This window comes from Capnocytophaga periodontitidis (genome assembly GCF_016126015.1).
In the GTDB taxonomy this organism is placed as follows: Bacteria; Bacteroidota; Bacteroidia; order Flavobacteriales; family Flavobacteriaceae; genus Capnocytophaga; species Capnocytophaga periodontitidis.
Genome location: NZ_JAEFDB010000001.1, coordinates 571817 through 629487, shown reverse-complemented (window position 1 = coordinate 629487; position 57671 = coordinate 571817). Strand labels below are relative to the sequence as shown.

The following is a 57671-nucleotide window of genomic DNA, read 5'->3' as shown; positions in this document are numbered from 1 at the left end:
TAAATCTATCATTAGTAGAAATGATTTAGGCTCTTCTTTTAGACTTAAGGCTTTTTTAAATTCTTCTTCTAATAACATAATCAATTAAGGTTTAAGAACACATTTATAATTAATTAAAGAGACAGAAACTATTATACCTATCTTTGCTTCAATTTTTTTCTTCTTTGCCATATTTAAATATTTTTGAGATGTGAATTAGCAAATATCTCCATTTTGAGGTTAGTATTTATAAAAATAGGATAGGTTACTTGTTTTTAGAGAAAAAGGTATTTGAACTCTATCATAACTATTAAGAGAGATATTAATACTGTCTTTTATTCTTTGTTTTGAAATAAGTATTAGGATTTTCTCTTCGTATAAGTCTGTAGCTATAATAGGCAAAAAGCAATGTTCTGAAACTATTGTTTTAAAGAATATAGCCTTTATTTCATCTAAATTCTTATCAGAATAATAATCTGATACTATTTTTTCTAGTATTTCTATTTTGGAGGAAAAGACGTCTTGATTTTCTATAAGTATAACCCCTATATTTTGATTGAAAATTCTCAGCTTCATTAAACTTTCTGACTCACCAATAGATAAAGTTGTAAAATCGAGGAAAATAGATTCGTTTTTTACATTCATATTGTTTATGCTTTATAGGTAAAAGCTATATAGGAGAAGTAAATTCCTACGATTATAAAGAAAATACCTGTAATAAAACCAATAACACGCGCCATATCACGACCTAAATAACGGCTTATTTGCCCCATAGTCCAATTGTTTTGGTAATGTTTATCGGGTTCGTATAGCCAATCCCAGTTTTTTAGAGCACCTATGATGAGACAAATACCAAAAGCAGCAAGCAAAAGAGCTACAATACCACCAAATGTAATAGGGTTTTTACCTACCCAATTTTTAAATGTTTCCATAGTGTTTAATATTAGATACCTATCAAGAGTTAGATTTAGCAATTTCTAATTGTTTCATTAATAGCCCCCGTTCCCCCGAAAGGGGACAAGCCCCAAAAGAGAGTGTTTATTGGAAAATTATTTTAATGTGAAACTATAGGTTAAGTTCAATAGTTATATTACGCTTCTATCATTTGCATAACTTTTAGAGCTTGGTATACACTGTTGATGTTTTCAAAAATGAGCAATAGACGCAAGCCGTTGCGGGTTTCTTTCTCTTGCATACGACACTTATCGGGGTAGCGTTGTACAAAGAGCAATAGTTTTTGGAAGCGCGCACTTTGGTAGAACGGACTATTTTGGTCGGCAATGAAATAGCCAGTCATCTTTCCGTTTTTCATTACGAGTTTCTCAATTCCCATACGAGTAGCCAACCATTTTACACGTACGCTATTGAGCAAGTCGATAGCTTGAGGGGGTAACTTGCCAAAACGGTCGATAAGATTGCGTTCATAGACTTGTAAGGCTTCCTCATTAGACAGATTACTCAGTTCGTTATAAAGATTGAGTCGTTCGGCTACTCTATTGACATAAGTGTCAGGGAAGAGCAGTTCAAAGTCAGTATCTATTTGAGTATCGGTGAGGTAAGTTTTGTCTTCTTCGGCAGTGTGGTATAGTTCAGAGAACTCATTTTCTTTGAGTTCTGTTATGGCTTCTTGTAGTATCTTTTGGTAGGTATCAAAGCCTATTTCATTGATAAAACCACTTTGCTCTCCCCCCAAGAGGTCGCCAGCCCCTCTAATCTCTAAATCTTTCATAGCGATATTGAGTCCGCTTCCTAAATCGGAGAACTGAGCTATTGCTTCAATACGCTTGCGGGCATCGTCGCTCATCGCTATCAGAGGAGGCGTGATGAAGTAGCAAAAAGCCTTTTTATTACTTCTACCTACGCGACCGCGCATTTGGTGTAAATCGGATAAGCCAAAATTATGTGCATTGTTGATGAAGATAGTGTTCGCATTAGGAACATCTAAACCACTTTCAATAATAGTGGTAGCAACCAATACATCATACCTACCTTCCATAAAGGCGAGCATAGTCTCTTCTAATTTCTTTCCGTCCATTTGTCCGTGACCAATGGCGATACGAGCATCAGGGAGCAATCGCTGAATCATTCCAGCCACCTCTTGAATATTTTCAACCCTATTGTGCATAAAGAATACTTGTCCGCCACGCTGAATTTCATACCGAATGCCATCGCGTATTACCTCTTCATTGAAAGGCACTACTTGTGAATCAATAGGGTAGCGGTTAGGAGGAGGGGTATTGATAACCGAAAGGTCGCGAGCAGCCATCAAACTAAATTGTAGTGTGCGTGGGATAGGTGTAGCGGTAAGCGTAAGTACATCGAGGTTTTCTTTGAGGGTTTTGAGCTTATCTTTCACACCTACGCCAAACTTTTGCTCTTCATCAACAATCAGTAAACCTAAATCTTTATAAGTAACCTTTTCACCTACTATTTGATGTGTGCCGATGATAATATCTAACTGACCTTTAGCTAGTTCTTCTAAGATGATTTTCTTTTCCTTGGCTGTGCGGAATCGGTTGAGATAATCGATGCGCACAGGAAAGTCTTTCATACGCTGGCTAAATGTTTGAAAGTGTTGGAAAGCCAACACAGTAGTAGGTACGAGTACAGCTACTTGTTTGCCGTTATCGACAGCTTTGAAGGCAGCGCGAATGGCTACTTCAGTTTTCCCAAAGCCTACATCACCACATACCAATCTATCCATAGGTTTAGAGCTTTCCATATCAGCTTTTACTTCGGCAGTAGCCTTGCTTTGGTCGGGAGTATCCTCATACAAGAATGAGGCTTCCAACTCGTTCTGCATATAACTGTCGTGAGCAAAGGCAAAACCTTGAGCTTCTTTTCGTTTGGCATATAACTGAATGAGGTTGAACGCGATTTCTTTTACACGAGCCTTGGTCTTCTGTTTGAGCGCTTTCCACGCTCCTGAGCCTAATTTGTATATTTTGGGTGGTTTGCCGTCTTTTCCGTTATATTTAGTAATCTTATGTAGCGCGTGAATGCTAACGAATAACACATCACGATCTCCATAAATCAGTTTGATAGCCTCTTGTTGTTTACCTTCTACTTCAATCTTTTGTAAGCCAGCGAACTTACCAATACCGTGATCTATATGTGTAACATAATCGCCTACCTCTAATTGCATCAGCTCTTTAAGTGTAATGGCTTGTTTTTTGGCATAACCGTTCTTTAGCTGAAATTTATAATAGCGCTCAAAGATTTGATGATCGGTGAAGACATTGCATTTCAATTCAGTATCTACAAAGCCAGCGTGTAGCGATAATTGTATGGTTTGGTAAGGTACTTTTTGCTCCATTTCCTCAAAAATATCTTGAAATCGCTTGGCTTGTTGTTCACTTCCACAAAGGATATAGTTTTGAAATCCTTCTTTGTGTTTGTTGTTGAAGTAACTAATAAGGAGTTCAAACTGCTTGTTAAAAGAAGGTTGTGGGGAGGTATGAAAAGAGAACTCCTTTTTGTTTTTAGAAGCGGGAGTTGTAGCATTGATGTTTATTTGTTGGAATCTCTGGATTTGTTTCAATAAATCCGTTGTTTGACAATAGAGTTCCTCTGGGGGGGTACGCTTTACTTCATTGGGGAGCTTTTGATAAATATCGGTAGCTTTAGCAAAAAGTTTCTCAATCTTAGCATCAAAAAATCCTATATCCTTACCAATGAATAATGTCTGCTCACTGATATACTCCAAGAATGACTGTCGTATCTCATCACTTTCTTTGTTTTCTACATTAGGGATAATTGTAATTTTAGATAGTTGAGCAGTAGATAGCTGACTTTCTACATCGAATGTACGGATGCTATCAACTTCATTTCCAAAGAATTCAATGCGATAAGGTTCATTATTTGAAAAAGAAAATACATCTACAATCCCACCACGTACTGAGAACTCACCAGGTTCGGTAACAAAATCAGTGCGGTTGAAGTGGTAGCTGAAAAGCACCTCATTGAGGAAATCAATAGTGAGTGAGTCTCCTTTTTGGATTTTTAGCGTATTTTTTTCTAATTGCTTTCGTGTGATGACCTTCTCAAAAAGAGCTTCGGGGTAGGAGACAATGAGTAATGGTTTTGTACTATGACTCAATTGGTTGAGGACTTCTGCACGCAATAACACATTGGCATTATCGGTATCTTCAATTTGATAAGGTCGACGATAGCTATCAGGAAAGAAAAGTACCTGCTGTTCTCCTACTAAGGTTTCTAAATCATTGAGTATGTAGGCACTTTCTTCTTTATCGGGTAGCAGTACTAATAGAGGTCTATGGACTGTATTGAACAAGTTAGCTATTACTATTGACAAAGAAGCCCCTGCCAATCCCGTAACCTCTGCATTTTCTTTTGTTTGTAGGTGTTTTAATAGAGATTGATAGGTGCTGTTTTCAGTAAATTGTTGTAGGAATGATTTCACAGTAAATTATAAAATATTAAAGTAGTGCTTCAACGTTGATAAGCGGATTGTTTAACTTGTCTTTCAAAATAACTTCAATGCCTTTTTTTAAGGTTTGAGTAGATGACGGACAGCCACTGCAAGCCCCTTGTAAGAGTACTTCTACGTGATGGGTATCGCGGTTGTAAGAAATAAATTGTATGTTACCTCCATCGGATGCTACAGCGGGTTTTACATATTGTTCTATGATAGCTACGATTTGTTGCGATATTTCGTCGGTAGTAACCATAGAGAGCAAGCGCGCTTGGGCTTCTTCTTGTCGCCTTTTTATCTCGGAGGGGTTAATGATAGGGCGACCTTCACTTAGGTATTTACGGATATAATCGCGCAAGTCGGCAGCTATCATATCCCATTCTTCCATACCTTTTTTAGTGAGTGATATATAATTATCATCAAAAAAAACTTCTTCAATAAATGGAAAACGCGTTAAGAGAGTTGCTGCCATAGGAGCCTCTGCGGCTTCTTCTATTGATTTATACTCTATTACAGTAGGTACCAAACGCTTATTGGCGACAAACTTCATCACGGTGGGATTGGGGGTTGTTTCAGTATATACAGTAATAGCTTCTCCCATAGGTTTTCCAGCTTCGCCTAATAATATATCTTTACCCGATTGTAAATACACTAATACTTGCTGAGCAACCTCTTCCTGCACTTCTTTCCATTCAACAATGGGAAAGCGTTTCAAAGCAATGAAATTACTCGAAATATAAACAGTTTTTACAAAGGGCAAATAAAAGAGCTCCTTAGCTAAAGGAGCGTTTTTAGCTTCATCCACGTTTTTAAACTCATAACTCCCTTTTACCAAAGGTCTGTTAGCTTCGAGTTTGATGATGTCGGGGTTAGCAGTAGGTTGTATTTTCAGGGTAAGGTCTGTCATTTTATTTGTCTTTACGTCCAAAATCGGCAGGATTTTCGCCCCACGCTTGGGTTTCCCATTTCAAAATAGGGTTAGGATAAGTATTGTTGTGTAACCATTGTTCAGCACGGGCTATCAGTTCAAATATCTTTTCGTTATGAGAGGTGCGTGGCACTTTAGTTTTACACACCTTTTGGCGCACCCAGCTCATCGCTATTTTGCTATCAGAATAGACCGGTAAGCTGAGGTTGCGTTGCTTCATAAAGGCTAAAGCGTGTACGATAGCCAAAAACTCCCCTATGTTGTTCGTGCCGTCTTTTATAGGTGCAATTCTAAATATTTCGGCTTGAGTTTCGGTATCTACCCCTCGGTATTCCATAATTCCAGGGTTACCACTGCAAGCAGCATCAACAGCTATAGAGGGCAATATGGGGGAGCCAATACGCTCTAATTCTAAGGGGGATAGGGTAGGAGAGGAGGCTACTTTCTTGCCTTTGTATTGCTCAAAGTTCTCATTGAAGGCTTTTTCAGCCATTGCCTGACTCTCAAAACTCTTAAATTTAGCATACGGATAGCCTTCAACGGCTTTTTTGCACTTATCCCACGAGCTAAAGATACCCGTTTTGTGTCCTTCCCACACTACATAGTATTTCTTTTTTGGCATTTTAAAGGAAGAATATTAAGACTAAAAGAACCATTACGATGGCAATTACTCCGATGATAATATTGTTATCATTTTCTTTCATCGTACCAATTTCTTGTATTTAATCCTTGTAGGTGTTACCTCTTTGCCAAGGCGTTTTTTCTTGTTCTCTTCATATTCTGAGAAGCTACCTTCAAAGAAATACACTTGAGAGTCACCTTCAAAAGCTAAAATATGAGTGCAGATACGGTCTAAGAACCAACGGTCGTGCGAGATTACTACTGCACAGCCAGCGAAGTTTTCCAAGCCTTCTTCTAAGGCGCGAAGTGTATTCACGTCCAAATCGTTGGTAGGCTCGTCCAACAGCAATACGTTACCTTCTTCTTTTAGGGTCATCGCAAGGTGCAAGCGATTGCGTTCTCCACCTGAAAGGGTTGCTACTTTCTTGTTTTGCTCACTACCGCCAAAGTTAAAACGACTTAGGTAAGCACGCGAGTTCACCTGTCTGCCACCCATCATTATTAGGTCTTGTCCGCCCGAGAAGTTCTCCCAAATAGATTTTTCTGGGTCTATCTGTTTATGAGTTTGGTCTACATAAGCAATTTTTACAGTTTCGCCTACCAAAAACTCACCGCTATCAGGTTTTTCTTCCCCCATAATCATACGGAAAATGGTAGATTTACCTGCTCCGTTAGGTCCTATTACCCCTACGATACCTGCTTGTGGCAACACAAAATTAAGGTCGTCATATAATAATTTATCACCAAAGGCTTTGGCTACGTGGCGTGCTTCTATCACGTTGGTTCCCAAACGAGGTCCGTTAGGGATGTATATTTCAAGTTTTTCTTCTAATTGTTTTTGGTCTTCATTGAGCAATCGGTCGTAGTTTTGCAAACGTGCCTTTTGTTTGGCTTGTCGCCCTTTAGCGCCTTGTCGTACCCATTCAAGCTCACGCTCCAACACCTTTTGGCGTTTGCTTTCGGTTTTCTGTTCTTGAGCGAGTCGTTTGGCTTTCTGGTCGAGCCAAGACGAGTAGTTACCTTTCCACGGAATTCCTTCTCCGCGGTCGAGCTCCAATATCCAGCCTGCTACATTATCCAAGAAATAACGGTCGTGGGTTACGGCTATCACGGTTCCGGCGTACTGTTGCAAGTGTTGTTCTAACCACAATACCGATTCGGCATCGAGGTGGTTCGTAGGTTCGTCTAAAAGGAGTACATCGGGTTGTTGCAAGAGCAGACGACAGAGTGCTACCCTACGGCGTTCTCCTCCCGAAAGCACTTTGATAGGTGTATCGGGCTCAGGGGTGCGGAGGGCTTCCATAGCCACTTCCAGCTGGTTATCGAGTTCCCAAGCGTTCAAGGCATCAATCTTATCTTGTAGCTCGGCTTGCTTATCCATTAACTTTTGCATCTTATCGGGGTCAGAATAATTTTCTTCCAAGCCGAAAAGGTCGTTGATATGGTTAAACTCATCGAGTAGTTTAACTGTTTCGGCTACGCCTTCGCGTACTACTTCTATCACGGTTTTCTCATCATCAAGGTGTGGTTCTTGTTCCAAATACCCTACAGTGTAATTAGGAGCGAAAACCACTTCGCCCTGATAGTTTTTATCAATTCCTGCTATAATTTTTAGTAAAGAAGACTTACCAGAGCCATTGAGACCTAAAATACCTATTTTAGCTCCATAAAAGAAACTCAAGTAAATGTCTTTTAGAACTTGTTTATTAGTAGATGAATAGGTTTTACTTACCTTATTCATCGAAAAAATAATCTTTTTATCGTCTGCCATAATGTAATTAGCTAATATAGTGATTAGTAAATTTGGTGCAAAAATAATAAAAAAAACTGGTATAGTTCAAAACTACGCCAGTTTTTATTATCTATGTTATGTGAAATTTTAGAATCTAAAGACGCCGCCAATACCTAATACAGTTTCAAAGAAGAAAAAATCGTGTTTAGCTTTATCGGCTATATCATAAGTAGTGTGTACGTCGTACATATTGATATAACCACCTTTAAGTTCACCAACTACACGAAAATACTTTAAGAAAGTGAGGTGTAATCCAGCTTTAGCATTTACTCCTACCCCTGCAATGTGAAATTCGTCGTAACGTTCTTTATTGAGGAGTTTTGTATTAGATTTTGGATATAAAGCGCCAAAACCAAGTCCTTCTGTTAAGCTCACTTGTAATATATCAGTGTTACGGATGCCAAACAAGCGAGAAATGTCATCGATACGAGCCCCTTTCACTACTACATAGTTGAGTCCGTCGGTATGTTCAAAGGTGAGGAAATCCTCGCTAAGCAGCTTCTTGCGCAAAAATTATTAGGGTGCTCATTCCTAACGCCATAGTGATAAAAAAATTTCATTAATGATTATTTTTAGTTATTGATTTTTACAAGATTAGCATTGCATCGCCATAAGAATAAAACTTGTATTTTTGTTCTACAGCTTCTTTATAGGCACGCATAATGAGATCGTGACCAGCAAAAGCCGATACCATCATCAGTAAAGTTGATTTAGGAGTGTGGAAGTTAGTGATCATTGCATTGGCAACACTAAAATCGTAAGGAGGAAAAATAAATTTATTTGTCCACCCATCAAACGGATTTACAAAGCCATCAGAAGATACAGAACTCTCTAAAACACGCATTACAGTAGTTCCTACAGCACAAACGCGTTTTTTATTTTCCTTAGCGGTGTTGATGATTTTTGTTTGACTTTCAGGAATGTGAATCTCTTCGCTATCCATTTTGTGTTTAGAAAGGTCTTCTACCTCCACAGGGTTGAAAGTTCCTAAGCCAACGTGTAATGTTACTTCGGCGAAGGTAATACCTTTTATTTCCAAACGTTTCATCAAGTGTTTAGAGAAGTGCAAACCAGCAGTAGGGGCAGCAACGGCACCTTCGTATTTAGCGTAAATAGTTTGATAACGCTCCTCGTCTTCAGGTTCTACGGGACGAGAGATGTATTTAGGTAGTGGAGTTTGTCCAAGTTCAGTGAGATGCTGGCGAAACTCTTCATAAGTACCATCATACAAGAAACGAAGTGTACGACCGCGAGATGTGGTATTGTCAATTACCTCGGCTACTAATTCGGCATTTTTGCCAAAGTAGAGTTTGTTGCCTATACGTATTTTGCGAGCAGGATCGACGAGTACATCCCATAAACGTTGTTCGGCGCTCAATTCACGCAATAAAAATACTTCTATTTTTGCTTTAGTTTTTTCTTTATTACCATATAAACGAGCTGGGAATACTTTGGTGTTGTTGAGCACAAACACGTCACCATCATCAAAATAATCAATTACATCTTTGAACAATTTGTGTTCAATTTCTCCTGTTTTACGATGTACCACCATTAGGCGAGCTTCATCGCGGTTTTCGCTGGGATATTCAGCTAATAACTCTTTAGGAAGATCAAAATTAAAGTTTGAAAGTTTCATATATTTTCTACAAAATTATTGTTAGTTTATAAACGGTATCCCACACCTATGGCTATGTGTCCATATTTATAATTATCACTTGGGATACCTTCTTTTCTTTTAGCATTAGGAATATAAAAGTTGATATCTACACTACCTATAAATCTTTTCCACTCGCCATAACCACCTAAAAACAAGCGAGCATTCACTCCCTGTGCATCTCCAAAGTTAATATTAGGTCCTATACCTACTTGTAGACCATTAGTTTTGTGCATTCCTCCTAGAATATACAGAAAAGATACTTGATGAATATGATTATAACGGTCGTAATCATCATTTTGTTGAGTTTGCAGAAAAGTATAATCTATACGAGTACTAAATTTAGACAATCGTCCGTACTTTTCAACATCATATCTATCAGCTTGGATATATACATTTACACGTGGGCGAAAAGATAAAGAAACTGATGAAGAGGAGTTGTCATCAGGTTTTTCTCGGTCGTTATTATATAAAAAAGGAAGTTGTGCTCCTATAACAAAATTGTTTTTAAGAGCTTGTGCCTGAGAAATGAAGGTGAATAGGGAAAATAAAAAAAGAAGATAAACTTTGTTCATTTCTTTATAAAAATAGCTATTGTATAAAAAGAAAAAAGTCGGGATGACTGGACTCGAACCAGCGACCACACGCACCCCATACGTGTACGCTACCAACTGCGCCACATCCCGATTTTTATTTTTCAGTGCGCAAAAGTATCACTTTTTGTTGAAACCACCAAATAAATAAATAGAAAATTTTTATCTATGGAAGTTATTTATTTGATAATCTGAACTTATTATCCTAAAATGAACGTATTGAATAACTATTTTAACTACTTTTTCAATACTTAAAAGGCGAATTAAGTACTTAAAAATATAAAATATTTTGAGATTCTTTATTCGGTATTCACAATTATTTTATAATTTTGCAAAAATAGAATTTAGGAGATAATATGACAACTTTTAAAATAACAGATGAGCTCATTGAAAAGATTCAGCAACTGATTGAGCAAAAACAAAATAAAGAACTTACAACCCTCTTAAATGATTTACACTATGCCGATATAGCCGAAATCATTCACGAATTAGATATTGAAGAGGGAGTATATATTATTCGTCTCATTGATGCTCAAAAAACATCGGATGTACTCACCGAATTAGACGATGATTACCGTGAAAATATCTTAAAAAACCTTTCTGCAAAAGAAATTGCCGATGAAATCATCGAGTTAGACACCGATGATGCGGTAGATATCATTTCTGAACTACCCGAAGATAGAAAAACAGAAGTTATTTCGCATATCACGGACGTAGAACACGCTAAAGACATCGTAGAACTACTTCGTTATGACGAAGATACTGCGGGGGGACTAATGGCGAAAGAACTTGTAAAGGTAAATGAGAATTGGAATGTGCTAAAATGCGTAAAAGAAATGCGTGAACAGGCTGCTCACGTTACACGAGTACATTCTATTTATGTAGTAGATGATAATGATGTGCTTAAAGGACGACTTTCACTTAAAGATTTGCTTACTACTTCCACACGTTCAGAAGTGAAAGACATTTATATTCCAAAAGTAGACTATGTATACGTTACTGATACTGCCGAAGAGGTAGCTCACATAATGAGTAAGTATGACTTAGAGGCAATTCCCGTAGTTGATGAGATGAAACGCCTTGTAGGACGCATCACTATTGATGACATAGTGGATGTGATTAAAGAAGAAGCTGAAAAAGACTATCAGTTAGCAGCGGGTATCACCAATGATGTAGAGGCAGATGATAATATATGGAAACTCACTAAAGCGCGTTTACCTTGGTTACTTATTGGAATGTTTGGAGGATTAGGAGCAGCGAGTATTATCAATGGTTTTCAGGATACGATGATGATTTACCCTATATTATTGATATTTATTCCGCTTATTCAAGCTACTGCAGGAAATGTGGGAGTACAATCATCGGCGATAATAGTACAAGGGTTGGCAAATAATTCTATCGACGGCGAACTTATCAAGCGGTTGCTTAAAGAATTTCTATTAGGACTCATCAACGGAGGAACTATTGCAGGAATAGTGATATTGGTAAGCCATTTTGCTTTTCAAGCCGAGTATTTGGTAAGTATTACGGTAGCCATAGCACTCATTACAGTGATTGTAAATGCTGCTGTGATAGGTACTTTTATCCCGATACTTCTCCACAAGCGCGGTATTGATCCAGCAGTTGCTACGGGTCCTTTTATCACTACCAGCAACGATGTTTTAGGTATCTTGATTTACTTTTTTATCGCAAAAATGATATTAGGGTTTTAAAACAGCCTTCATTTGTTTTTCAGTATCTGCTTTTTGTTATTTTACAACACTTCCGCAACTACAAACGTGCTTCCACCAACAAAGATAAAGTCAGAGGGAAGCGCTTGTGCCTTAGCGGCATTTAAGGCTTCTGCTACTGAAGAATATCTCTCCCCTTGGAGTCCTTTTGCAGTGGCAATTTCCATTAATGTATCTACATTAAGTCCTCTTGCAATAGCAGGACTGCAAAAATAATAGGTAGCTTCTTTTGGGAAAAGTTCTAAAACACTATTTACATCTTTTTCTTTTACAAAACCTACTACAATATGAAGATGTGTATAGGTTTGCTTTTTGAGTTGTTCCATCACATAAGTAAGTCCGCCCACATTATGTCCTGTATCACATACAATAGTAGGGTAGGAACCAAGGGTTTGCCAACGACCTTTCAGGTTTGTATTGTGCACCACGTGTAGAAGTCCTTGTGCAATATTCTCCGGAGTAATATCCCACCCCTGGTAGATAAGCAATTCGGTAACGGCTATTACTCCTTTGATGTTTTTCTCTTGGTAGGCACCTTGAAGGTCGGTTGTAAGAGAAGTTTCTATGTGATTGGCAAAAATAATAGGAGCATTCATTTCTTTAGCTTTTGCTGTGAAAACGGGAGCTGTTTCCTCTTGATATTCACTGATTACTACAGGCACATTTTGTTTGATAATACCAGCTTTTTCAAAAGCTATTTTAGGCAATGTATCTCCTAAAATATCTGTATGATCTTTGGATATATTAGTAATAAGAGAAACTTCGGGAGTGATAATATTAGTAGAGTCAAAACGCCCTCCTAAGCCTACCTCTATTACAGCAATATCTACTTTTTCATTCTCGAAATAGCTGAACGCCATTCCTACTGTCATTTCGAAGAATGAGAGGTGATATTCTTCTAAAAAGGGTCTGTTTTTAGCTATAAAACTTACCACATAGTCTTCTGGTATTTCCTTCCCATTAATTTTGATACGTTCGCGGAAGTCTTTGAGGTGTGGAGAGGTGTACAATCCTACCTTATATCCTGCCTCTTGTAGGATAGAAGCGAGCATACTGCTGGAAGAACCCTTTCCGTTAGTGCCTGCAATATGCAAACTTTTGAATTTTGTTTGAGGGTTTCCTAACGCCGAAGTAAAGGCGAGGATATTATCTAATTTGTTGTTCAAAGCGGTTTTACCTTGTGTTTGAAACATTGGTAAGCGGTTGAACATCCACGAAAGTGTTTCTTGATAATTCAATGTTAAAGATAGTTTTTAGTTGTTGTACAATCAAAAATGAGATAATCAGTTATAGTATAACTATTATCTCATCCTTGTTAATTATTAATTACCAATTATTAATTGATTTCTTATTCTCCAAGTTTAAAGTTTATAACAATAAAGCCAATTTGACGTGCAGGGGCATTATCATCGGCATTCCAACGGTGCATAGCTGCTGTTTTTCGAGCGGCATCTAATAAACAAGGGGCAGAATTAGTAGTTCCTTTTACACCTGCAGTAGCTTTTACAACTCTACCGCTACGATCTACTTCTATCTGTACAACTACACGTCCTTCTTCATTACAATTTTGAGGAACTTTACCTTGTGAAGCAATGGAGCGCCCATTGAGACCCCAGCCTTTACCAGAACCGCTGCCACCACCAGAACCATAGTAAGAATTAGCATATTGACTACCATCTATTTGCCCCTGATAACCAGGTTGGTTGCCATCTCCTTGTCCTGAGGTACCACTACCACCTGCATTGGCAGCGCCTAAAATGTTAGAAAGTGCATCAGAAGTCTCACGTGAAGGCTTAGGAGCGGGTTTAGGAGTTTCTTTAGTAGGCTCTTTTTTAGGTGTTTCTTTTTTCTTTTCTTGTTTTTTAGGGACTTCGGGTACAGAAACTTCTTCGTTGTTATCTTGAGCCAAAAGGTTTTCCTTTACTTCTTGTGAAGTACTCTGTTCTGGTTGTGTTTGTGGTGTTTGGGTTTCTTCTTGTTTGGCAGCACTTGGGGGAGGAGTACGTTCTCCCATTCCAGTTATATCTACCCCATAGATGACCTCTACTCCATTTTCGGGTGGAGGATCTAGGTACTTCATTCCTGCGAAAAATAGGATAAAGATCACCAAACACATCACAACTGTAGTGAGTGCTAAAGCTTTACGTTTATGTTCTGTATTGAATAAGTTCATATACTTTGCTATTTAGGACGTACAGCCAAAATTACCTTAAATTGATTTTGGTTTGCTACATCCATCACAGTTACCGCATTTTCAATAGGTACACTTTCTTCTACGCGTAAAATAATAGTAGGATTTTCTACTCCTTTTAGTGCTGATTTGAGTTCTGCATCGAGATTATCTACAGATATAGGTTTTTTGTCGATGAAAAAATTCAAATCTTTATCAATGCTCACTGAAACATTTTGTGTGTTGGTGCTTTTTCCTTTAGCTTTAGGCAATAGCAAATCGAGCGCATTAGGGCTATTAGCAGTAATCATAAAGAATACTAACAGCAAGAACACAATATCCGTCATAGACGACATACTGAACTCAGGACTTACTTTATTTCTACCTTTTAATTTCATAATTGTACAGTAGTTTTTTGAAACCTATAGAGGTTCGTTCAACAAGTCTAAGAATTCGACGGCATTAGCTTCCATTAGGTGTACCACTTTATCAGTTTTTACCACTAAGTGATTGTAACCTACATAAGCGATAATCCCTACTATAAGACCAGCTACAGTAGTAGCCATTGCGGTATAAATACCTCCTGCTAAAGCGCCCATTTCGGCTTGACCACCAGCAGATGCCATTTCGTGGAATGACATAATCATACCAACAACAGTGCCCAAGAATCCAATCATAGGTCCTGCTCCTGCAATAGTAGCGAGAATAGCCGTATTCTTTTCAAGATTGTAGACCTCTAAAGTGCCTGCATTTTCAATAGCTTTATTAATATCTTCAAGAGGTTTACCTATACGAGAAACCCCTTTTTCAATAAGGCGTGCTACAGGAGTATTCGATTGTACACAAAGCATTTTGGCTGCATCCAAACGTCCAGCAGAGATACAATCACGTATTTTATACATAAAAGTTTTATCCACTTTAGAAGCTGCCTTGATAGCAAATAGGCGTTCAAAATAGAGGAAAAGTGCTACAGCGAGCATTACGAATAGAATGCCAATAATCACAATATTAGCAGTGCCACCATCTACAATCATATCCATTATAGAAAGTGTTTTTTCTTGAGCTGGAAGAGTGTCGGTTGCAGTTGTAGCAACATCTACAGAAGTTTGTAATCCTAACATATTATTTTTTTCGTTTTCTGTTTAAAAATATCGCAAAAGTAAGAAATAATTATCAATATACAATTATTAATGATTAATTAACAATTATTAAAAATGTAAATATTTGATAATCAATTCTGTATTTAATATATTACTAATAAAAAAAGCTACTCAGGCTATTGAGTAGCTTTTAGTGGACTCTACTGGATTCGAACCAGTGACCCTCTGCTTGTAAGGCAGATGCTCTGAACCAGCTGAGCTAAGAATCCTTTTTTTTAGATTATAGTAACAACAATAAAATCTTAAATTTGGTGGGTCCTACTGGATTCGAACCAGTGACCCTCTGCTTGTAAGGCAGATGCTCTGAACCAGCTGAGCTAAGAACCCCAAAATAACAATGATAAAAATTTTAAACCTAAGTGGGTCCTACTGGATTCGAACCAGTGACCCTCTGCTTGTAAGGCAGATGCTCTGAACCAGCTGAGCTAAGAACCCTTATGTTTTTAAATCGGGTGCAAAGGTACTACTTTTTTTGAAACCTCCAAATTTTTTTATGAAAAAAGTGAAAAAATATTTATTCTTTTAGCATAAACTCGTACTCTAATCGGTTGAAGTTAGTAATCATATAGGGTACTTTATTCCATTCACTTTCAGGCTTATTATCATTGTAATTCTCGCGTACTGTATAAATGTTTTTGCCATTAAATCTCTTTCGGGTTACTCCTACAAAATAATAAGCGTCACCGCTCCAACAGCCCTTGATTTTAGGAAAATAGAGTACCAAAGTACGTCGTTTTGTAGGGCAATGGTAAATTACGTGTTTGTGTGTTGTTTCTATAAGCTCATAAACATCACTGAATTGATAATTTTCCATACACCCCGATTGTTCTTCGTGAAAAGGGAGTGAATCGGGGAATATAATATTTTTTTCATTTGTTAGACGAAAACTCACTTCGGTAGTATAACAATCAGGAGCTCCACAATCAAAAGTGTGAAGGTTGAAAGGCAAATGCACTTTGATACTGTCCTTAGTAGTCTTAGCGAATCCTTGTAAGTAAAACTCTTCTAAACAGGTATTTTTTAGAATACTATATTTCATTTGGTGCAAAACTAATTTTCGTACAGCTCTTTGGTAACTCTCGTAGTCCTCACCGTATTTTTTTTGCAAGATTTTTAACAAGCTATCGTTTTTCGAGAGTTTAGGTTTGAGGTTAGAGGGGGTAGTTTCTGTAACAACAGTGCTATCAATAGGCATAAGAATAGTAGTACTACTTTTAGTAGTATCACTCTTTTGTATAGTAATAGTTTTTTGCTGTTGGCAACTCACCAACAGTATTACAAAAACGGAAAGAAGAATTGTATATTTCATTTGGCAAAGATATGAAATAATTGAAGATTAACAATTGACAATTGAGGTCATTATATTATTTTTATATAAGAGCTTTTGTATCAGTGTCTTTTGTGTAGTTAGATAATAATTTCTTTGTAATTTTTCTTTTTGTAGAGCAACACATTAGTATATATAACTATCACTAAAATTGAAAATTAAAATACTTTTCTTTTGTTTACTTTTAAAAAAGTATTACATTTGCGCAATATTTTTATTCAAACAAAAAAACCACTCTATATTAATTTTTTTAAAAACTATTAAAAGAGGATAAACCGATGAAAAAAGAAAATATTTTAGAAGACTATGGCATCGCTGTTCTCAGTAGAGAATGCAGCTTGATGGGAAGAAAAGAAGTGCTTATAGGTAAAGCCAAATTTGGTATTTTTGGAGAAGGGAAAGAAGTGCCTCAAGTAGCTTTGGCAAGAGCTTTTCAAGATGGTGATTTCAGGAGCGGTTATTATCGCGATCAAACACTTATGATGGCTCTCGGCGTGCATACTGTTGAGAATTTCTTTGCAGGGATATATGCACACGCTGACATAGAGGCAGACCCTACCAGTGCTGGACGTCAAATGGGGGGACACTTTGCTACCCATAGTTTAGATAACGAAGGACATTGGAAAGATTTATTAAAACAAAAAAATAGCAGTAGTGATATATCGTGTACTGCTGGTCAAATGCCTCGATTGTTAGGTTTAGCACAAGCCTCTAAAGTTTATCGCAACTTACCTAATGCAGAAAGTAAAGGATTCTCAAACCACGGAAACGAAATAGCTTGGGGGACTATTGGTAATGCGAGTACCAGCGAAGGGCACTTTTTTGAAATCCTTAATGCGGCAGGAGTAATGCAAGTACCCTTAGTAATGTCGGTTTGGGATGATGAGTATGGTATTTCAGTTCCTAAAGAATATCACACTATTAAACAAAGTATTTCAGAAGCGTTAAAAGGTTTTGTGCGCGATAAAAAACACAAAGGGTTTGAACTATTTGTTGCTAATGGTTGGGATTATCCTACTTTGTATGACATTTACCAAAAGGCAGCTAAAATAGCCCGTGAGGAACATATACCTGTATTAGTACACGTGAAAGAACTTACTCAACCTCAAGGGCACTCAACTTCAGGCTCACACGAGCGTTACAAAAGTGCTGAACGACTTCAGTGGGAAAAAGATTTTGACTGTATTGCCAAAATGCGCAAATGGATTTTAGCTGAAAAATACGCTACTGAAGAAGAATTAGTAGCTATAGAACAACAGGCTAAGAAACGCGTGAATGAAGGCAAGAAAAAGGCTTGGGAAGCTTATATTAAGCCTATTGAACAAGAAAGAAAAGAACTTGTTGCTCTTCTCTCCTCATTGTTAGCCAATACGAACGATAACACTATAAAAGAAAGAGTAGAGAGTTTATCAAAATCTCTTTTGGAAGTAGCTTTACCTAATCGCAAAGATGTGTTGAGTAGTGCGAGAAAAGCCTTGAGATTGTTATTACCAGAGGGTGAAAACAAAATATTTCCTTTACAAGAATGGATAAAGAAGTATATAAAGGAAAATGAGCCTAAATATAGTCGATTTCTCCACACAGAGAATGAACAAAATCCTATTCACATAGCAGAGGTGCTTCCTACTTATGACACATCAAAAGAACTTGTAGATGGGCGTATTGTGTTGAGAGAGAATTTCGACGCTTTGCTTACTAAATATCCTAATCTTTTGATATTTGGTGAAGATGTAGGTAATATAGGCGATGTAAATCAAGGGTTAGAAGGTTTGCAAAAGAAACACGGAGCTGTAAAAGTAGCTGATACGAGTATTCGTGAAACAGCTATAGTGGGACAAGGTATAGGTATGGCAATGCGAGGTTTGCGTCCGATTGCTGAAATTCAGTATTTAGACTATATTCTTTATGGATTACAAACACTAAGTGATGATTTAGCCAGTCTGCACTATCGCACTTTTGGTAAGCAAATGGCACCTCTTATTATCAGAACGAGAGGGCATCGTTTACAAGGTATTTGGCACGCGGGTTCACCTATGGGTGTATTGTTAGCTTCTTTAAGAGGGATGTACATTCTTACCCCACGTAATATGGTGAAAGCAGCGGGCTTCTACAATACACTCTTGGAGGGTAATCAACCAGCTGTAGTGGTGGAATGCCTCAATGGTTATCGCTTGAAAGAAGCGTTGCCTAGTAATCTCACTGAGTTTAAGACTCCTATAGGGGTAGTAGAAACACTTCGTGAAGGAAAAGATATTACTGTAGTATCTTACGGGTCTACTTTGCGTATCGTGTGTGAGGTTGCTGATGAATTGGCTGCCTTGGGTATTGATATTGAAATTATTGATGTACAATCATTAGCGCCATTTGATGTACGTCACGATATAGTGAAGAGCATACAGAAAACCAATAGACTATTAGTAGTTGATGAAGATATGCCTGGGGCTACTTCGGCATATATTTTACAGAAAATTTTGGAAGAACAAAATGCTTATCAGTATTTAGATAGTGCACCACAAACCTTGGCGGCAGGTAACCACCGTCCTGCTTATGCAACTGATGGTGATTATTTCTCTAAACCTAATGCCGATAGCATCATTGAGAAGATATACAGTATAATGCACGAAGTTAATCCTGCAAAATACCCTACATTGTTGTAGTATTATATTTTTCACTTTGTCAAAGTTTTAGGACTTTGACAAAGTGAATTTCAATCGTCATCTTCTTGAAAATCATTTAAGAGATTATCAATAGCACGGCGATCTTTTTTAGTAGGGCGACCTTCTCCTTTTTCGCGGTAATAGTCCTGAGCGAGTTTTTGTATTTCGGCTTGCTCAAAAGCTTCAGGAGGTGTGTTATCTTGACGATAAAGGTCTACTAACTTAGCCCCCACACGGCTTTCGGGGATGTCTAAAACCTCTAATTGGTAGTTGATTTGGTTTTTACGCACTACTATTTGGTCGTTTTTATAAATCTCACGTGAAGGTTTTACTGTTTCGCCATTTACTTTGATGTGACCTTTTTTACAAGCTTCAGTAGCAATATTACGTGTTTTGAAGTAACGTACACACCATAAATATTTATCAATTCGCATTCTTTTATAATTTTAAAAATAACAATAAGGTGCAAAAGTAAGAAATAATTTGTATCTTGCGCCCCAAAAATAAGACAATATTTTATATGACAAACAAAATTCTATTTAGCATCAGTGTAATAGCTCTGCTATTAACTATAGGTTGTAAGAAAAATGACAGTTCTAATGTAACACCACCAAGAGATGTTACAGAAGTGAGGAATGAAAACAATCAAGCTATTGAAACATTCTTAAAAACACATACTTATACATATTCAGCTACGGCAGCTATTTCGGATGCTGTTACTTTTACAAGTACAACTAATGTTTCACAATCCATTTTTAACAATAGTAATTTGAAGAAAATGGAATTAGATGTATTTGATGCCAATAACAATCGCATTCGTCATACTTTGTACTATATGGTATTACAAGAAGGTACTAGTACCCATACCACTTCTATTGCCGACTCGGTATATGTAAACTATAAAGGTCAGTTACTCAACTTGACAGTATTTGATGAGACTACTACTCAATCAGCATCTAATTGGATGGATTTACTGGGAAATATTGTTACCAATCGTCCTTCAGGTACTATCAGAGGATTTAGAGAAGGAGTAGCTCAGTTAAAGCCTTCAGTGACCAAACTCACACAAAATTCTGATGGTACACTTACCGCTCCTACCGATGGAGGGGTAGGAGTGTTCTTCATTCCATCAGGTTTAGGTTACTTTAATAACAGTCAGGCAAAAATACCAGCTTATTCACCTTTAATTTTTACAGTAAGACTTATTGCTGCTCGTCACGCTGATCACGATCACGATGGCAAACCTTCTAAAGATGAAATCGTACGTGATAACTATGGAGTGGTTACTTATCCTGATTGCGATGAGAAGAAAGACCAATCATATCTTCCAGATTATTTAGATGCCGATTGTAAGTAAAATGAAAAAGCATATCCCTAATTTAATTACTTTAGGAAACCTCTTTTGCGGAACTGTAGCGATTGTTTTTGCCGTGAGAGGGGCACTTGATTGGGCTGCTCTCTTTGTAGCGATAGGTATTTTCCTTGATTTTTTTGACGGTTTTTTTGCCCGTTTGCTACACGTGAAATCAGAAATGGGATTGCAGTTAGATTCTTTAGCTGATATGGTTACCTCAGGAGTAGTACCAGGTGTTGCGATGTTTCAGTTGTTTAACCAAAGTAGTTACGTAGTAGAAAATCCAACAACTTGGGTAGCCTATTTACCTTATATAGGTTTTCTTATCACTTTGGCATCAGCCTATCGATTGGCGAATTTTAATATAGATACGCGGCAAACTTCTGGTTTTATAGGGCTTCCTACTCCAGCTAATACAATGTTTATCCTTTCTCTACCGCTTATAATGCAATACCAATCAACTGAACTATTTGATAGTTTATTGCATAATAGTTGGGTTTTATTAGGAATTACATTGTTGAGTGCATATTTACTGAATGCTGAAATAGCCCTCTTTGCATTGAAGTTCAGTGATTATTCATTTAAGAATAATGCATTGAAGTATGTATTTTTAGCACTTTGTGTTATTCTACTTGTAAGTTTAAAAATGATTGCTATTCCTATAATCATTTTATTGTATATTATTCTTTCCTTACTACCTAAGCGATAAATCCCGCTTCATTCTATCTAAATTGATTTTAGGTTTTTGTAAGAAGATAACACTATCAATAACTACTTGCTTGGATTTTGGGTATACTCCTAAACTATCCATTAGCAAGTAGTTTTTTTGTTTGAAGCGCAATATATAGGGCATTTTGTAAAGTGTAATATCACTAATGCCTTTGTTTTTAATGTAGTTGTTTATCATTGGGTTGATAGAAGTTGTATCGACCTGATAGATACTCAGCTTATTACCTTGCCTAATAGTGATTATCTTATCTTTATACTTGCTAAATACTATCATTTCTTCGGTAGTTTCCAATTGGTATTTGTGATAGAAAAGTACTCCCTGAAACAAAAGTACAGAAACGAGAAGAGCTACCAATACTTTATATTTCCTATAATGTACAAAGATGATGAGTATCAGTACTATTACTAAAGAAGAAAGAAGTAGGGGAGTTGTGAAAGGTATATTGCGTATGATAAACATTTCTTGATGTGCGATAAAAGCTACTAAAATGTTCATCAGAGTTATTAATTTTTCTAAGATAAAAATTATAGGGTAAGGCAAAATACCTAAACTTCCCAAACATAGAGCAATGATACCTCCTATAAGTATAGGTTGTAACAAAGGTACTACTACCAAGTTAGCAACAAAGAACAAAATAGGAAATTGATGAAAATAGTACAAACTGATGGGCAAAACAACTATTTGAGCAGATAATCCTACTAAAAATAAAGACCAAATCCATCGGATGTATTTATTTTCGGGTTGCCACCATTTGCGCATTACAGGGTAGAATTTCATTATAGAAAATACAGCTGCATAACTCAACTGGAAGCCTACATCATATAAATAATAAGGATTGATAAGCAACAAAAATAACATTGAGAGCATTAAAGCATCGAATCGCCCTTGTTTTCGGCGTATAAGGGTACCCAACCCTACAAAACTAAACATTATAGTTGCTCTCAATACAGAAGGAGAAGCCCCAGCCATTAAAGCAAAAGTCCACAATCCTGCTAACAAGATGAAGTATCGCAATGGGCGATAAAATCCCAAATTAGGCATTTTTTGTAGTAGTAATAGAAGTATAGCCGTGATAATTCCGACGTGCAAGCCCGAAATAGCTAAAATATGTACTGCACCAGCATCTACATATTGTTGATAAATATTTTCATCTAAATCACTACGCTTTCCTAAGAGTAATGTATTTAAGAGAGCAGCAGACTCACGATTGAAATTTTGGTTGATCACAGCAGTTAGATGAGAACGCATTTTTTCAATATTTCCCATAAAATCTACTGTATTATTTTTAAGAATAGAAAACGCTATTACTTCTACCCGACCAAATACCCCTTTTCGTTCCATATATCGTTTATAATTAAACTGATATGGATTTTTAGGAGGTGGTATAAGTGTATATTTTCCTACAAAAATTAATCTATCGGTGGGAGCTAATGCTTTTACATCATCAGTAATTGTTTTAGAAGGGAAAAAACACAAGATTTTTCCTTCAGTATTGTTGTGATTAGCTGTTAAGAGGTGAGCTTTAAAGGTAGTGCCATAATTGGTTTGTGAAATGATTTCTATTACCTCGGCTTCTAAGGTGTAATATTCATTGGTATTTAGTTTTTGTGTGTAATGTTTAGGGTTATAAGTAGGAGTGTGAAAATACGTTATTAGCATACCTACAGCTACAGAAGTGAGACCTATGTGGAATAGAATTCCGCGACGAAAAGCATATCGCTTGGTAGCTAATAGGTAATGTATTGTTAGAGTAGCTAACAAACACAGACTACTGCTTATAACAAACAAAAAAGAGGGAGCTATTATATCGGTAATAGCAATCCCTCCTATGAGTCCAAATAATATAGTTAATATGGGAATATTTACGAATCTCACATCACACGTTTTGCCATACGAAAGGCTTTTTTGTAATAAGCATCACTTAATGAAGATATTACGACCCCTCTTTTAGAGGAAGAATGAATGAACTTCACATCACCATCTACATCTACTACCATACCAACGTGAGAAATTCTATTTCGGCGAGTAGTTTTGAAGAATAATAAATCACCTACTTGTACATTTTCTAAGCGTATTTTCCGTCCTTGGGTAGCCATTTCTTGTGAAGAACGAGAGAGAGGTACAGCGATAGATTTGAAAGTAGTACTTACAAAACCAGAACAGTCCATTCCTTTACGAGAGACTCCTCCGTGGCGGTAAGGAGTTCCTAAGTAAGAAAAAGCAGTGTCGAGCAATATTTTTTGTTGTTTAGTATCAACTTTACTTTTTGATAGAGCAGGAAGAGCGATATCAGTATTATCTACGATTTCTTCTTCATCAAGGAGTTCTTCTTCATCTAAATCATCATCTAAATTTTCTTCAGTAATAGCTATATTTTCAGCGTATTGTTGGCTTATTTTTTTAGGAGTATACCTCTTACTTCTCGAAGCTACTGCACGTCCTCTTACAGAAGTTTTTCTTTTAGCGGCTACTGCTCTTCTGTTTTTTGCTACGGCTTTCTTTTTAGCACTATGGCTTGCTACCCTATGTTTAGGAGGTGTTTTTTTACCTTTAGCGGTAGAGACTACTACCTTAGTTTTTCCTTTTTTAGGAGGACTATAAGTTTTCTTTTTAGGTTTTTTACTTGCTATCAGAGTATTCTCAGCACTTACTTTCACAGTAGTGCTCTTTTCATTTTTTTGTATGCTTTCTGTAAAAGAAGAAAAGCAAAATAGTAGTGTAAATAGTCCTAAAAGTCTTAAAATGTACATAAATAAGGGGTTATAAAGTTATTAAATTAGTGTTCTTTTCAGTAATAAGGAGGTTTTCACCTTTTTCATCTAAATCGAATACAATACTGTCACCTGCGTGTATTTGGTTAGATACAATTTCTTCAGCCAAGAGGTCTTCAATATATTTTTGTATAGCGCGTTTTAGAGGGCGTGCTCCATACTGTTTGTCGTAACCTTTATCGGCTATAAAGTTTTTAGCTTTTTCACTCAGTTCTACGTGGTAACCTAAATCGTTGATACGAGAATAAAGTTTAGAGAGTTCAATATCAATAATTTTGAAGATGTCTTCTTTACTGAGAGGGTTGAAAGTGATGACATCGTCGATACGATTGAGGAACTCGGGTGCAAATACTTTTTTCAAGGCATTTTCAACGATTGATTTTTCATTAGCCTCAGATTGAGCCAATCGTGCAGAAGTACCAAAACCGACACCTTGTCCGAATTCTTTTACTTGGCGGGCGCCTATGTTAGATGTCATAATGATGATGGTATTTCTAAAGTCGATTTTTCGTCCTAAGCTATCGGTTAGGAAGCCATCGTCTAACACTTGCAAAAGCATATTGAAAACATCGGGGTGAGCTTTCTCGATTTCGTCTAAGAGTACTACAGAGTAAGGTTTGCGGCGTATTTTTTCGGTAAGTTGTCCACCTTCTTCATATCCGATATATCCTGGAGGTGCTCCTATGAGTCGAGAGATAGAGAATTTTTCCATATACTCACTCATATCGATACGCACCATAGCATCTTCAGAGTCAAAAAGTTCTTTGGAGAGAACTTTGGCAAGTTGAGTTTTTCCAACACCTGTTTGTCCTAAGAAAATAAAGGAACCTATAGGTTTATTAGGATCTTTGAGACCTGTGCGATTGCGTTTAATAGATTTTACGACTTTTTCTATAGCTTCGTCTTGTCCTATGATTTTAGATTTCATAGCGTCAGATAAGCCAGAGAGTTTGTTAATTTCAGTTTGAGCGATTCTATTCACGGGGATGCCACTCATCATAGAAACGACATCGGCGATATGTTCAGCAGTTACAGTGTCGCGGTGTAGTTTAGAATCCTCGTCCCATCGTTTATTGAGATCTATTAATGATTTTTCGATGTGTTTTTCGTTATCGCGAAGGCGTGCAGCTTCTTCAAACTGTTGACGAGAAACGGCTCTATTTTTGGCTTGTGTAGCTTGTTCTAATCGTTCTTCTACGTCTAAAATATATTGAGGTACTTTTACCTGCATAATATGTATTCGCGCTCCGGCTTCGTCTAAGGCATCAAGAGCTTTATCAGGTAAATAGCGATCGGTGAGATAGCGATTGGTGAGCTTTACGCAAGCTTCGATAGCATCTTCGGTATAAATTACATTGTGGTGTTCTTCGTATTTAGCTTTGATATTTTGAAGAATCTGAATGGTTTCGTCTACACTAGTAGGTTCTACTAGTACTTTTTGGAATCGGCGTTCTAAAGCGCCATCTTTTTCGATAGACTGTCGGTATTCGTCTAAAGTAGTAGCTCCAATACATTGTATTTCGCCTCTTGCCAAGGCAGGTTTGAACATATTAGAGGCATCTAAACTTCCTGAAGCTCCTCCAGCGCCCACTAAGGTGTGGATTTCGTCTATAAAAAGAATGATGTCTCTATTTTTTTCGAGTTCATTCATTATTGCTTTGAGGCGTTCTTCAAACTGACCTCGGTATTTTGTGCCAGCTACTAAAGAGGCTAAATCGAGAGTTACAACACGTTTGTTATACAATATGCGTGCCACTTTTCTTTGTACGATGCGCAAAGCTAACCCTTCAGCGATAGCACTTTTTCCTACGCCAGGTTCACCGATGAGGATAGGGTTGTTTTTTTTGCGGCGGCTCAATATTTGAGATACGCGTTCTATTTCTTTATCTCGTCCTACGACAGGGTCTAATTGTCCTTGTTCAGCAAGTGTGGTTAGGTCTCTACCGAAATTATCTAATACTGTATTTTTTCGTTGATTGTACTGTCCTTGCCCTTGTAGATTTCTATTGTTTCTACTTTCGTGGGGCAAGCGATAGTCTCTATCGTATTCATCAACCTCATTAGTAGGCATTGTGGGAGTAACAAGTTTTGAATTATTGTCCTCTATAGGTTGAAAGCTGTCGCGTGCTGTTTCGTAGTTTAGGCCTAATTTATTGAAAACTTTTGTAGTAGGGTCATTTTCGTTGCGCAAAATACTCAATAGTAAATGAGCGGTATTTATCACATCAGATTGCATTCTTTTAGCTTCTAAATATGTAGCTTGCATTGCTCTTTCGGCTTGCACGGTAAAGTGAACAGCGTTAAAATTAGGAGGATTGAGACCGCGCGCTGAAGTAAGGGTATGGATGTTTTGCCTAAGTCTTTCCATATCGATATTTAAGTTGTGTAACAAATTGATAGCACTACCTTCATTTTCTTGAAGTATTGCTAATATGAAATGCTCAGTGCCCACAGTAGATTGCCCTAAACGTACTGCTTCTTCTTTGCTATATGTAAATATTCTTTTAACTCTTGGTGAAAAGTTATCGTTCATAGTAAAAATCTCCTTTTGTATTAAAACCAAATAATATGGATAAAACACGGCAAAATTAGTAAATAAATATGATAAAACAAAATCTTATTAAAAATATTTTATTTTAAGCACAATTCATTAAAAATGTTGAACGTTATTTTTTTCATTGCAAAAAGTTCGTCTAAGACAGTGTTAATCTGCTGATCAGAGTAGGGTAGTGTATTTATTAAATCGTTGCAATTAAAAGATTTAGAAGATAATAATTGAAGGATATCAGCCTCTATTTTTTGTTTATTGGTTTTAGGGGAGTGCATTTGAGTAACACAATTAGAACATATACCACAAGGTTTCGCATTTTTCTCGCCAAAATACTCTAATAAGAATATACTTCGGCAAGTATTTTCATCTTCCAAGTATTGATATACTTTGTTTTGCAATAATCGTTTGGAGTGGTTATACTCTTTGATGTGTTTGCCAATGCTATTGATTGTGCGATCATCGTCACGAGGCACGTTGAAAATGATTTGTATATCGGCAGTTTCACATTTTAAAACGCCTATTCCATCGTTGTGCAGAGTTTCTAAATACCCCATAATTTCTTTGTGAGATTTTTCGGTACGTTCCATCAATTTAGCCATTTCTAACTCTACTGGGAAGTGAAATATCAGTTCGTAGCACCTCATAAGATAAATAGTAATGTTTTTGATATACCGATGAGTAGTTATATACTTCACTAATTGTTCGGGGGTAGCTTTCATTTGGAAAGTAACTTTGTTGTAGAAATGGTGGTTGAAGGAAATGATTGAAAATCTATCTAATACTTGTAAAGCGTTATAAGTTTTTAAAGGCAATAAGTTGTAGCGTTTACAAAAATCGGGGAATAGGAAGCTATAGGTATTTTCGGTACCTTCTCCTATGGCTATTTGGAAGTAACTATTGAGTTTACTGTAAACGATTTTTAGATAAGGAATGTCTATAAGATATTCATTTAGAAGTTTTTCGGCATTTTTTATATCTACCTCATTGTAGAAAACGATGGCCTCGGCGGGGTTACCATCTCTACCTGCTCTACCTGCTTCTTGGAAATAATCTTCTAAGGTTTGAGGGATATCCCAATGAATCACCCAGCGGACATCGGGTTTGTCGATTCCCATACCAAAGGCGTTTGTAGCTACCATTACACGTACGTCGTTTAGCAACCACATACTCAGTTTGTTATTTTTTTCTTCAGCGGGGATCCCGCCGTGAAAATAAGTAGCTGAAATATTGTGGTTTTCTAATAAACGCGCCAATTGTACACAACCATTTCTACTTCGCAAATATATAATAGCTGTACCTTCGGTTGTTCTTAGCAGTTGTAAAAGGTGATGAAATTTGCTTTTTACTTTATATACTTTGTAAGCTATATTAGGGCGAGCTAAAGAAGTACTGATTACATTTGCTTTCTCGATGCCTAATTGATGTAAAATATCTTGTTGTACTTGAAGGGTAGCAGAAGCAGTGAGAGCTAATAAAGGTATATTAGGGAATTGTTCTTTGAGCCATTTACACTGTAAATAAGCAGGGCGGAAGTCCTTGCCCCAGAGCGATACGCAATGAGCTTCATCTATCACTATTAGATTGATAGGCATTACTTTGAGGTAATTACGCACGACTTCCTGTTGCAGACGTTCAGGAGAAAGGTATAAGAATTTGTATTGCCCATAGAGAGCGTTGTTTAGCAGGCGTTCTAACTCGGGGTAGGAGAGACCTCCGGCTAATGATAATGCACGTATTTCTCTGTTTTTAAGCGCTTCAACTTGGTCGGTCATCAGAGCTATCAATGGAGAGACCACTATACATATACCTTTGCGCATCATAGCGGGTACTTGAAAAGTAATAGATTTTCCTCCACCTGTAGGCAATAAGGCTAAGGTATCATTACCTTCTAAAACCGATTTGATCACGGCTTCTTGAGAGTTGCGAAAATTATCGTATCCCCAATATTTTTTTAGTGTGTATAGAGGTTCATTTTCCATAGTATTACTCTTGGTAATTTTTGTAAGCAGCGCGTGCTAATTGAGGAAAATCGATAAACGGATTGCGGTTGCCTTGGGCTTGTTCAATTACATTGTTGCGTTGGCGTTCGAGGTCGGAAACAGGATCGTCATCATTCCATTTTAAAAGTGTTTCGATACCTCCTATTACAATTTTATTATCGATTTTATCGTTATAACGCAAATTGATATACATAATCATTCGAGCGACATCACCTTTCCACTCATCGCCAGGATACCAAGCGCTATTGATACGTCCAGCTCTTCCGGATTCATTGGTAAAAGGTATATTTCCTCTACTACTATTAAGCTTACTATCACAAGCTTTTAGATGATGTAAATCACCTTTGGCATCTCCATTACTATATTTTGATTGAGGGAAAATATGTTCGGTGTTGAAAGTTTGAGGTTTATAATTATTATTACCACTCTTATATTCTTTCCAATAGCGCTCTTCGCCGGTGTAGACCAATACTACATATTCAGGATTTTTAAGGCTAGTGTCGGCTTTGTAGAGGTACTTATGACGATCATAATAACTTAAGAAATTAGTATGTTTGCTGATGGTAAGTACTGCTAAATCATCGTACAAAGCTTTTCCATTTTTAGTAAAAAGAATTCCTTTGTAATAATTTTGTAGTGCTTTTGGTACTATAATATTGCTATTAGGAGGGGCAACGGGATGTTCTTGAGCTTGTTCTTTGCTATTGCAAGCTAACAAGAATGTTGTGAATAATAAAAAGTAAAGTTTTTTCATTTGTATTTAGTTTTAAGTTATTTATGTAAGAAAGCTTTTAATTTTTCTATCAGTTGTTTTTAGGATATTTTTCTTTTATGTATTTACTAAATTTGTGATAGTAGAACGATACAATGAGCACAGTTATCACAAAGAGAATAGCACCTATTACTGCTTGGGTAGGGTTGAAGCTCTTATGAAAATAATGGTCTAAGTTGAAATATGGAATAAAGTGATAGAGCGCAATACTATGAATGATGTAAATGGAAAGAGTATTTTGCCCGATACGTTGCAAGAATTGCGCAGTAAGTATATTTCGCAAGATTACAAATACTGCAAATGTCCAGAGAGTATCGCCCATTCTCAAGAAAAGAAAACCATTTCGTGCTAAACTTTCAAAGTGATTCCAACCAGTAATGCTATATAGGAAATGGAAAGTGTGATATTGAAAGTGAAAAATAGCTCCGATGCCAATAAGTAGTAGTGTATATACTGTATATAAATGTTTGGCGTTTCTGTAATAGTAAAATAACGATCCCATAAAGCCTCCTAAGGTTACAAAACCTAACCAAGGAAAAATAGTAAAGAAAGTACCGTATTTTGGAGTAAAGTAATTAGCTACCACTTGGGGTAACCAAGAGTATTCATATTGGTTATAGGTCTCGTTGAAGGTGAAAAGTAGTAAAGTAATGCTGATGAGCATTGTAGGAAGGAAATGCCTCACGTGATTTCGAGCTAATAAGTAGAGTCCTACCATTATGATGAGGGCTAACCCTATACAATGCAAGATATCTACGAAATAGATGCTTTTCCGCAAAATACACGCTACGGCTATAAGCATTAATCCGCGTTTTGCTCCTTTTTTTACACGAGGGTTCTTAAGTCCTACACCACTGCGTTCGCCTTCACGAATGAGTAAATAGGTGAAAATAAATCCAGAAATAGTAAGGAATACAGGGGCTGTAATACCTGTAAAATAATGCCAAATATGATAGTAAGGGTTATTTTCGTCGCAATATCGTTCGGCGAGTAAGGCAGTGATAAAGTGCCCTTGTAACATCATACAAATGGCATAAGCGCGTATTACATCAATAAATATCAGTCGTTGTTTCATTATGAATTTTGTTTTTTAGTGTTTGAAAAGGGAGTTTTAATTTCTACGTATTGTGTTGAGAATATCTCCACATTAGCTTGCCTAAAAAGTACTTTGTATATTTTTAGTTAGATCAGATTTTATAAAATACATATTTTCGGGGTGGAAAGTATAAGCATTGAGCTCATAAATAGCATTTAGTTCATTAAGAGAAATTTGAAAAATGTAAGGATGTGGTTTAGGAGAAATACCATTGGTTTTCAGAGCAGCTTCTATAAGGAGTTCTTCCACTAAATTATCAGAATAATCATAGCGTACTTTTACTTGTACATTTAGCGCTAAGCCTATTTCTTTGCCTATAGAAGTGAAGTTCATAGTTGCACCGCTCAAGATAGCCGAATCAGGGATGGTAATATCTTCGTTATTAATAGTTTTCAATCTTGTTACTAAGGCGTTTTTTTCTATCACAGCTCCTATAATTTCTCCAGATTTAATCCAATCACCTACTTGAAATGGACGCATATAACTAATTACAATGCCTGCAATGGCATTAGAAATGGCAGAAGAAGATCCTAAAGAAATCAATACCCCTAAGAAGACAGAAATTCCTTTAAAGGCATCACTATCGGAATCAGGGAGGTGAGGAAACATTATTACCAATGCTAATACCCATAACATCATACGTGCCAGCGCATAAGTAGTATGAGCCCATTCGGGGTGAAAGCCTTTTATTTTTAAGATACCTCTTTCTATTTCTAAAGCAAAAAAGCGCAATATTTTCAATACGTAGCGTGTAATGACTACAATAATGACAATATAGAATAAATGAGGCAAATATCCAATAATTGCTATACCGACGTTTTTTATAGGTTCAGAAATCCATTGTACTATGATTTTAGACAAGTATTGAGTAGAAGGGAAGATATCGAAAATCAGAGGTATAATAGTTATTAGCAAGAAAAACAAGAATATGATACGCAATATAGCAAGTAATTTCACTAAAGCTTTTACAACTCCTCGTTTTTTGATAAATTCGTAATTTCTAATTCGGATACCTGTGAGGGAGGGGTGTTCGGAGTTGAGCGTTATTTTTTTTAAGAAATTGAATAATCGGTTGATCGCCCATACAAGTACAAAAGCGATAAAGAGTACTAATAACAACTCAGCCAAGCGGATTAGGATGCTTTTTAGGCTATTTTGTTCTTTATATTTTACAATTGTATTTTTGATTACATTAGCATATCTTTGAGCTAATTCAGTTTGGGAGCTATTTTCCCAGAGCGCATCTACCATTGTAACACGAGTGATGATTTTTTCGTTATACATTACTGATAGGTAGTCGCCATTGGGTTTTATTTTGATAGAATCGGCGGCGAAAGAGGGGTCGTTATATAATTCTTTGAGTTTATTTTCTATATATTTTACGCGAGTATCAATATCATAAGGTCCATAGGAAGTATAGAGATAGTATAAGGTATCTTTTTCAAAAACAATAGGTCGTCCACGCATTTTATTGCGTAGTTTTTCCATTTCTTTTTCATTAGTAGTGGAGGAATTAGTAATTGAAGATGTATGTTTGTCGTTATTTATGAGTAGTTGTATTTCGTTTAATAGCATTGCAATGCGTACGGAATCTTTCTGGCGGAATTGTTTGATAGCTTCTAACTCTTTGTGAATTTCTTGTTGAGAAAGGCTATCTGGTTGCTGTGCCTGTGTGTACGCAACGCAGAATAGATATATAACAATGAAGATTTTAAAATGCATTTTAATTTGACTAAAGAGTAAGATTGTAGTGCAAAGGTATGACAATTTTCTCATATACCCAAAAATAAAAAACATTGGTAAAGGTATTAGCTTCACCAATGTTTTTATAATCTGTTAGTTATTGTTTTATTTGTTCAAATCTTCTAACACTTTTACAGCTTCATCTATATAGACATCTTTTTCAAGACTTTCGTGCCAACGATCACGACGAAGTTTTAACTCTTCGCTGTTTTTAATTTTAGCTTCATCGGAAGCTACAGAAGAGAATTTTAAGTTAGATTTATAGTCGCTGATAGCTTTAAACTTTTTGGCTTGCTCTTCGTTTTTGTCGATTACTTTTTTGTAGGCTTCGTAGTTGAGTGGGAAAACATAATCTTTTTGTTGTTGTTTTACCCATTGAGCATTTTCATCTATCAGTTTTAAATATTCGTTTTCTCTAATACGTTTTTTACTGTTTTCAATAGCCATATTAAAATTGGCATTGTTTGCCCAAGGAGTGTATTTAGCAGGTTCTATTTTATCCCAAGGCATAGCGTTAGGCATATCACGTTCACCTATATCGATATATTTGTATTTATCGGGTACAACAATATCACTTTCAACTCCTTTGAGTTGGGTAGAGCCTCCGTTGATACGGTAGAATTTTTGGATAGTGATTTTCAAAGCTCCAAGGTCGCCGTAATTGTTTTGACGAAGGAACTCATTTAGGTCTACGAAGCTTTGCACGGTACCTTTACCGAAGGTTTGTTTACCGCCTATGATAATAGCGCGTTTATAATCCTGCATAGCAGCTGCTAGGATTTCGGAAGCTGAAGCGGAAAGTTCATTGGTAAGGATTACTAAAGAGCCATCCCATTGAGTTTTAGGATCATTGTCGGAGAGAACGTCACGACTACCACGTGATGATTTAACTTGTACGATGGGGCCTTTAGGGATAAATAGACCTCCTATATCGACTACAGTTTTTAGGGATCCACCGCCATTGGAACGCAAGTCGACAATTAAGCCATCAATATTTTCTTTTTTAAGTTTTTCAATTTCGAGGGCTACATCGGTAGCGGCATTGCGACGGTTTACATCTTCGAAATCAATATAGAATTTAGGTAGATTGATGAGGCCGTAACGTTTGCCATTGGCAGTAATCACAGCTGATTTAGCGTAAGTTTCTTCGATTTCTACTACATCTCGGATGATAGGTACTACTTCGATAGTGCCATCTACACGTTTTACAGTGAGGCGCACTTCGGTACCTTTTGGACCTTTGATAAGTTTAACGGCATCATCTAAGCGCATTCCTACGACATCAACAGGTTCGGCAGCGCCTTGACCTACTTTTAGGATTTGGTCGCCTACTTCCAAGAGTTTACCTTTCCAAACAGGTCCTCCCAAAATCACATTAGTAATAGCTATACCATCAGTTTTCTTTTGTAATTGAGCGCCAATACCTTCGAATTTACCAGACATATCACGGTCGAAACCTTCTTTGATGTCGGGTGCCATATAGTTAGAGTGAGGGTCAAAAGTTTCGGTTATAGCATTTACGAACATAGCGAACCACTCTTCACGTGTAATATCGTTGTACATACTATACATATCAGCCAATGTTTTTTGAGTAGACTCTATAGATTCTTTTTTGAGTATTTGATTGCTTTTAGGCTGATATTTAGCATCTTTTTCTTTCTTAGTTACTTCTTCTTTTTGTTTAGTAATGTAAGTAGAAAGAGTAGTGAAAATAATCACTTGTTTCCAACGAGTTTGTAAATCGGCTTTACTTTTAACAAAAGGCAATTTATCGTAGTCGGTATTGATAGTTTCATTGCTATTGAGGTCAATAGGTTTAGCGAAGATAGCTTTAGTAATTCCTTCAGCTTCTTTCATACGCTGTTTGAGACGATTATAAGAAAGGTTGAAGAAAGAGATGTCACCTTTTTTTAAATCATCATCTAAACGGTTTTCATATTTTTTGAACTCATTGATATCGGATTGGAGAAAATAGCGTTTTTGTCCGTCGATATTTTTCAGATAGCTATCGAAGACTTTTTTAGAGAAAGAGTCGTCCATTTTCACGGGACTAAAATGAGCATTTTCGAGCACGTGCTCAATAATTTCTAATAGCACAGTGTCCTTATCCTTATTAGGATTGTCAAACTTCTTACTTGTAAAGCTGCAAGAAGCGAATGAGATAAATAATAAAAATAATGCTGCTGAAATATTTTTCATCATAAAATGGTTTTTTCTATTTTTTTTAATTTTTAACTTCTGTCTTTATCAAATTGTGTGCCTTTCTCTTGTTGGGCTAATAATTTTTACATTTTGGAAAACAATAGCTCCGCGAATTACACCAGCTATAGTATTGTGTAAAGCTTTTATGATTTGTAATTTTAGTTCATTTTTGTGATAAACTAAGCTAATTTCGCGAGCGGGATAGGGTTCGGCGAAATAGTGAATGCGTTTCTTTTCTTCCTCTTTCAGTTCCAAAGAGTGTAGATAGGGTAACAGGGTCATTCCTAAGCCTTCGTTAGCTAATCGCACTAAAGTTTCAAAACTACCACTTTTTAGTTGGAAGTGTTCTTTAGAATCGATTACATCTTGGTTGCAGATATTGAGTACACTGTCCTTAAAGCAATGACCATCCTCAAGCATTAAAATATCGTTGATATCTAAATCTTCAGAGTAGATAGTTTTAGAGTTTTGGAGGCGGTGGTTTACAGGGATGTAAGCGACAAAAGGTTCATAATATAAGGGACGTTCTACGATTAATGAATTGTGTAGAGGGGTAGCTAAAATACCGGCGTCGTAACTACCATCTTCAATTTTTTTTAAGATATTTTCAGTTGTTTGTTCCTCGATTTTCAGGCAAACTTTAGGATATTTGTTAATAAAATTAGTAAGGAACATAGGCAATAGGGTAGGGGAGACGGTAGGGATAATTCCGACACGAAATTCGCCTCCTATATAGCCTTTTTGTTGAGCGACGATATCGTTCATTCGCCCAGCTTCGTTTACGATTATTTGGGCTTGTTTGATAATTTGTTCACCTATTTCAGTAACCTGTAGAGGTTTTTTACTTCTGTCGAAAATAGTAACTCCCAATTCCTCCTCTAATTTCTGCACCTGCATACTCAAGGTAGGTTGAGTAACAAAACTATGCTCGGCGGCGGTAGTAAAATTTTTGTATTTGGCTACTGCTAAGACATATTGATATTGAGTAATGGTCATAATAAAAGGTGTTATTTAAATGTTTTAATGAGTTGTTTTTCCTCTTCAGTAAGGGCTTCAACTTCGGGTACATAGGAAGGGTTGGGTTGATACCAATCTTCTGTTTTGAAAACATCTTGCAAAGTTTTATCCTTAAATATATACCCACGTCGTGCAAATGGCAGATTCCTGATAATGCGTTTTTCTTCAGGAGTTTTCTCGGTAGGGTCGCCTAATTCTCGGTTTTTTCCTAATGAAAAAATAAACTTTTGATTACTTCCTGCTTCTCGACAGTAGGAACTTTCTTCTTCTACGGAAAGCTCTCCCTTAGGTACAAAGTTTTTCTTTTCGAATACTAAAATACCTTGCTGGATATAAAAATTAGTATAATCAGGATTTTCAGTTATTTTTCCTATTCCGTTGAAAGTCCATTCGTTAGTGTTTTTAAAGAAAGTTTTACGGATAGAAGCTGTTTGGAAATCACCCATATCCAAGATCAGGGTAAAATCGTCGATTTGCTTGTTAGCCCAGCGATTGGCTGCCGTAAGTACGTAATTAAAGTCGTAATAATAACATACTCCTCTTGATAGTTTATATCTATAAGTATGTTTTACAATGTTTTTTCCTTTTTTAAATTTTGCCTTGAAATGATAAACATATTGAAAGTCTAACTCATCACCAATGACATCATTATCAAGAGATTTTGGGTCTATATTTTGTATTTTATGATTTTTGGCATAGGTTGAGTTTTTTACAAACGCTATTTGATAGGGTAAGAAGCTACCATTGAGCGATACTGTAAAGTCGAACATATAAGGATGATGTCCATTTACTGGGGAAAATCCAGCATCACCTGAAGGGATGCCCGCCTCAAAACCAACTATGATTTCTTTTTCATCTTTAGGATTGAAAAACTCATAATAGACTGATACTTCCGCAAATTCTTGTGTTTTTTTGATATACAAAATTTCTTTCTTTACTGAAATATCAGTTTCGTTGATGGGGACGAGTTGGTTACCTGCCATATAGAAAGCACCATCATTGGTATATCCTTCAGTGAAGAATCCATAGAAACACAGTATAAAAAAGAGTCTTTTCATCGTGTTTATTTGAGTTGAGGCAATACTTCTTTTCCGATTTCTTCGAGTACCTCACCAGCTGGGCGGCTGCAATATTTGAGTACCAGCATAATATGATTTATTCCTATTTTTTTGAGTTCTTGGAACATATCGATGAGGTAATTACGCCCGAGGCGGAAGCCTAAGTCCATAGTTTGAGGTTCAAAATTAGGATTTTCCATAAGGTCGATATATACGGGTTGTATATAAGGTTTAGCAGGTTCGCCTTCATTTTTGAGAGCTTCGTGCCAATCTTCTACGATTTTTTTTTGGAAAGAGAAATCACGGGGATAGTAGATCCAGCCATCGGTGTGTTTAGCTATCCAATTGAGGTTTATACCACCGATGTGACCAGTGGCATAGATTGGGATATTTTTATGGATAGGTTTAGGGAGTACATCACCTACTTTGTCCATTAGGGTACCATAATCATTATTGTAAGTAGGGAAATCTACACTCCATAATTTTTTAAGAGTTTCGATATGTTCGGTTATGTGTGCGCTACGCAATTCAAAAGGTTTGTTGAAAGCAGGGTATTCGACGGGACGGTCGCCAGAGGCAATTCCCATTACGAAGCGGTTAGGGAACAATACATCGAGACTTGCGGAAGCTTTAGCGACATGTAGAGGGTGGCGTAAAGGTAGAATTACACTTGCTATTCCTATTTTGATAGAGAATGTAAGAGAAGCTATATGAGCTAAATATATCCAAGGGTCAAACATTTGACCTACTTCTTTAAAATCGGGGTTGTAGAGGGGAATGTCGCGTACCCATACAGTATCATACCCTAAGGCTTCTGCGCGTTGGATCAGCTGTATTTGATTTTCCATTTTAGGGATAGCCCCTTGATAAGATTCAATGGGTAATAATATACCTATTGAGAATTTATGTGCGTCAATCATAGTTTTATGTTTTTAAAACGCAAAAGTATAAAAAAAAAGGCATATAAAAAACTATATGCCATTTTATTTTTGATGAGGTTATTTTTATGAACCTTTTTGTTCTTTGTTGAAGTACACTAAATAGTAATACATTTGCTTTTCCTCGTCCCAACCTTTTTCTATGAACTTATCGGCAGATTCGGGATTGATGAAGTCCATACGTATTTGGATATTTGTATCTAAATCGATTACGTTTTTAATTTTTTTACGTACATCGGAGACAGCTTTGTTAGCGATTGGAAAGGTAGAAACATCTTCTATTTGATACTTAGGGCCTTTTTCTACTTTGTAGTGTTTGAACTCAGGTATTAGTTGAGGATTTTCAAATACTTCATTCATAAATGAGGTTTCTTCGAAATCATCATTTTTAGCGAAGTAGTTGATAGCGCGGTTCATAAAAAGTACTTCTTCTTTTTTATCTTCGGCGGGCAAGATTACATCTTTTGCAAAATCTTGGCTGAACTTGAGGTATTTTTTAGTATAGAAGTTATCGTCGACCAAAGCATCGACGTTTAGAAAGTTTTCTAACCAATATTTAGTATCGTAGCGATTGCTATCAATAGAAAGTATTTTGTAGCCATCTTCTTTATTTACATTGAAAATGATACAACCTTTATCCAAGCGATGGATGTTTACACCTTCTTGGATAATCATTTCTAACTGGTTACCTTGTTCTTCAAACTGTAGAAAGCTACTTTTTACCTCAGATTTAAAAATACCAACAGCTTTTACCTTTTCATTATCCAAATAAGTATCGTGCAAAAGGGCTATATAGACTTCTCCACTTTTGATATGAGGATGATTAGATTGGTTGTACAAGTGTTGAGCAATTTTCCCTGATTGTTCGTGAATTGTACTTTCGTCCTCAAAAATAGGGGTTACCAACTGATAAAGAGTATTGAATTCTACATCGGCATCGTGTACAAAATGGAAGTAGTTTTCTTCTTTTTCACGAAAAGGTTTGAAGAAATACTCTTTTAGCAAGCCTATAATTTCGTCGTTTAACGCATAAGGTTTTTCAGAAAAGAAAATAGGTTCCCCTTTACTCAAGTTGCCTACCCTATGGATAGAAAGGGTTTCGATGTTTGTTGTATATAAGTTAAGCATAGATAGATGTTAGCGAAATTAATAGTATTCCTCTTCACTGAAACTACCATAATCGTCTTCATCGAGGTCGAAATCGTTGAACTCATCTTCAAACTCATCGAAATCATCGGCGATGAAGGATTTTTCGGGGGCTTCGGCAGGGATAGAACCGTGAGCGTGTATCAAAGCAGGGTAGGATATACCAGATTTTTCTTCTTCAATATCTACCAATTCAACGAAGAATGTCCACATTGACATAAAGTCGTACACATACAACAATTTAGGTTCGTCTTCACTTACTACTGATTCGATAGTAGTTTCTTCCATTAAGCGTATTTCGCCACTCTCGGATACATCGAAAAGAGTGATTTCTTCACCTTGATTCCAATCGTCATCTGTAAGGTAGAATGAAGCCATTTCGTTGCCAGCAAACCCAAAAGACTGGTTGATTACATTGTGCAAATCTTCCAAGGTAGCTTCTCCTTGGATTGCGATATCTCTAAAAACGTCTTCTTTAACGTCGAGTATTACTCTAAATTTGTATACCATTTTTAGGTGTTAGGTGTTAGTGGTTAAGGGTTATTTAGCTATGTCGGTGATTTCGATGTCGAAAATGAGGTCGCTATTAGGAGGAATAACATTACCGGCACCTCTTTCGCCATAGCCTAAGGCAGCAGGGATGAATACACGCACTTTGTCACCTACTTTCATTTTTAGAAGAGCTTCCTTAAAACCAGGTATAAGAGGGGCATTAGAACTATATTCCATAGGGAAAGCTTGGTAGCCGCCTTGTTGCTCACGCATTGCATTGTATTTGCCATAAGTTTCTTCTATTTCTTTTACATTAGAATCGAAGAGAGTACCATTTGCCAAATATCCAGCATAGTTAACCATTACTTGTTGAGTGTGGTTAGGCTGTTTGCCTTTACCTTCTACTAAAGTAAATATTTTTACTCCAGAAGGGAGTGCTTTAGCTTGAGGTTCTTGAGTTTTTACCTCTTCTAAGAATTTGGCAGCCGCTGCTTTGGTTTTAGCTTCCTTTTCTTGTTCTTTTTTAGCGATATCTTTGAAATAGTTTTCAAAAACTTTTACAGCATTGAAGTTTTTAGCGTCTTTACCATTAGCAATAATTGTAATTTTATTGATTTTGATATCTTTTTCAGGTTTATCGTTAGCTACAGTTTTAGTATTAGCTATTGCATCGATTACCTCTAAACCTTTAACAGTTTCACCAAAAACAGTATGACGACCATTGAGGTGAGGGGTAGGTACTTGAGTGATGAAAAACTGACTGCCATTTGTACCAGGCCCTGCATTGGCCATTGATAAAATTCCTTTTTTATCGTGTTGCAAAGTAGGGACAAATTCATCTTCAAAACGATATCCCGGATCGCCCATACCTGTACCAGTAGGGTCACCTCCTTGGATCATAAAATCTTTGATTACACGGTGGAAGATCGTTCCGTTGTAGAAAGGTTTTCCTTTGTATTCGGCTTTTACAAAAGAGTTTTTACCTTCGGCTAAAGTAACAAAGTTAGCTACTGTTATAGGAGTTTCTTTGTAGTTGAGTTTTACAATGATATTTCCTTGAGTAGTTTCGATATCAGCAAATAAGCCATCACCTAAGTCCTTGTAGGCTTTTTTTTGCGAATTACAACTGAAAAATACAAACATTGCAGAGAGCAATGCTACAAAATTGAGTCGTCTCATAATATAATAATTAATTAATAATGTTTATTTATTCGGGTCGAGGTTTTACGTCTTCTTGATTTTTTTCAATCTTAAAGACTTCGATTTTAGCTATAATAGGTTGATTGAAAGAAATTTTATCTTTATCGCCGCGATAGCCATAGGCTACACTTGAGGGGAAATAGAAAACGCCACTTTCTTTTTCTTTTAACAATTTTAAAGCGGAACGCAAGCCTTGGAATACTTCTTCTTTATCTACATAATATTTGTATTCACCATCGGGTTTTTCCTGATAAAGCTGGTTACCTTGCAAATCGGAGAGGCTGTAATCATAAGTTACGATATCGCCAAACTGAGCAGTATAATGAGCCTCAGGATTTTGATTTAGATAGTAGAACTTAAATCCGTGTTGAGAGTCGACGAAAGAGTGAAGTGTATCTTTTTTGATGATAGAATCGATTAGCGCTTCTTCGGAGGCCAACAGAGCTTTATTTTTCATAGCTGATTCTTTTAAAAAAGTACTTGTTTTTTTAGTTATAGGATGGCGTGCTTGCCGATCGGCACAACTTACCAAAACTATGCCAATGGCACTTAGAATGATTATTTTTTTAAGTATATTCATTGTATTATTTTACATATTTTTGTGGATAAAATCGGGTAATACTTGTTTGAAATAGGTAACTGCCTCGTCTATAGAGCCGTCGAATCGCCCACCAGCGGCATTGATATGTCCGCCGCCATTGAAACATTTACGAGCCAACAAGTTTACATCGTTATTGCCTTTGGAGCGCAAGGAGATTTTTACAAAATCGCCTTCTTGGATAAAGATGACAGCTAATTTAGTATCTTTAATTGTGAGTCCATAGTTTACAAAACCTTCAGTATCACCTTTTTGATGGTCGCATTTTTGTAATTCCTCAGAAGTGAGTGTAATATAAGCAGTGTCGTACTCCTTGATATACACCAAATTTTTGAGAGCAGTGCTAAGTAATTGCAATTTGTTGTAAGAATTATTATCGAACACATTGCTATTGATTTGGCTATTGTTAGCTCCTTTTTCTATTAAGAAAGCGCCAATTTTGAATGTGTTGCTAGTGGTGGTGGGGTATTTGAAGTTACCTGTATCCGTCATTATTCCTGTATATAAGCAAGTTGCTATTTCTTTATCGATTTGGTTTTTATTGCCCATTGCGTCGATAAAGGTGTAAATCATTTCGCAAGTAGAGCTTGCTTTAGGATTAGAGAAAGTAACTTTGGCATAGTCGTCGGGGGCTTGATGATGGTCTATCATCACAAAGGTAGCTTTAGAGTTCTCTAATAGAGGAGTGAGTGTATCGGCTCTTTTGAGGGCGTTGAAATCGAGCGTAAAGATAAGTTTAGAGGCTTCGATTTGCTTTGTAGCTTTTTCAGGATTGTTGTCGTAAATAAGAATTTCATCGGCAGCAGGTAGCCATTTGAGAAAATCAGGAAAATCGTTAGGTGAAACTACCGTTACATCACAATGATGTAATTTGAGATAATGGTAAAGCCCTAAGCAGCTACCTATGGCATCGCCATCAGGGCTTTTGTGAGGGATGATACTTATTTTAGGTTGCTTTTCGAGCAATATTTTGGTAGCTTCGATATCGTATATATTCATTTGCTTTTAGAGATTTTAGGAGAGAGTTCTTTTTTCTAAAAGTACTACATTTTCAACGTGATAAGTTTGAGGGAACATATCGACGGGTTGTACTTTTGTCACCTTATACATTTCGTTTAAGAGCGCTAAATCACGGGCTTGGGTAGCGCTATTACAGCTCACATATACTATCTTAGAGGGTGCTATTTGCAGGATTTGCGCTACTACGTCTTTGTGCATTCCATCACGAGGAGGATCGGTGATGATTACATCGGGGGTACCATTAGCTTCGATAAAAGCATCATTAAAGATGTTTTTCATATCGCCTACATAAAAACTCACATTATCAATGCCGTTTGCCTTAGCATTTGCTTTAGCATCGGCAATGGCTTCGGGTACAGCTTCGACGCCTACTACTTTTTTAGCTTTTTTAGCTACAAACTGAGCGATAGTACCCGTACCAGTATAGAGGTCATATACCAATTCATCTCCTTTTAAATCGGCGAAGTCACGGGTTACTTGATATAGTTTGTGAGCTTGTTTAGAGTTTGTTTGATAGAAGGATTTTGCATTGATTTTGAAACGCAAACCTTCCATTTCCTCAAAAATACAATCGGTGCCTTTATAGACTTTTAAATCTTGGTCGTAGATAGCATCGTTTCCTTTGCTGTTGATACAATATTGCAAAGAAGTAATTTGAGGGAACGTTTGGGCGATATGGTCTAACAAACAATAGCCTTTTTTGCTATCGCTAAAGAATTGTATTACCAACATTATTTCGCCTGTAGAAGAGATGCGTATCATCATAGAACGCAAGACACCTGTTTGCTGACGCGGGCTATAGAAAGGTATATTATTTTCTAAAGCAAATCGCTTAATTTCCAATCGTATGGCATTAGAAGGATCTTCTTGTAAGTAACATTTATCGATGTCGAGGATTTTATCCCAAGCGCCAGCGATATGGAAGCCTAAACCGTTGCGTTGTTCAATTGTATTGGCATTTTGAATTTCTTCGGGGGTAAGCCAGCGCATATCGGAGAAGGAGAATTCCATTTTATTTCGATAGAAATAGATATTCTCGGAAGCTACAATAGGCATCAGTTCAGGGATTGTTATTTTTCCTAAACGCACTAAGTTGTTTTCGACTTCTTTTTGTTTGTAGAACAGCTGACTTTCATAGTTCATATTTTGCCATTTGCAGCCACCACAGTAGCCAAAATGGGTACATACGGGAGTTACACGGCGATTAGAATAGTCGTGGAATTTAGTAGCAACCCCCTCGTAATAAGCCGATTTTTTTTTGGTAGTTTGTACATCGACTACATCACCAGGGATAGCGTTGTTGATAAAGATAACGCGACCATCAGGAGCTTTAGCAATGCTTTTGCCTTTAGCCCCCGCATCGGTAACGATAACATTTTCTATGGTTATATTTTTCTTTTTACTCATTGCGGGGGCAAAGGTACATTATTTTTTTGAATTATCGATTACTTGGCAGAGGATAAGTACCCTCTACTAAGATACTGCTATCTACATCTTGGAGGTTACGATGACCAGCGAAAGCCATAGTAGTATCCATTTCGTCATAGAGTATCTGCAAAGCGCGGGTTACCCCTTCTTCGCCATAAGCACCGAGCCCATATACAGGAGCACGACCGAGCATAATACCTTTAGCTCCTAAAGCCCAAGCCTTGAGCATGTTTTGACCTGTATAGAATCCAGAGTCTATCCATACTTCAGTTTGGTTACCTACAGCACTTACGATATCGGGAAGGGCTTTTATAGTGGAAATAGTGTCATCCATCTGGCGACCACCGTGGTTAGAGACGATAATTGCATCAGCGCCGTATTTTACTGCCTCTATAGCATCTTCAGGAGTCATAATTCCTTTTAAGATGATGGGTCCTCCCCAGAGTTCTTTGATTTCGGCAATATCTTTCCAGCTAAGGCTAGGGTCAAATTGTTCTTTTGTCCAAGAAGATAGAGAAGAGAGGTCGGATACGTTTTTAGCGTGTCCAGCAATATTGCGGAAAGTCCAGCGGCGATTACCGAAGATATAACGCATTCCCCAAGGAATTTTAGTAGAAAGGTTCAACATATTAGGAATGGTGAACTTAGGAGGAGTAGAAAGTCCGTTTTTGATATCGCGGTGGCGGTTACCTAAGACTTGTAAATCGACGGTAATCATCAAGGCAGAGCATTTAGCTTCTTTAGCACGATGAATAAGGTCTTTCATAAACTCGCGGTCGCGCATTACATAGAGCTGAAACCAGAAAGGTTCAACACCAGCTTCTACTAAATCCTCGATAGAGCAGATGGACATAGTAGATAGGGTAAAAGGGATACCGAATTTTTGGGCAGCTTTAGCCATGTGAATTTCACCGTCAGCCCACATCATTCCCATAAAGCCCACAGGAGCCGTCATTGCAGGGAATTTTACTTTTTTGCCAAGGAGTGTACTTTCGAGGGTACGGTTATCCATATCCACTAAGATACGTTGGCGGAATTTGATAGGGTTGAAGTCTGAAACATTTTGTTTGTAGGTTGCTTCAGTCCAAGAGCCGGTGTCTACATACTCGTAGAACATTTTAGGGACGTTGCGTTTACAAACGACACGCAAGTCCTCAATGTTTGTCATTTTGGATAGATCTCTCATTTTTAAATAATTAATATTCTTAGATTTTAAATAAGTCCTTCTTGAATAAGGTTGTGTAGGTGTATAATTCCCACATATTCACCTTGTTTAGTAGCTAATAGTTGTGTAATTTTATTTTTCTCCATTAGGTGTAGGGCATCAATTGCTAAACAATCGACCTCAATAGTTTTAGGGTTAGCGCTCATTATATCTTTAGCGGTAAGCCCTTTGATACTATCCGTTTTACTAAGCATTCGGCGGATATCACCATCAGTTACTATTCCTACTATTTGATGATTGTTGAGTACGGCAGTTACTCCAAGCATTTTTTCGGATATTTCTATGATTACCTTTTTAATATCGGTATCAGGAGAGACCTCAGGTTTTTGGTTATGAGGTACAATATCGGATACTTTTAGATATAAACGTTTTCCTAATGCGCCACCAGGATGGTATTTAGCAAAGTCGTTACTGCCAAAGTGTTTCATTTCCAATAGACAAACTGCTAAAGCATCGCCTAAAACCAATTGAGCTGTGGTGCTAGTCGTAGGGGCTAAATTATTAGGGCAAGCTTCTTTATCAACGTGAGCGTAGAGTACACTATCGGCTTGTTGAGCTAAGACAGAGTTTTTATTAGAGGTAATAGCTATCAGCTTATTATTACCCCTTTTGAGCAAAGGCACTAACACTTTTATTTCGGGGGTGTTACCGCTTTTAGAGATACATATTACCACATCATCTTGCTGTATAATACCCAAATCACCATGGATCGCATCGGCAGCGTGCATAAAGATGGCGGGGGTGCCTGTAGAGTTCATTGTAGCTACTATTTTATTAGCAATAATAGCGCTTTTACCTATACCTGTAATCACTACACGACCTTTGGATTGCAATATATATTGTACTGACTTAGTAAAATCGTCGTCGATATAATCAGTTAGTTTAGCAACAGCTTGAGCTTCTTCAGTAATAGTTTGTTTGGCAGAGGTAATAATTTCTTCTGAGTTCATTCGTTATATAGTTTTTAGTTGTTAGTTTACATTAGGCTACCATCGAAAAGGAAAGGCAGGAGGTCTTTAATAGATTCAGTTTGAACGATTTCGCCTTCAGCTCCCATAAAATAGACGGGGATAAGTTTTTTTTGTTTGGTTTCGTATTCGGAGAGCGACTGGCGGCAAGCTCCACAAGGCGATACGGGAAAGGCTGTAGGGTCTTGGGCAGATCCAGAGATTGCGATCATTTCGATTTCCTCGTCGGGATACTGGGTAGCGGCTTGGTATATAGCGACTCTTTCGGCGCAAAGACCTGAGGGGTAGGCAGCATTTTCCTGATTGGAGCCTACGAAAGTTTGTCCGTTTTTAAGTAAAACAGCGGCACCCACTTTGAATTTAGAGTAAGGGGCGTAAGCCTTTTCGCGAGTGGTTATTGCTTGTTTCATCAAGTTTAGAGCTTTTTCAGGCAGGTCGGTTAATTTATTGAAAACATTATATTTGATATGTAATTGATGTTCCGTTTTCATAAGAAAATGCTTTTATTTTGCAAAGATACGAAGTAATTAGCAAATTAACAAATTTGATGGATAGAAAAATTTATTGATTAACTTATTGTAAGGTTTCCTATTAGGTGTTTTTTTTGGAGAATCTTAGAGTTTTTTAAGACGAGTAAAGTAGATACAAATACGATTTTGAGACTTTTAGCCCCTCCTACAATGTAACTTAAGGTAAGTTCGGTGTAAGTAATTATTTAACAATCAGTAAAATATTTTTAATCTCCCACGAATTTTCACCTAACGGTGAATTATTTTGTGAATATATTATGTTACAAAGCTGTAAATCAATGTTCTGTTATATCGAACTGACGTTAACTTAATGAGAGTTAGACGTAAAGAATATATATTATGGCAGCAAACGCTACTGGAATTACACGGATAGTATAGAACGAAAAATTTGTAAATCAATACAGATAGACTATTAATTAGCAAAATATTATTATCTTTGCGCCGTTTAAGTTAGAAAGAGACATTATAAATTGTTATGAAACGCAATTTTTTAGATTATTTATTTATTACTTCCAAAGGAATGGCAATGGGAGCAGCCGATGTTGTACCAGGAGTTTCTGGGGGTACCATAGCCTTTATATCGGGGATTTATGAAGAGCTTGTAGGGTCTATTAGCAAGATCAATTTACAAGCATTTAAGCTTTTATTCAGCAAAGGGATTGTAGCTTTTTGGAAACATATTAATGGTAATTTTTTTGTAGCACTCTTGGCAGGGATAGGGGTTAGCATCATATCGCTTGCCAAAGGGATGAAATGGCTTTTAGAAAATGAACCTATAATGATATGGGCTTTTTTCTTTGGGTTGATGATAGCCAGCGTACTTTTTTTGATAAAAGAAATCAATCGTTGGAATTTAGCTACAATACTCGTGATGCTCATATCGGGGGGAGTTGCTTATTTTATTACGGTTATTCCACCCTTAGTGAATGGTGGTAACCAGAATTTGATATTTATTTTCTTCTGTGGAGCTTTGGCTATTTGCGCGATGATATTACCAGGGATTTCAGGAGCTTTTATATTGGTGCTGTTAGGAGCTTATCACACAGTTTTAGACGCTTTGAGTTCGTGGAATTTTAAACTCATAAGTGTTTTTGGGGTAGGAGCAATCACGGGTATTTTAAGTTTTTCTAAGGCGCTGAAATGGTTGTTTGCTAAATATCGGACTCTTACTTTTGCAGGGTTGACTGGTTTTATCGTGGGGTCGCTAAACAAAGTATGGCCTTGGAAAGAGGTTTTGAAATGGGATACAGATGCTCAAGGCAATGCTGTGGCAGTGTGGGAAAAGAGCATATCGCCCTGTACTTTTAAAGAAGTCACCCATACAGAACCTCAAATATTCATTGCTGTACTATTAGCAATAGCAGGTTTTTTAGTGATTTATCTACTCGAAAAATGGAGTAACAAACGCAGTAAAAAACACTAAACTATGAATAGATTAGAAAGAGGCAATAAAAAACTACTCAACGCTTGGGCGTTTTATGACTGGGCAAACTCAGTATATTCACTTACCATCGTTTCCACTGTTTTTCCTATTTTTTACGGACTATTATTTCGCACTGCAGGGCTTACCCATATATCCCTTTTTGGGATGATAATCAAAAGTACATCGGTAATCGCTTTTGTAACCGCTTTGGCTTTTGCTGTGGTGGTGGTACTCTCGCTTATTTTGAGTGGTATAGCCGACTATTTAGGCAACAAAAAAACATTTATGCGCTTTTTTTGCTATATTGGAGCAATTTCGTGTATAGGATTGTACTGGTTTTCGTTAGAACACATCTATTTTAGTTTATTTTGCTATTTTTGTGGGGTAGTAGGTTTTTGGGGAAGTATAGTATTTTACAATTCCTATTTGCCAGATATTGCTCTGCCTGAACAATACGATGCAGTAAGTGCTAAAGGTTATAGTTTAGGCTACGCGGGGAGTGTGTTGCTATTGATTTTCAATTTGATAATGGTGATGAAACCTGAATGGATAGGTTTTACTACTACTGATACCGAAACGACACTCACGACGATGCGGATTTCGTTTATCACAGTAGGAGTATGGTGGATAGGGTTCAGTAGTATTCCTTTTTACTACCTTCCATCACATAAGAAAAATGGAGCTAAAGTTACCAAGAGTATTTTTTTTAATGGATTTAAGGAATTACGGAAAGTATGGCAACAACTCACTACTTCGCCACGATTGAAATGGTATCTCATTGCTTTTTTTGTATATAGTATGGGAGTGCAAACCGTAATGCTGGTAGCTACCTATTTTGGAGAACAAGAAATACAATGGGCGAGTGCTGAAGAAAGTACTATAGGACTAATAGTGAGTGTGCTTATAATTCAATTAGTGGCTATAGTAGGAGCACGACTCACAGTTATTGCAGTGCGCAAATGGGGAAATATTTGGGTGTTAATAGGACTCAATGCTATATGGGTAGGAATTTGCTTACTTTCATATTACGTGTATAAACCGATACAATTCTACATCATAGCTACCTTAGTAGGACTTGTAATGGGGGGCATACAAACGCTTTCTCGCTCTACTTATTCGGCTTATTTGCCTGATACTAAAGATACAACTTCTTTCTTCAGTTTTTACGATGTGACTGAAAAAATAGGGATAGTTATAGGAATGGGGGTTTATGGACTCATTGACCAATTTACGAATAATATGCGAAATGCGACTATCTCATTGATTATTTTCTTCGGACTTGGCATAATTCTACTTTTTAAGACAAGCAAACAACGGGTAACAAATGATTTCAAAGGTTAGATTTTTTTTAGAGAAATATGGCTTTGCAGTATCGGCACGATTGGCTGAGAAATTAGGTGTACGCGCTAAAGATGTGCGTATTTTCTTCATTTATGGTACTTTTGCTACTTTAGGGGCTGGTTTTGGTATATATCTATTATTGGCTTCTTTATTGAGAATTAAGGATGTGTTTTTTGTGAAACGGACTTCTGTGTTTGACCTTTAGTGGTGCGAACTGTACGGGTAATTGGTAAAATAACGTGAGTTCGGCGTAAGTAATTATTTAACAATCAGTAAAATATTTTTTAATCTCCCACGAATTACACGAATTTTCACGAAATTGGGAGTGCATAAAAGTCTTTATTTTTTATTATCTCACGAATTTTCACCTGACGGTGAATTATTTTGTAAATATATTATGTTACAAAATTGTAAATCAATGTTCTGTTATATCGAACTCACGTTAAAATAGTATTGTAATGAGGATTATTAGACAAAAAGTATTATATTTGCCCCGTATTTTAATTGGTTCTATATAATTTGGTACTATAATGATGAGAAAAGATTTTATGAAATACAATTTATTACTATTGAGTGCTTCTTTATTGTTAAGTGCTTGTAATGAACAAACTACTTATACTTCTACCACTGATATTCCCGTAGAAGGGGAAATGGTAGCCCAACTTACTTCACCTCCTTTTGTACCTGCCCCAGTAGGAAATCGGAAGGCTACAAAACTGAGTGTTACCCTCGAAATCATAGAGAAAGAAGGCGAATTGGCAGATGGAACTAAGTACCTTTTTTGGACATTTGGCGGTACAGTGCCAGGGAGTTTTATTCGAGCTCGTGTAGGCGATGAAGTATCGTTTACACTTAAAAATCACCCAGATAACAAATTAGCACACAATATCGACCTTCACGCAGTAACGGGAACAGGAGGAGGTGCTGATGCATCATTGGTAGCTCCAGGGCAGCAACGCACCTTTACTTTTAAATGTTTGAACCCAGGGCTTTTTGTATATCATTGTGCTCAAGCGCCCGTGCCTTTGCATATCGCTAATGGGATGTATGGACTCATATTGGTAGAGCCCGAAGGCGGTTTGCCCCCAGTAGATATGGAATATTATGTGATGCAAGGCGATTTCTATACAGAAGGAGACTACGGAGCTCAAGGATTACAGGCCTTTAGTCAGGAGAAAGCCCTTGCGGAGAAGCCTGATTATGTGCTTTTCAACGGGAAAGTAGGTGCTATAGCAGGCGATAAAGCCCTCACAGTGAATGCAGGTGAAACGGTACGTCTTTTTGTAGGGAATGGAGGACCTAATCTCATTTCTTCTTTCCACGTGATAGGAGAAATCTTTGACCGAGTGCAGGTGGAAGGGGGCAAGCTCGTAAATGAAAACGTACAAACAACTGTTATTCCGGCAGGTGGGGCAGCTATAGTAGAATTTAAGGTAGAAGTACCAGGTTCTTATACTTTGGTAGACCACGCTATTTTCCGTGCTTTCAATAAAGGTGCACTAGGACAGCTCATTGCTCAAGGGCGTGAAAATCCAGTTATTTATGGCAAGCAAGCCCCCGTACCTTATCAAGCTAAAGTAACAAACAGTCAAGTGACCACTAACGAAGCTACCTCTACTAAAGAAACAAGTAATAAAACGCTAGCACAACAGATAGAAGAAGGTAAAAAAGTGTACCAACGCACTTGTATTGCTTGTCATCAGGTGCAAGGACAAGGCTTGGAAGGGGCTTTTCCGCCTTTAGCAAAAGCCGACTACCTGAATGCCGATGTAGACAGAGCAATAGAGACCGTACTGAAAGGGCATACGGGGGGGATTACGGTAAATGGCAAGCAGTACAACAGTATGATGCCTCCGCAACCACTTACCCCAGAACAAATAGCCGATGTGCTCACCTACGTATATCACAACTGGGAGAACAATAAAACCGTAGTAAGCCCTGAAAGAGTGAAGAAAGTAAGAGAAAAACGTTAATTGGCTGATAATGATGAAAAAATACCTTATTAACATAATAACTTTATGCTTTTGTGGATGGCTCTTAGGGCAAACTCCTACCCCAATGGTAACGATTAAAGGAGGAAGCTATGTCCCTTTGTATGGAGTAAAAGGGGAGAATAAAGCGACAAAGCCCGTAAATGTAAAGAGCTTTCAGTTAGATATATACCCAGTGACCAATGCACAATACAAAGCTTTTTTGGAGAAACACCCCGAGTGGCAGCGTTCTCGAGTGAAGGGAATCTTTGCGCAGAAGAGTTATCTTTCGCACTGGCAAAGCGACTTAGAATTTAGTCCGCTGGAGGCACAAGCTCCTGTTACCCACATTTCTTGGTTTGCTGCTAAGAAATATTGTGAGTGTGAGGGAAAGCGACTACCAACTACTGATGAGTGGGAATATGTAGCTCAAGCCGATGCCCAAAGTATAGATGCCCGCAAGAAGAAACATTATCAAGAGTATATAGTGCGAAGTATGCAAACGCCCAAGACCTACCTACAGAAAGTAGGCAGTACGCCCAAGAACTATTGGGGAGTATATGATATGCACGGCTTGGTATGGGAATGGGTGGCGGACTTCAATAGCGTGCTACTCTCGGGAGACTCGCGCAAAGACAAGCAAGGAGATGATGCTCTTTTTTGTGGCGGGAGTGCGCTCAATGCTTCCGATCTTACTAACTATGGAGCTTTTATGCGGTATGCGTTACGAGGGAGCCTTAAAGCGAACTATACGATGCTGAATATGGGTTTCAGATGTGCTTTATAAATTACGAAATACGAGATACGAAATACGAGATAGCCCCCGAACCCCCGAAGGGGGACAAGCTGGAAAAGCGATTGTTATTTGTTTTAACAGGAATAAATGACGAATTACGAATTTACGAAATTATATTCAAACAAAAAATAGATTGTGAATAAAAAAGTTTTCTTTTAGGGGCGTTTGCAAAACGCCTCTACATAATATACTTTAAAAGTAATTGATTATCAGGTAATCAATTTTGATAAAACCTAAAACTTTGGCAAAATGTAGTGACGAAAATTTTGCAAACCAATTCTGACTTACTATAATAATTGACAAATGAGTTTCAGAATTTTTGGAGAGATTTTAAGAAAATAGGAGGAACTCTGAGGATCTCTGAGAGATGCAGAGGAGGTAGCTTTAATAATGAAAGATATTGTAACAAAATATAGAGATGTTATAGAAGATTGTGAGTTGTTATTAGGCGATAATAACAACTTAAAGAATATGTCATATAACGATATAGACGAAATCTGTAATTATGTGATAGTAGAGGTGTATAAACAATCAGCAGAGTTAACAATTATAGCATTGGTGAATATCTATATCAAAGCTATGATTGTAGAGGCTAATGCAGATTATGATATATTGAAAGAATATGTTGAAGAGTTTCTATACTATGATGGGACAACAAGCTCGTATAGATATATAAGAGCTAAATTGAAAGAAATAAAAGGGATTATGGAACAAGGAATTGACGATAAATATCTTTATGAGAATTATGAAGATGTAGCCGATGTTTTGGAGGGATTTTTAGAAGATTTAGAAGCAAAATATGATAAAATGAAGATAAACCTTAGAAAAAATTACTATTGATGAAAACACTATATTTTATTTTACTGAGTTTGTTATTGCTCAATTGTAATAACCACAATAGCAACACAGCTACAACAGATACAAAAGCAGTGGCAGATAGTACTGCTGCAAAGACGACTGATAGTTTTTCGGACTTATCAGTATATCACTTGCCAGCGGTATGGACTACCCAAAATGGGAATAACATAGAGCTTAAAGACCTCAAAGGGAATGTATTGGTGGTGGTGATGATCTACACCTCTTGCAAGACCGCTTGTCCTATCCTTATTAAAGATATGCGGGAAATACGCAAGCGCGTAGATGAACAAGCAGGAGACAAACGTAAGCAAGTGAAATACCTTTTGGTAAGTATAGACCCCGAGACGGATACACCAGAGCATTTAAAAGCCTTTGCCAAAGAAAGACAAATGGACGACGATCAGTGGCTATTCCTTCGTTCTAATGAAGAACAAACACGAGAGTTTGCTGCAGTACTTGCTGTGAACTACAAGCAAATATCACCAGTGGATTTCTCACATTCTAACATCATCAGTGTGTTTAACAAGAAAGGAGAATTGGTATCGCAACAAGAAGGTTTAGGCATTGACTATGATAAGACTGTTGAAGAAACAATAAAACAATTAACAATTAATAATTGATAATTAATAGCTTACAATTAAAAAGAGCCTGTCCGAAAAGTTTTATTTATATGGGATTTGCAGCACATACCAGCTATCGCTGGCTTTCCTACATAACATACTCTAAAAGTGATTGATTATCAGATTTATAGACTTTGTCAAAGTTTTTGGACTTTGACAAAGTTTATGACAATTAAAAAGAGGTTGCTCAATATCGGGCAACCTCTTTGTTTTTAGAAAATATTTGCTTAATTATTTAAACTCTTTTTCGTGGCGTTTGCGTTCATTTTCATCTAAGTAGATTTTACGCAAACGCATATTTTTTGGTGTTACTTCAACGTATTCGTCTTTTTGGATATATTCCAAGGCTTCTTCTAATGAAAACTTAATAGGTGGAGCTAACTTCACTTTTTCATCAGAACCAGCAGCACGTACGTTTGTAAGTTTTTTAGTCTTCGTAACATTCACAACGATATCTCCACTACGAGAATTTTCGCCGATCACTTGCCCTGTATAGATTTCTTCGCCAGGGAAAATGAAGAACTTACCGCGGTCTTGCAATTTATCGAGAGAGTAGGGGATAGCAGTTCCCTGTTCCATAGAGATGAGTGAGCCATTGATACGCCCTGCGATTTCACCTTTGAAAGGTTGGAATTCCAAGAAACGGTGGTGGATAATCGCCTCACCAGCGGTAGCCGTGAGCAATTGGTTACGCAAGCCAATGATACCGCGAGAAGGAATGATGAACTTGATAATCATACGTTCACCTTTAGGCTCCATACTTAGCATTTCACCTTTGCGAAGGGTTACCAAATCGACTGCTTTACCACTTACGTTTTCAGGTAAATCGATAGTGAGTTCTTCTACAGGTTCACATTTTACGCCATCGATTTCTTTGATGATAACTTGAGGCTGACCTATTTGTAATTCATAACCTTCACGACGCATTGTTTCAATAAGCACTGAGAGGTGTAATACCCCACGACCATAAACAATAAACTTATCGGCACTATCGGTAGGTTCTACACGTAAAGCAAGGTTTTTCTCTAATTCTCGTTCCAAACGTTCTTTGATATGGCGAGAGGTTACAAACTTACCATCTTTACCAAAGAAAGGCGAATCGTTAATAGTGAAGAGCATACTCATAGTAGGTTCATCGATAGCAATAGTAGGAAGCGCTTCGGGATTTTCATAATCGGCGATGGTATCACCAATTTCAAAGCCTTCTAAGCCAGCAATCGCACAAATGTCGCCTGCTTGTACTTCCTCTACTTTTTTACGACCTAAACCATCAAATAAATGTAATTCCTTAATTTTAGATTTGACGATAGTTCCATCGCGTTTCACTAATGAAATATTCATACCAGATTTTAGGGTACCACGGTGCAAGCGACCGATAGCGATACGACCTGTAAAGGTAGAATAATCAAGAGAAGTGATGAGCATTTGCAAGCTACCTTCCTCAATTTGAGGAGCAGGGATGTGCTCTACCACCATATCGAGTAGGGGAGCGATGCTATCCGTTTTTTTATGCCAATCTTCAGACATCCAGTTTTGTTTAGCTGAACCGTAGACAGTAGGGAAATCGAGTTGCCAATCTTCAGCGCCGAGTTCAAACATTAAGTCGAATACAGCTTCGTGTACCTCATCAGGTGTACAGTTTTCTTTATCGACTTTGTTGATTACCACAATAGGTTTCAACTTCATTTCGATAGCTTTTTGGAGTACAAATCGCGTTTGAGGCATAGGACCTTCAAAGGCATCTACTAATAGAAGTACGCCATCAGCCATATTGAGGACACGTTCAACCTCACCACCAAAGTCGGCGTGGCCAGGGGTATCAATAATGTTGATTTTGATGTCTTTATAAACAACAGATACGTTTTTAGAGAGGATGGTAATACCGCGTTCGCGTTCGAGGTCGTTATTATCTAATATCAGTTCGCCAGAATCTTGATTGTCGCGAAAGAGTGCGCAGTGGTGCAAGATTTTATCAACAAGGGTAGTTTTTCCGTGGTCAACGTGGGCAATAATAGCTATATTTCTAATAGCGGTCATAGATATAATTTGTAATTTTTAAAATTGAGGGCGCAAAGGTACGAATAATTTGTCAATTAGCAAATTTGTGAATTGGCATTTTTTTTAATTATTTAGTGTCCGCAGTTGCAATTAGCGCCTCCAGAACAGCCTTTCTTTTTGTTAAAAAACAGTTTTTTTACTAAGAAAAAAGCTGCTATTGCTACTAAAATATAGGCTATAATTTCTTGTGTTCCCATAGTGAATTTATTTTAAAAGTTCGAATGCTACATTTACTTGAGCTTCGATAGCTATTTTACCTACGGCTAAAGTATTATCATTTCCGGTACTTCCTAAACTCATTTTGCTCATTCTTTCAACGGGTTGTATATCGTTGAAATGAGAGTTTACTTCCTTGATTTGGATAGCTTTACCAATGTTTTGATCTAAGCTTACGGCATAGAGTAACGCTTTTTTACGGGCATCGTCGATAGCGGCGATACGTGCTTCTTGTAAGAGTTTTTCTTTGTTTTTTACTCCAAAGCTGATGCCGTCAATTCGGTTTACTCCTGCATCGAAAATAGTATTCATCAAGTTATCGTACTTGCTTATATCTTCTAATTTGATATTGATATTTTGCACGACACGATATTTGTTCAGTTTGTTATAATCGTCTTTATAAAGAGATACATAGCTGGTTTGGAAATTCTCCATAGGGAGTTCCTTACTCAAAAGTTGTAATACTTGAGCCACAGCTTCGCCGTTCTTTTGTCGGAGATTCTTCAAATCAAGCCCTTCTTTTTCGATACTGATAGAGATATTTACCATATCGGGGGTTGCATATACGATGCCTTCACCTGTAACTTCGACGGTAGGCGTTTGGTTTTGCGCTATTGCCATTGTTGATATTAGCGAAAATAATACAAAGTAGTGTTTCATATTTTTTGATGTTTATTTTAGATTTTTGAGAATCTCGGAGAGACTTGGAGAATCGGATGTCAATAAGTGTGCCAATTACTCGGGATATTCGATACGCACGTGGTAGATATTGGTGAGTTTGTTTTTAAATATGCGTTTGATAGCTTCGATTTCTTTGAAAGATATATCGGAATTAGCAAATTGATTGTCATCTAATTGTTTTTTGATGATGCGATCTACAAACTCGTTAAGAGCTTCAAAAGTAGGGTTTTTAAGACTTTTAGTAGCGGCCTCCACTGAATCAGCCATCATCAGTATAGCTGTTTCTTTGGAGAAAGGAATAGGACCTGGATAACGGAAATCTTCTTCCTTAGTACCTTCGGGATTTAGGTCTAAGGCTTTGCGATAGAAATAATAAGTAAGACTGCGTCCGTGATGGGTTTTGATGAAATCGATGATGCGTTTGGGCAGTTTATTTTTATGAGCGAGTTCGACACCATCGGCAACGTGTTTGATAATCACCTTAGCACTTTGTTCAGGAGTGAGCTGGTCGTGAGGGTTGAGGCTTGTTTTCTGGTTTTCAGTAAAATAAATAGGATTTTCCATCTTACCTATGTCGTGATATAATGCTCCTACGCGTACCAATAGCGTATTAGCGCCAATTTCGGCGGCAGCAGCTTCGGCAAGATTTGCCACCTGCATAGAGTGTTGGAAAGTACCAGGAGCTTTTTCGGAGAGTTGGCGTAAAAGTTTGGTGTTCGTGTCGGAAAGTTCCAAGAGAGAGACATCGGATACTAAGCCAAAAGTACGTTCATAGATATAGGTAAAAGGTTGTGAAAATAGGATTCCTATACCATTGAGAATGAAAAGAGTGAGCAAGGAAATGTCTAGTCCTTTGAGTGTTCCTTCGGTAATGGTATGGAAAGCGATATAAATAATTAAATAGGCAGCGGTGATGAGTCCCGCCGATACAAAACTGCTCAATCGGTAGTGCATTCCCTTAGGAGTGAGGATGATAGCCATAGCAGATACAATTTGTATGAACACAAACTGGAAGCTATTGGGCACAATGAAGCCTGTGATGAGTATGGTGCTGATATACACAAAGAGGACGGTGCGCAGATCGAAAAACGACTTGAGAATGAGCACCATCATTCCTACGGGGACAATATAGATATAATCGGGAAAATAGCGAGAGATGAGTCCAACGAAAAGAATCATCGTGAGCATATTGAGCAAGATAACACTCAATTTGACATTGCTTTTGTATATTTTCTTTTCGTATATTTTTAAGTATAACACCATTAGTATCAATACTATAGCAACTAATGTGTAATAGCCTGATAGCGACCAATTATAGTTATTTTGACTCCACGTTTGGGTTTCATATTCTTCTTTGAGAGATAAGAGAGTGTTTAGTTTTTCACCTTCGACTAATTCACCTTTGGCGATGATAAGTTTTCCTTTGTTCACCCATCCACGTGTATAGACAATCTCTTTGAGGTTTTGATTTAGGGCTTTTTGGGTAAAATTTTGGTCGATTACAAGGTTAGGGGTGAGGATATCAAAGAAAAGGTCGTAGTAGTTTTTGAGATGTTCGTTGTAAGGAGCGGTATTGAAATAGTTTTTAATGGCATTATTTAGCTGTTGAAGGTATAATACGCGAGAGGCAGAGACCTCAACAATTTGGTTGTTTTGCTTGATAATTGCGATTTCGGAAGTTTTGAACATAGGAGGGTTGAGCATTATCCCATTGTGATAGCTTTCAGTTAAAAATGTTTCGGCTTTGTGGAGTAAAAGCTCTTTTTTGTCTTTAGACAATTGATTGAAATAACTGTTCTTTTTCTGTTCAAACTTCTGCTTAG

The 57671-nt window shown here is 37.2% G+C and carries 50 protein-coding genes, 4 tRNA genes and 1 pseudogene (2 of these 55 running past the window's edge); 11 read left to right on the top strand and 44 right to left on the bottom strand.

Features of this window, described 5'->3' with window-relative positions; translation table 11 throughout:
• From I7X29_RS03140 to I7X29_RS03090, 11 genes and pseudogenes are all read right to left on the bottom strand, one after another.
• Positions 1-78, bottom strand: partial view of a hypothetical protein gene (locus tag I7X29_RS03140; RefSeq protein WP_198472789.1) — the start only. 168 nt of this gene lie to the left of the window's left edge; the window shows 78 of its 246 coding nt (coding positions 1-78); it begins with the start codon at positions 76-78; the stop codon falls past the left edge of the window.
• A 141-nt stretch (positions 79-219) separates the two neighbouring features.
• Complete coding sequence (locus I7X29_RS03135) at positions 220-624, bottom strand: hypothetical protein (RefSeq protein ID WP_225883648.1); 405 nt, start codon at positions 622-624, stop codon at positions 220-222.
• 5 nt (positions 625-629) lie between these two features.
• Positions 630-911, bottom strand: a complete 282-nt coding sequence (locus I7X29_RS03130) for an immunity 17 family protein (RefSeq protein ID WP_198472788.1) — start codon at positions 909-911, stop codon at positions 630-632.
• A gap of 158 nt (positions 912-1069) precedes the next feature.
• The gene (mfd, locus tag I7X29_RS03125) at positions 1070-4402 is read right to left on the bottom strand and encodes a transcription-repair coupling factor (protein ID WP_198472787.1); all 3333 of its coding nucleotides are present in this window, start codon (positions 4400-4402) and stop codon (positions 1070-1072) included.
• A 16-nt stretch (positions 4403-4418) separates the two neighbouring features.
• Entirely contained in the window at positions 4419-5321 is a 903-nt protein-coding gene (locus I7X29_RS03120; protein ID WP_198472786.1) for a NifU family protein, read from the bottom strand.
• Position 5322: 1 nt separating this feature from the next.
• On the bottom strand, positions 5323-5964 hold the full coding sequence (locus I7X29_RS03115) for a ribonuclease H1 domain-containing protein (protein WP_198472785.1): 642 nt from the start codon (positions 5962-5964) through the stop codon (positions 5323-5325).
• Between the two features lie 78 nt (positions 5965-6042).
• The gene (ettA, locus tag I7X29_RS03110) at positions 6043-7734 is read right to left on the bottom strand and encodes an energy-dependent translational throttle protein EttA (protein ID WP_009413175.1); all 1692 of its coding nucleotides are present in this window, start codon (positions 7732-7734) and stop codon (positions 6043-6045) included.
• 108 nt (positions 7735-7842) lie between these two features.
• A pseudogene (locus tag I7X29_RS03105) lies at positions 7843-8256 on the bottom strand (hypothetical protein); the annotation flags it as partial.
• An 85-nt stretch (positions 8257-8341) separates the two neighbouring features.
• Entirely contained in the window at positions 8342-9391 is a 1050-nt protein-coding gene (gene queA, locus I7X29_RS03100) for a tRNA preQ1(34) S-adenosylmethionine ribosyltransferase-isomerase QueA (RefSeq protein ID WP_009413173.1), read from the bottom strand.
• A gap of 26 nt (positions 9392-9417) precedes the next feature.
• Positions 9418-9984: a hypothetical protein gene (locus I7X29_RS03095; RefSeq protein WP_198472783.1), complete on the bottom strand. Its 567-nt coding sequence runs from the start codon at positions 9982-9984 to the stop codon at positions 9418-9420.
• A 38-nt stretch (positions 9985-10022) separates the two neighbouring features.
• Positions 10023-10095 (bottom strand) — tRNA-Pro (locus tag I7X29_RS03090).
• 263 nt (positions 10096-10358) lie between these two features.
• On the opposite strand from I7X29_RS03090, the gene mgtE reads away from it, so the two are divergent.
• Positions 10359-11714: a magnesium transporter gene (mgtE, locus tag I7X29_RS03085; protein ID WP_198472782.1), complete on the top strand. Its 1356-nt coding sequence runs from the start codon at positions 10359-10361 to the stop codon at positions 11712-11714.
• A gap of 41 nt (positions 11715-11755) precedes the next feature.
• On the opposite strand, the gene I7X29_RS03080 is transcribed toward mgtE, so the two are convergent.
• The 8 genes from I7X29_RS03080 to I7X29_RS03045 all read right to left on the bottom strand — a co-directional run bounded on the left by I7X29_RS03080 (position 11756) and on the right by I7X29_RS03045 (position 16371).
• Complete coding sequence (locus tag I7X29_RS03080) at positions 11756-12970, bottom strand: bifunctional folylpolyglutamate synthase/dihydrofolate synthase (protein WP_198472781.1); 1215 nt, start codon at positions 12968-12970, stop codon at positions 11756-11758.
• A 110-nt stretch (positions 12971-13080) separates the two neighbouring features.
• The gene (locus I7X29_RS03075; protein ID WP_198472780.1) at positions 13081-13905 is read right to left on the bottom strand and encodes an energy transducer TonB; all 825 of its coding nucleotides are present in this window, start codon (positions 13903-13905) and stop codon (positions 13081-13083) included.
• A gap of 8 nt (positions 13906-13913) precedes the next feature.
• Positions 13914-14300 (bottom strand): ExbD/TolR family protein, encoded by a 387-nt coding sequence (locus I7X29_RS03070; RefSeq protein ID WP_002678130.1) that lies wholly within the window; start codon positions 14298-14300, stop codon positions 13914-13916.
• A 24-nt stretch (positions 14301-14324) separates the two neighbouring features.
• Positions 14325-15023 (bottom strand): MotA/TolQ/ExbB proton channel family protein, encoded by a 699-nt coding sequence (locus I7X29_RS03065; protein ID WP_088594190.1) that lies wholly within the window; start codon positions 15021-15023, stop codon positions 14325-14327.
• 173 nt (positions 15024-15196) lie between these two features.
• Positions 15197-15271: transfer RNA gene (locus I7X29_RS03060), tRNA-Val, on the bottom strand.
• Positions 15272-15311: 40 nt separating this feature from the next.
• Positions 15312-15389, bottom strand: a tRNA-Val gene (locus I7X29_RS03055).
• Positions 15390-15422: 33 nt separating this feature from the next.
• Positions 15423-15497 (bottom strand) — tRNA-Val (locus I7X29_RS03050).
• A gap of 79 nt (positions 15498-15576) precedes the next feature.
• On the bottom strand, positions 15577-16371 hold the full coding sequence (locus I7X29_RS03045) for a hypothetical protein (protein WP_198472779.1): 795 nt from the start codon (positions 16369-16371) through the stop codon (positions 15577-15579).
• A gap of 296 nt (positions 16372-16667) precedes the next feature.
• On the opposite strand from I7X29_RS03045, the gene I7X29_RS03040 reads away from it, so the two are divergent.
• Complete coding sequence (locus tag I7X29_RS03040; protein ID WP_198472778.1) at positions 16668-19046, top strand: alpha-ketoacid dehydrogenase subunit alpha/beta; 2379 nt, start codon at positions 16668-16670, stop codon at positions 19044-19046.
• Positions 19047-19096: 50 nt separating this feature from the next.
• Here the strand turns inward: I7X29_RS03040 and I7X29_RS03035 are convergent, their stop codons facing one another.
• Positions 19097-19480 carry an RNA-binding S4 domain-containing protein gene (locus I7X29_RS03035; protein ID WP_002678233.1) on the bottom strand — a complete coding sequence of 128 codons (384 nt, stop codon included), beginning with the start codon at positions 19478-19480 and terminating at the stop codon, positions 19097-19099.
• An 86-nt stretch (positions 19481-19566) separates the two neighbouring features.
• On the opposite strand from I7X29_RS03035, the gene I7X29_RS03030 reads away from it, so the two are divergent.
• Both I7X29_RS03030 and I7X29_RS03025 read left to right on the top strand, forming a co-directional pair.
• Positions 19567-20403 (top strand): FKBP-type peptidyl-prolyl cis-trans isomerase, encoded by an 837-nt coding sequence (locus I7X29_RS03030; RefSeq protein ID WP_198472777.1) that lies wholly within the window; start codon positions 19567-19569, stop codon positions 20401-20403.
• 1 nt (position 20404) lies between these two features.
• Positions 20405-21109 carry a CDP-alcohol phosphatidyltransferase family protein gene (locus tag I7X29_RS03025; RefSeq protein ID WP_034555531.1) on the top strand — a complete coding sequence of 235 codons (705 nt, stop codon included), beginning with the start codon at positions 20405-20407 and terminating at the stop codon, positions 21107-21109.
• Here I7X29_RS03025 and I7X29_RS03020 read toward each other — a convergent pair.
• From I7X29_RS03020 to cdd, 20 genes are all read right to left on the bottom strand, one after another.
• Positions 21095-23005: a ComEC/Rec2 family competence protein gene (locus I7X29_RS03020; protein ID WP_198472776.1), complete on the bottom strand. Its 1911-nt coding sequence runs from the start codon at positions 23003-23005 to the stop codon at positions 21095-21097. The genes I7X29_RS03025 and I7X29_RS03020 overlap by 15 nt on opposite strands.
• Positions 23002-23880 carry a C40 family peptidase gene (locus I7X29_RS03015; protein ID WP_198472775.1) on the bottom strand — a complete coding sequence of 293 codons (879 nt, stop codon included), beginning with the start codon at positions 23878-23880 and terminating at the stop codon, positions 23002-23004. Before I7X29_RS03015 ends, I7X29_RS03020 begins: the two co-directional genes overlap by 4 nt.
• Before the next feature lie 10 nt (positions 23881-23890).
• On the bottom strand, positions 23891-26434 hold the full coding sequence (locus I7X29_RS03010; protein ID WP_198472774.1) for an ATP-dependent Clp protease ATP-binding subunit: 2544 nt from the start codon (positions 26432-26434) through the stop codon (positions 23891-23893).
• 98 nt (positions 26435-26532) lie between these two features.
• The gene (locus I7X29_RS03005) at positions 26533-28431 is read right to left on the bottom strand and encodes a RecQ family ATP-dependent DNA helicase (protein ID WP_198472773.1); all 1899 of its coding nucleotides are present in this window, start codon (positions 28429-28431) and stop codon (positions 26533-26535) included.
• Between the two features lie 4 nt (positions 28432-28435).
• The gene (locus I7X29_RS03000) at positions 28436-29206 is read right to left on the bottom strand and encodes an endonuclease I family protein (RefSeq protein WP_198472772.1); all 771 of its coding nucleotides are present in this window, start codon (positions 29204-29206) and stop codon (positions 28436-28438) included.
• 49 nt (positions 29207-29255) lie between these two features.
• Positions 29256-30299: a heparan-alpha-glucosaminide N-acetyltransferase domain-containing protein gene (locus tag I7X29_RS02995; RefSeq protein ID WP_198472771.1), complete on the bottom strand. Its 1044-nt coding sequence runs from the start codon at positions 30297-30299 to the stop codon at positions 29256-29258.
• 81 nt (positions 30300-30380) lie between these two features.
• On the bottom strand, positions 30381-32042 hold the full coding sequence (locus I7X29_RS02990) for a mechanosensitive ion channel family protein (protein WP_225883647.1): 1662 nt from the start codon (positions 32040-32042) through the stop codon (positions 30381-30383).
• Positions 32043-32168: 126 nt separating this feature from the next.
• Positions 32169-34262 (bottom strand): carboxy terminal-processing peptidase, encoded by a 2094-nt coding sequence (locus I7X29_RS02985; RefSeq protein WP_034555530.1) that lies wholly within the window; start codon positions 34260-34262, stop codon positions 32169-32171.
• Positions 34263-34310: 48 nt separating this feature from the next.
• Positions 34311-35261 (bottom strand): hydrogen peroxide-inducible genes activator, encoded by a 951-nt coding sequence (locus I7X29_RS02980; protein ID WP_198472770.1) that lies wholly within the window; start codon positions 35259-35261, stop codon positions 34311-34313.
• An 11-nt stretch (positions 35262-35272) separates the two neighbouring features.
• Complete coding sequence (locus I7X29_RS02975) at positions 35273-36340, bottom strand: YARHG domain-containing protein (protein ID WP_198472769.1); 1068 nt, start codon at positions 36338-36340, stop codon at positions 35273-35275.
• A 5-nt stretch (positions 36341-36345) separates the two neighbouring features.
• Complete coding sequence (locus I7X29_RS02970; protein ID WP_198472768.1) at positions 36346-37260, bottom strand: LLM class oxidoreductase; 915 nt, start codon at positions 37258-37260, stop codon at positions 36346-36348.
• An 84-nt stretch (positions 37261-37344) separates the two neighbouring features.
• Positions 37345-38406 carry a nucleoid-associated protein gene (locus I7X29_RS02965; RefSeq protein WP_198472767.1) on the bottom strand — a complete coding sequence of 354 codons (1062 nt, stop codon included), beginning with the start codon at positions 38404-38406 and terminating at the stop codon, positions 37345-37347.
• An 18-nt stretch (positions 38407-38424) separates the two neighbouring features.
• Entirely contained in the window at positions 38425-38934 is a 510-nt protein-coding gene (locus tag I7X29_RS02960; RefSeq protein WP_198472766.1) for an IS1096 element passenger TnpR family protein, read from the bottom strand.
• Between the two features lie 30 nt (positions 38935-38964).
• Positions 38965-40095: a peptidylprolyl isomerase gene (locus I7X29_RS02955; protein ID WP_198466013.1), complete on the bottom strand. Its 1131-nt coding sequence runs from the start codon at positions 40093-40095 to the stop codon at positions 38965-38967.
• Positions 40096-40123: 28 nt separating this feature from the next.
• Positions 40124-40696: a gliding motility-associated peptidyl-prolyl isomerase GldI gene (gldI, locus tag I7X29_RS02950; protein ID WP_009413150.1), complete on the bottom strand. Its 573-nt coding sequence runs from the start codon at positions 40694-40696 to the stop codon at positions 40124-40126.
• 9 nt (positions 40697-40705) lie between these two features.
• Positions 40706-41713 (bottom strand): DHH family phosphoesterase, encoded by a 1008-nt coding sequence (locus tag I7X29_RS02945; protein WP_009413149.1) that lies wholly within the window; start codon positions 41711-41713, stop codon positions 40706-40708.
• Positions 41714-41728: 15 nt separating this feature from the next.
• Positions 41729-43141, bottom strand: coding sequence for a 23S rRNA (uracil(1939)-C(5))-methyltransferase RlmD (rlmD, locus tag I7X29_RS02940; RefSeq protein WP_198472765.1), 1413 nt, complete (start codon positions 43139-43141; stop codon positions 41729-41731).
• 31 nt (positions 43142-43172) lie between these two features.
• Positions 43173-44348, bottom strand: a complete 1176-nt coding sequence (locus I7X29_RS02935; RefSeq protein WP_198472764.1) for an alpha-hydroxy acid oxidase — start codon at positions 44346-44348, stop codon at positions 43173-43175.
• A 26-nt stretch (positions 44349-44374) separates the two neighbouring features.
• Positions 44375-45337 carry a KpsF/GutQ family sugar-phosphate isomerase gene (locus tag I7X29_RS02930; protein ID WP_198472763.1) on the bottom strand — a complete coding sequence of 321 codons (963 nt, stop codon included), beginning with the start codon at positions 45335-45337 and terminating at the stop codon, positions 44375-44377.
• 26 nt (positions 45338-45363) lie between these two features.
• Positions 45364-45846 (bottom strand): cytidine deaminase, encoded by a 483-nt coding sequence (gene cdd, locus I7X29_RS02925; RefSeq protein WP_198472762.1) that lies wholly within the window; start codon positions 45844-45846, stop codon positions 45364-45366.
• 514 nt (positions 45847-46360) lie between these two features.
• On the opposite strand from cdd, the gene I7X29_RS02920 reads away from it, so the two are divergent.
• From I7X29_RS02920 to I7X29_RS02890, 7 genes are all read left to right on the top strand, one after another.
• Positions 46361-47308, top strand: a complete 948-nt coding sequence (locus tag I7X29_RS02920) for a DUF368 domain-containing protein (RefSeq protein ID WP_198472761.1) — start codon at positions 46361-46363, stop codon at positions 47306-47308.
• 3 nt (positions 47309-47311) lie between these two features.
• Positions 47312-48649, top strand: coding sequence for an MFS transporter (locus I7X29_RS02915; RefSeq protein WP_198472760.1), 1338 nt, complete (start codon positions 47312-47314; stop codon positions 48647-48649).
• The gene (locus I7X29_RS02910; protein ID WP_198472759.1) at positions 48633-48854 is read left to right on the top strand and encodes a hypothetical protein; all 222 of its coding nucleotides are present in this window, start codon (positions 48633-48635) and stop codon (positions 48852-48854) included. The genes I7X29_RS02915 and I7X29_RS02910 overlap by 17 nt, the downstream gene beginning before the upstream one ends.
• Before the next feature lie 328 nt (positions 48855-49182).
• The gene (gene nirK, locus I7X29_RS02905) at positions 49183-50622 is read left to right on the top strand and encodes a copper-containing nitrite reductase (RefSeq protein ID WP_394368694.1); all 1440 of its coding nucleotides are present in this window, start codon (positions 49183-49185) and stop codon (positions 50620-50622) included.
• A 10-nt stretch (positions 50623-50632) separates the two neighbouring features.
• A complete protein-coding gene (locus tag I7X29_RS02900; protein ID WP_394368688.1) occupies positions 50633-51406 on the top strand; it encodes a formylglycine-generating enzyme family protein in 774 nt (257 codons plus the stop codon).
• Positions 51407-51805: 399 nt separating this feature from the next.
• Positions 51806-52255, top strand: coding sequence for a hypothetical protein (locus I7X29_RS02895; RefSeq protein ID WP_198472757.1), 450 nt, complete (start codon positions 51806-51808; stop codon positions 52253-52255).
• Positions 52255-52893, top strand: a complete 639-nt coding sequence (locus I7X29_RS02890; protein ID WP_198472756.1) for an SCO family protein — start codon at positions 52255-52257, stop codon at positions 52891-52893. The genes I7X29_RS02895 and I7X29_RS02890 overlap by 1 nt, the downstream gene beginning before the upstream one ends.
• A 231-nt stretch (positions 52894-53124) precedes the next feature.
• Here I7X29_RS02890 and typA read toward each other — a convergent pair whose 3' ends face one another.
• From typA to I7X29_RS02870, 4 genes are all read right to left on the bottom strand, one after another.
• Entirely contained in the window at positions 53125-54930 is a 1806-nt protein-coding gene (gene typA, locus I7X29_RS02885; RefSeq protein ID WP_198472755.1) for a translational GTPase TypA, read from the bottom strand.
• Between the two features lie 92 nt (positions 54931-55022).
• Entirely contained in the window at positions 55023-55148 is a 126-nt protein-coding gene (locus I7X29_RS02880; RefSeq protein ID WP_009413135.1) for a FeoB-associated Cys-rich membrane protein, read from the bottom strand.
• A gap of 7 nt (positions 55149-55155) precedes the next feature.
• Positions 55156-55827: an SIMPL domain-containing protein gene (locus I7X29_RS02875; protein ID WP_034555528.1), complete on the bottom strand. Its 672-nt coding sequence runs from the start codon at positions 55825-55827 to the stop codon at positions 55156-55158.
• Positions 55828-55902: 75 nt separating this feature from the next.
• Positions 55903-57671, bottom strand: the 3' portion of a protein-coding gene (locus tag I7X29_RS02870) for an HD family phosphohydrolase (protein WP_198472754.1). The gene runs 280 nt beyond the window's last position; only the last 1769 of its 2049 coding nucleotides appear in the window; its start codon lies beyond the right edge, outside the window; its stop codon occupies positions 55903-55905.

What these genes read in the sequence shown, in the direction of transcription:
- I7X29_RS02965 (WP_198472767.1), bottom strand. Translation starts at nt 38,406, where the DNA reads ATGCTTAACTTATATACAACAAACATCGAAACCCTTTCTATCCATAGG.
- rlmD (WP_198472765.1), bottom strand. Translation starts at nt 43,141, where the DNA reads ATGAGTAAAAAGAAAAATATAACCATAGAAAATGTTATCGTTACCGAT.
- I7X29_RS03065 (WP_088594190.1), bottom strand. Translation starts at nt 15,023, where the DNA reads ATGTTAGGATTACAAACTTCTGTAGATGTTGCTACAACTGCAACCGAC.
- I7X29_RS03025 (WP_034555531.1), top strand. Translation starts at nt 20,405, where the DNA reads ATGAAAAAGCATATCCCTAATTTAATTACTTTAGGAAACCTCTTTTGC.
- I7X29_RS03135 (WP_225883648.1), bottom strand. Translation starts at nt 624, where the DNA reads ATGAATGTAAAAAACGAATCTATTTTCCTCGATTTTACAACTTTATCT.
- I7X29_RS03015 (WP_198472775.1), bottom strand. Translation starts at nt 23,880, where the DNA reads ATGTACATTTTAAGACTTTTAGGACTATTTACACTACTATTTTGCTTT.
- I7X29_RS02990 (WP_225883647.1), bottom strand. Translation starts at nt 32,042, where the DNA reads ATGCATTTTAAAATCTTCATTGTTATATATCTATTCTGCGTTGCGTAC.
- I7X29_RS03010 (WP_198472774.1), bottom strand. Translation starts at nt 26,434, where the DNA reads ATGAACGATAACTTTTCACCAAGAGTTAAAAGAATATTTACATATAGC.
- I7X29_RS03005 (WP_198472773.1), bottom strand. Translation starts at nt 28,431, where the DNA reads ATGGAAAATGAACCTCTATACACACTAAAAAAATATTGGGGATACGAT.
- I7X29_RS02880 (WP_009413135.1), bottom strand. Translation starts at nt 55,148, where the DNA reads ATGGGAACACAAGAAATTATAGCCTATATTTTAGTAGCAATAGCAGCT.
- I7X29_RS02960 (WP_198472766.1), bottom strand. Translation starts at nt 38,934, where the DNA reads ATGGTATACAAATTTAGAGTAATACTCGACGTTAAAGAAGACGTTTTT.
- typA (WP_198472755.1), bottom strand. Translation starts at nt 54,930, where the DNA reads ATGACCGCTATTAGAAATATAGCTATTATTGCCCACGTTGACCACGGA.
- I7X29_RS03120 (WP_198472786.1), bottom strand. Translation starts at nt 5,321, where the DNA reads ATGACAGACCTTACCCTGAAAATACAACCTACTGCTAACCCCGACATC.
- I7X29_RS02875 (WP_034555528.1), bottom strand. Translation starts at nt 55,827, where the DNA reads ATGAAACACTACTTTGTATTATTTTCGCTAATATCAACAATGGCAATA.
- ettA (WP_009413175.1), bottom strand. Translation starts at nt 7,734, where the DNA reads ATGGCAGACGATAAAAAGATTATTTTTTCGATGAATAAGGTAAGTAAA.
- I7X29_RS02980 (WP_198472770.1), bottom strand. Translation starts at nt 35,261, where the DNA reads ATGACCATTACTCAATATCAATATGTCTTAGCAGTAGCCAAATACAAA.
- I7X29_RS02920 (WP_198472761.1), top strand. Translation starts at nt 46,361, where the DNA reads ATGAAACGCAATTTTTTAGATTATTTATTTATTACTTCCAAAGGAATG.
- I7X29_RS02985 (WP_034555530.1), bottom strand. Translation starts at nt 34,262, where the DNA reads ATGAAAAATATTTCAGCAGCATTATTTTTATTATTTATCTCATTCGCT.
- I7X29_RS03075 (WP_198472780.1), bottom strand. Translation starts at nt 13,905, where the DNA reads ATGAACTTATTCAATACAGAACATAAACGTAAAGCTTTAGCACTCACT.
- I7X29_RS03070 (WP_002678130.1), bottom strand. Translation starts at nt 14,300, where the DNA reads ATGAAATTAAAAGGTAGAAATAAAGTAAGTCCTGAGTTCAGTATGTCG.
- I7X29_RS03000 (WP_198472772.1), bottom strand. Translation starts at nt 29,206, where the DNA reads ATGAAAAAACTTTACTTTTTATTATTCACAACATTCTTGTTAGCTTGC.
- I7X29_RS02910 (WP_198472759.1), top strand. Translation starts at nt 48,633, where the DNA reads ATGATTTCAAAGGTTAGATTTTTTTTAGAGAAATATGGCTTTGCAGTA.
- cdd (WP_198472762.1), bottom strand. Translation starts at nt 45,846, where the DNA reads ATGAAAACGGAACATCAATTACATATCAAATATAATGTTTTCAATAAA.
- I7X29_RS02935 (WP_198472764.1), bottom strand. Translation starts at nt 44,348, where the DNA reads ATGAGAGATCTATCCAAAATGACAAACATTGAGGACTTGCGTGTCGTT.
- I7X29_RS02945 (WP_009413149.1), bottom strand. Translation starts at nt 41,713, where the DNA reads ATGAATATATACGATATCGAAGCTACCAAAATATTGCTCGAAAAGCAA.
- mgtE (WP_198472782.1), top strand. Translation starts at nt 10,359, where the DNA reads ATGACAACTTTTAAAATAACAGATGAGCTCATTGAAAAGATTCAGCAA.
- I7X29_RS02900 (WP_394368688.1), top strand. Translation starts at nt 50,633, where the DNA reads ATGATGAAAAAATACCTTATTAACATAATAACTTTATGCTTTTGTGGA.
- I7X29_RS03130 (WP_198472788.1), bottom strand. Translation starts at nt 911, where the DNA reads ATGGAAACATTTAAAAATTGGGTAGGTAAAAACCCTATTACATTTGGT.
- I7X29_RS02895 (WP_198472757.1), top strand. Translation starts at nt 51,806, where the DNA reads ATGAAAGATATTGTAACAAAATATAGAGATGTTATAGAAGATTGTGAG.
- I7X29_RS03095 (WP_198472783.1), bottom strand. Translation starts at nt 9,984, where the DNA reads ATGAACAAAGTTTATCTTCTTTTTTTATTTTCCCTATTCACCTTCATT.
- I7X29_RS02915 (WP_198472760.1), top strand. Translation starts at nt 47,312, where the DNA reads ATGAATAGATTAGAAAGAGGCAATAAAAAACTACTCAACGCTTGGGCG.
- I7X29_RS02995 (WP_198472771.1), bottom strand. Translation starts at nt 30,299, where the DNA reads ATGAAACAACGACTGATATTTATTGATGTAATACGCGCTTATGCCATT.
- I7X29_RS02955 (WP_198466013.1), bottom strand. Translation starts at nt 40,095, where the DNA reads ATGAGACGACTCAATTTTGTAGCATTGCTCTCTGCAATGTTTGTATTT.
- nirK (WP_394368694.1), top strand. Translation starts at nt 49,183, where the DNA reads ATGAGAAAAGATTTTATGAAATACAATTTATTACTATTGAGTGCTTCT.
- gldI (WP_009413150.1), bottom strand. Translation starts at nt 40,696, where the DNA reads ATGAATATACTTAAAAAAATAATCATTCTAAGTGCCATTGGCATAGTT.
- queA (WP_009413173.1), bottom strand. Translation starts at nt 9,391, where the DNA reads ATGAAACTTTCAAACTTTAATTTTGATCTTCCTAAAGAGTTATTAGCT.
- I7X29_RS03030 (WP_198472777.1), top strand. Translation starts at nt 19,567, where the DNA reads ATGACAAACAAAATTCTATTTAGCATCAGTGTAATAGCTCTGCTATTA.
- I7X29_RS03040 (WP_198472778.1), top strand. Translation starts at nt 16,668, where the DNA reads ATGAAAAAAGAAAATATTTTAGAAGACTATGGCATCGCTGTTCTCAGT.
- I7X29_RS02975 (WP_198472769.1), bottom strand. Translation starts at nt 36,340, where the DNA reads ATGAAAAGACTCTTTTTTATACTGTGTTTCTATGGATTCTTCACTGAA.
- I7X29_RS02970 (WP_198472768.1), bottom strand. Translation starts at nt 37,260, where the DNA reads ATGATTGACGCACATAAATTCTCAATAGGTATATTATTACCCATTGAA.
- I7X29_RS02890 (WP_198472756.1), top strand. Translation starts at nt 52,255, where the DNA reads ATGAAAACACTATATTTTATTTTACTGAGTTTGTTATTGCTCAATTGT.
- I7X29_RS03115 (WP_198472785.1), bottom strand. Translation starts at nt 5,964, where the DNA reads ATGCCAAAAAAGAAATACTATGTAGTGTGGGAAGGACACAAAACGGGT.
- I7X29_RS02930 (WP_198472763.1), bottom strand. Translation starts at nt 45,337, where the DNA reads ATGAACTCAGAAGAAATTATTACCTCTGCCAAACAAACTATTACTGAA.
- I7X29_RS03045 (WP_198472779.1), bottom strand. Translation starts at nt 16,371, where the DNA reads ATGAAATATACAATTCTTCTTTCCGTTTTTGTAATACTGTTGGTGAGT.
- I7X29_RS03035 (WP_002678233.1), bottom strand. Translation starts at nt 19,480, where the DNA reads ATGCGAATTGATAAATATTTATGGTGTGTACGTTACTTCAAAACACGT.